This is a genomic window from Pediococcus sp. EKM201D (genome assembly GCF_011800215.1).
Classification (GTDB): Bacteria; Bacillota; Bacilli; order Lactobacillales; family Lactobacillaceae; genus Pediococcus; species Pediococcus pentosaceus.
The window spans coordinates 115344-173014 of the sequence record NZ_JAALFK010000004.1 but is presented as its reverse complement, the minus strand read 5'-3'; the positions used below and the strand labels follow the sequence as shown (position 1 = coordinate 173014).

At 36.7% G+C, this 57671-nt stretch carries 59 protein-coding genes and 1 riboswitch (2 of these 60 cut by a window edge); of the genes, 30 read left to right on the top strand and 29 right to left on the bottom strand.

All coding sequences use genetic code 11. The annotated features are described in order from the left end of the window. The 4 genes in view from HFC68_RS07305 to HFC68_RS07290 are tightly spaced (at most 36 nt apart) and all read left to right on the top strand, a layout consistent with a single transcriptional unit that may run on beyond the window. A protein-coding gene (locus HFC68_RS07305; RefSeq protein WP_011673006.1) for a hypothetical protein crosses the window boundary here: on the top strand, window positions 1-810 show its 3' portion. Its footprint begins 741 nt before the window's first position; only the last 810 of its 1551 coding nucleotides appear in the window; its start codon lies off the left edge, out of view; its stop codon occupies window positions 808-810. A 36-nt stretch (window positions 811-846) separates the two neighbouring features. Next, the gene (locus HFC68_RS07300) at window positions 847-2076 is read left to right on the top strand and encodes a glycosyltransferase (RefSeq protein ID WP_041525452.1); all 1230 of its coding nucleotides are present in this window, start codon (window positions 847-849) and stop codon (window positions 2074-2076) included. 31 nt (window positions 2077-2107) lie between these two features. Further along, the gene (locus tag HFC68_RS07295) at window positions 2108-4141 is read left to right on the top strand and encodes a cellulose biosynthesis cyclic di-GMP-binding regulatory protein BcsB (protein WP_167399754.1); all 2034 of its coding nucleotides are present in this window, start codon (window positions 2108-2110) and stop codon (window positions 4139-4141) included. Continuing rightward, complete coding sequence (locus HFC68_RS07290) at window positions 4125-4979, top strand: GGDEF domain-containing protein (protein WP_011673009.1); 855 nt, start codon at window positions 4125-4127, stop codon at window positions 4977-4979. The genes HFC68_RS07295 and HFC68_RS07290 overlap by 17 nt, the downstream gene beginning before the upstream one ends. A 57-nt stretch (window positions 4980-5036) precedes the next feature. Here HFC68_RS07290 and HFC68_RS07285 read toward each other — a convergent pair whose 3' ends face one another. After that, entirely contained in the window at window positions 5037-5444 is a 408-nt protein-coding gene (locus tag HFC68_RS07285; RefSeq protein WP_002832756.1) for an iron-sulfur cluster biosynthesis family protein, read from the bottom strand. 174 nt (window positions 5445-5618) lie between these two features. On the opposite strand from HFC68_RS07285, the gene HFC68_RS07280 reads away from it, so the two are divergent. The 4 genes from HFC68_RS07280 (at window position 5619) to HFC68_RS07265 (ending at window position 10146) form a co-directional block, all read left to right on the top strand. Then, entirely contained in the window at window positions 5619-5999 is a 381-nt protein-coding gene (locus HFC68_RS07280) for a VOC family protein (protein WP_002832757.1), read from the top strand. A 148-nt stretch (window positions 6000-6147) separates the two neighbouring features. Next, window positions 6148-6714 carry a TetR/AcrR family transcriptional regulator gene (locus tag HFC68_RS07275; RefSeq protein WP_011673010.1) on the top strand — a complete coding sequence of 189 codons (567 nt, stop codon included), beginning with the start codon at window positions 6148-6150 and terminating at the stop codon, window positions 6712-6714. A gap of 48 nt (window positions 6715-6762) precedes the next feature. Further along, the gene (locus HFC68_RS07270; RefSeq protein ID WP_011673011.1) at window positions 6763-9420 is read left to right on the top strand and encodes an MMPL family transporter; all 2658 of its coding nucleotides are present in this window, start codon (window positions 6763-6765) and stop codon (window positions 9418-9420) included. 102 nt (window positions 9421-9522) lie between these two features. Further along, window positions 9523-10146 carry an NAD(P)-dependent oxidoreductase gene (locus HFC68_RS07265; RefSeq protein ID WP_011673012.1) on the top strand — a complete coding sequence of 208 codons (624 nt, stop codon included), beginning with the start codon at window positions 9523-9525 and terminating at the stop codon, window positions 10144-10146. Window positions 10147-10214: 68 nt separating this feature from the next. Here HFC68_RS07265 and HFC68_RS07260 read toward each other — a convergent pair whose 3' ends face one another. The 5 genes from HFC68_RS07260 to HFC68_RS07240 all read right to left on the bottom strand — a co-directional run bounded on the left by HFC68_RS07260 (window position 10215) and on the right by HFC68_RS07240 (window position 13320). Beyond that, window positions 10215-10445, bottom strand: coding sequence for a hypothetical protein (locus HFC68_RS07260; protein ID WP_011673013.1), 231 nt, complete (start codon window positions 10443-10445; stop codon window positions 10215-10217). A 75-nt stretch (window positions 10446-10520) separates the two neighbouring features. After that, the gene (locus tag HFC68_RS07255; protein WP_011673014.1) at window positions 10521-11261 is read right to left on the bottom strand and encodes an ABC transporter ATP-binding protein; all 741 of its coding nucleotides are present in this window, start codon (window positions 11259-11261) and stop codon (window positions 10521-10523) included. 20 nt (window positions 11262-11281) lie between these two features. Further along, on the bottom strand, window positions 11282-12292 hold the full coding sequence (locus tag HFC68_RS07250; protein WP_011673015.1) for an ABC transporter substrate-binding protein: 1011 nt from the start codon (window positions 12290-12292) through the stop codon (window positions 11282-11284). Then, on the bottom strand, window positions 12279-13052 hold the full coding sequence (locus HFC68_RS07245; protein WP_160211281.1) for an ABC transporter permease: 774 nt from the start codon (window positions 13050-13052) through the stop codon (window positions 12279-12281). The genes HFC68_RS07250 and HFC68_RS07245 overlap by 14 nt, the downstream gene beginning before the upstream one ends. Further along, complete coding sequence (locus HFC68_RS07240; RefSeq protein ID WP_011673017.1) at window positions 13024-13320, bottom strand: thiamine-binding protein; 297 nt, start codon at window positions 13318-13320, stop codon at window positions 13024-13026. Before HFC68_RS07240 ends, HFC68_RS07245 begins: the two co-directional genes overlap by 29 nt. Before the next feature lie 93 nt (window positions 13321-13413). Beyond that, window positions 13414-13525, bottom strand: a riboswitch (TPP riboswitch). A 127-nt stretch (window positions 13526-13652) separates the two neighbouring features. Here HFC68_RS07240 and nagB point away from each other — a divergent pair. The 3 genes from nagB to pta all read left to right on the top strand — a co-directional run bounded on the left by nagB (window position 13653) and on the right by pta (window position 16840). Next, window positions 13653-14363, top strand: a complete 711-nt coding sequence (nagB, locus tag HFC68_RS07235) for a glucosamine-6-phosphate deaminase (protein WP_002832768.1) — start codon at window positions 13653-13655, stop codon at window positions 14361-14363. A 302-nt stretch (window positions 14364-14665) separates the two neighbouring features. Continuing rightward, complete coding sequence (locus HFC68_RS07230; RefSeq protein WP_011673018.1) at window positions 14666-15865, top strand: acetate/propionate family kinase; 1200 nt, start codon at window positions 14666-14668, stop codon at window positions 15863-15865. 3 nt (window positions 15866-15868) lie between these two features. After that, window positions 15869-16840, top strand: a complete 972-nt coding sequence (gene pta / locus HFC68_RS07225; RefSeq protein ID WP_002832770.1) for a phosphate acetyltransferase — start codon at window positions 15869-15871, stop codon at window positions 16838-16840. Window positions 16841-16874: 34 nt separating this feature from the next. Here pta and HFC68_RS07220 read toward each other — a convergent pair whose 3' ends face one another. Then, the gene (locus tag HFC68_RS07220; protein ID WP_002832771.1) at window positions 16875-17318 is read right to left on the bottom strand and encodes a Fur family transcriptional regulator; all 444 of its coding nucleotides are present in this window, start codon (window positions 17316-17318) and stop codon (window positions 16875-16877) included. Between the two features lie 156 nt (window positions 17319-17474). On the opposite strand from HFC68_RS07220, the gene HFC68_RS07215 reads away from it, so the two are divergent. Next, entirely contained in the window at window positions 17475-18896 is a 1422-nt protein-coding gene (locus tag HFC68_RS07215) for an MFS transporter (protein ID WP_088356116.1), read from the top strand. A 13-nt stretch (window positions 18897-18909) separates the two neighbouring features. Next, entirely contained in the window at window positions 18910-19812 is a 903-nt protein-coding gene (locus tag HFC68_RS07210; protein WP_002832773.1) for a YihY/virulence factor BrkB family protein, read from the top strand. A 41-nt stretch (window positions 19813-19853) separates the two neighbouring features. On the opposite strand, the gene HFC68_RS07205 is transcribed toward HFC68_RS07210, so the two are convergent. The 4 genes from HFC68_RS07205 to nrdI form a co-directional block, all read right to left on the bottom strand. Continuing rightward, window positions 19854-20318 carry an ASCH domain-containing protein gene (locus tag HFC68_RS07205; RefSeq protein ID WP_167399753.1) on the bottom strand — a complete coding sequence of 155 codons (465 nt, stop codon included), beginning with the start codon at window positions 20316-20318 and terminating at the stop codon, window positions 19854-19856. A 75-nt stretch (window positions 20319-20393) separates the two neighbouring features. Beyond that, window positions 20394-21173 (bottom strand): tyrosine-protein phosphatase, encoded by a 780-nt coding sequence (locus HFC68_RS07200; protein WP_002832777.1) that lies wholly within the window; start codon window positions 21171-21173, stop codon window positions 20394-20396. Window positions 21174-21470: 297 nt separating this feature from the next. Further along, complete coding sequence (locus HFC68_RS07195) at window positions 21471-22262, bottom strand: tyrosine-protein phosphatase (protein WP_011673021.1); 792 nt, start codon at window positions 22260-22262, stop codon at window positions 21471-21473. 14 nt (window positions 22263-22276) lie between these two features. Continuing rightward, window positions 22277-22744: a class Ib ribonucleoside-diphosphate reductase assembly flavoprotein NrdI gene (gene nrdI / locus HFC68_RS07190; protein WP_041526984.1), complete on the bottom strand. Its 468-nt coding sequence runs from the start codon at window positions 22742-22744 to the stop codon at window positions 22277-22279. A gap of 173 nt (window positions 22745-22917) precedes the next feature. On the opposite strand from nrdI, the gene HFC68_RS07185 reads away from it, so the two are divergent. Next, window positions 22918-23733, top strand: coding sequence for an HAD family hydrolase (locus tag HFC68_RS07185; protein ID WP_041526952.1), 816 nt, complete (start codon window positions 22918-22920; stop codon window positions 23731-23733). A gap of 43 nt (window positions 23734-23776) precedes the next feature. On the opposite strand, the gene HFC68_RS07180 is transcribed toward HFC68_RS07185, so the two are convergent. Further along, window positions 23777-25162, bottom strand: coding sequence for a hemolysin family protein (locus HFC68_RS07180; RefSeq protein WP_011673024.1), 1386 nt, complete (start codon window positions 25160-25162; stop codon window positions 23777-23779). 159 nt (window positions 25163-25321) lie between these two features. Here HFC68_RS07180 and HFC68_RS07175 point away from each other — a divergent pair, with 159 nt between their 5' ends. Next, the gene (locus HFC68_RS07175) at window positions 25322-26260 is read left to right on the top strand and encodes an aldo/keto reductase family oxidoreductase (RefSeq protein ID WP_002832783.1); all 939 of its coding nucleotides are present in this window, start codon (window positions 25322-25324) and stop codon (window positions 26258-26260) included. Window positions 26261-26311: 51 nt separating this feature from the next. Here the strand turns inward: HFC68_RS07175 and HFC68_RS07170 are convergent, their stop codons facing one another. Both HFC68_RS07170 and HFC68_RS07165 read right to left on the bottom strand, forming a co-directional pair. Beyond that, window positions 26312-26941, bottom strand: coding sequence for a GyrI-like domain-containing protein (locus HFC68_RS07170; RefSeq protein ID WP_011673025.1), 630 nt, complete (start codon window positions 26939-26941; stop codon window positions 26312-26314). A gap of 20 nt (window positions 26942-26961) precedes the next feature. After that, window positions 26962-27294 (bottom strand): hypothetical protein, encoded by a 333-nt coding sequence (locus HFC68_RS07165; protein ID WP_002832786.1) that lies wholly within the window; start codon window positions 27292-27294, stop codon window positions 26962-26964. Window positions 27295-27439: 145 nt separating this feature from the next. Between HFC68_RS07165 and HFC68_RS07160 the strand changes: the two genes are divergently transcribed. After that, window positions 27440-27970: a DUF1836 domain-containing protein gene (locus HFC68_RS07160; RefSeq protein ID WP_002832788.1), complete on the top strand. Its 531-nt coding sequence runs from the start codon at window positions 27440-27442 to the stop codon at window positions 27968-27970. A gap of 44 nt (window positions 27971-28014) precedes the next feature. Here HFC68_RS07160 and ybaK read toward each other — a convergent pair whose 3' ends face one another. Next, entirely contained in the window at window positions 28015-28518 is a 504-nt protein-coding gene (ybaK, locus tag HFC68_RS07155; protein WP_172797352.1) for a Cys-tRNA(Pro) deacylase, read from the bottom strand. A 109-nt stretch (window positions 28519-28627) separates the two neighbouring features. Here ybaK and HFC68_RS07150 point away from each other — a divergent pair, with 109 nt between their 5' ends. Further along, a complete protein-coding gene (locus tag HFC68_RS07150; protein WP_002832790.1) occupies window positions 28628-29350 on the top strand; it encodes a GntR family transcriptional regulator in 723 nt (240 codons plus the stop codon). A gap of 186 nt (window positions 29351-29536) precedes the next feature. After that, a complete protein-coding gene (locus HFC68_RS07145; protein WP_002832791.1) occupies window positions 29537-31900 on the top strand; it encodes a phosphoketolase in 2364 nt (787 codons plus the stop codon). Between the two features lie 57 nt (window positions 31901-31957). Here the strand turns inward: HFC68_RS07145 and HFC68_RS07140 are convergent, their stop codons facing one another. The 3 genes from HFC68_RS07140 to HFC68_RS07130 all read right to left on the bottom strand — a co-directional run bounded on the left by HFC68_RS07140 (window position 31958) and on the right by HFC68_RS07130 (window position 34476). Continuing rightward, entirely contained in the window at window positions 31958-32848 is an 891-nt protein-coding gene (locus tag HFC68_RS07140; RefSeq protein WP_011673027.1) for an RluA family pseudouridine synthase, read from the bottom strand. A gap of 81 nt (window positions 32849-32929) precedes the next feature. Further along, on the bottom strand, window positions 32930-33382 hold the full coding sequence (locus HFC68_RS07135; protein ID WP_002832793.1) for a universal stress protein: 453 nt from the start codon (window positions 33380-33382) through the stop codon (window positions 32930-32932). A gap of 230 nt (window positions 33383-33612) precedes the next feature. After that, window positions 33613-34476 (bottom strand): NAD(P)-dependent oxidoreductase, encoded by an 864-nt coding sequence (locus tag HFC68_RS07130; RefSeq protein WP_011673028.1) that lies wholly within the window; start codon window positions 34474-34476, stop codon window positions 33613-33615. A gap of 131 nt (window positions 34477-34607) precedes the next feature. Between HFC68_RS07130 and HFC68_RS07125 the strand changes: the two genes are divergently transcribed. Both HFC68_RS07125 and HFC68_RS07120 read left to right on the top strand, forming a co-directional pair. Continuing rightward, complete coding sequence (locus HFC68_RS07125; RefSeq protein ID WP_011673029.1) at window positions 34608-35078, top strand: hypothetical protein; 471 nt, start codon at window positions 34608-34610, stop codon at window positions 35076-35078. 14 nt (window positions 35079-35092) lie between these two features. Next, the gene (locus tag HFC68_RS07120) at window positions 35093-35758 is read left to right on the top strand and encodes a L,D-transpeptidase (RefSeq protein WP_011673030.1); all 666 of its coding nucleotides are present in this window, start codon (window positions 35093-35095) and stop codon (window positions 35756-35758) included. A 330-nt stretch (window positions 35759-36088) separates the two neighbouring features. Here the strand turns inward: HFC68_RS07120 and HFC68_RS07115 are convergent, their stop codons facing one another. From HFC68_RS07115 to HFC68_RS07105, 3 genes are all read right to left on the bottom strand, one after another. After that, window positions 36089-36730 carry a DedA family protein gene (locus HFC68_RS07115; protein ID WP_011673032.1) on the bottom strand — a complete coding sequence of 214 codons (642 nt, stop codon included), beginning with the start codon at window positions 36728-36730 and terminating at the stop codon, window positions 36089-36091. A 318-nt stretch (window positions 36731-37048) separates the two neighbouring features. Continuing rightward, window positions 37049-37900, bottom strand: coding sequence for a hypothetical protein (locus HFC68_RS07110; protein WP_011673033.1), 852 nt, complete (start codon window positions 37898-37900; stop codon window positions 37049-37051). Next, window positions 37900-38322 (bottom strand): helix-turn-helix domain-containing protein, encoded by a 423-nt coding sequence (locus tag HFC68_RS07105; RefSeq protein ID WP_002832799.1) that lies wholly within the window; start codon window positions 38320-38322, stop codon window positions 37900-37902. The genes HFC68_RS07110 and HFC68_RS07105 overlap by 1 nt, the downstream gene beginning before the upstream one ends. Before the next feature lie 302 nt (window positions 38323-38624). On the opposite strand from HFC68_RS07105, the gene HFC68_RS07100 reads away from it, so the two are divergent. After that, complete coding sequence (locus tag HFC68_RS07100) at window positions 38625-39557, top strand: alpha/beta hydrolase (RefSeq protein WP_011673034.1); 933 nt, start codon at window positions 38625-38627, stop codon at window positions 39555-39557. A gap of 65 nt (window positions 39558-39622) precedes the next feature. On the opposite strand, the gene HFC68_RS07095 is transcribed toward HFC68_RS07100, so the two are convergent. Together HFC68_RS07095 and HFC68_RS07090 are read right to left on the bottom strand one after the other, a co-directional pair. Then, window positions 39623-41599, bottom strand: coding sequence for a sodium:proton antiporter (locus tag HFC68_RS07095; RefSeq protein ID WP_011673035.1), 1977 nt, complete (start codon window positions 41597-41599; stop codon window positions 39623-39625). 89 nt (window positions 41600-41688) lie between these two features. After that, window positions 41689-42648 carry a nucleoside hydrolase gene (locus HFC68_RS07090; protein ID WP_011673036.1) on the bottom strand — a complete coding sequence of 320 codons (960 nt, stop codon included), beginning with the start codon at window positions 42646-42648 and terminating at the stop codon, window positions 41689-41691. Window positions 42649-42808: 160 nt separating this feature from the next. On the opposite strand from HFC68_RS07090, the gene HFC68_RS07085 reads away from it, so the two are divergent. Further along, window positions 42809-43795, top strand: a complete 987-nt coding sequence (locus HFC68_RS07085) for an NAD(P)/FAD-dependent oxidoreductase (RefSeq protein ID WP_167399752.1) — start codon at window positions 42809-42811, stop codon at window positions 43793-43795. Between the two features lie 53 nt (window positions 43796-43848). Here HFC68_RS07085 and HFC68_RS07080 read toward each other — a convergent pair whose 3' ends face one another. Then, window positions 43849-46005, bottom strand: coding sequence for an LTA synthase family protein (locus HFC68_RS07080; RefSeq protein ID WP_002832804.1), 2157 nt, complete (start codon window positions 46003-46005; stop codon window positions 43849-43851). 205 nt (window positions 46006-46210) lie between these two features. Here HFC68_RS07080 and HFC68_RS07075 point away from each other — a divergent pair, with 205 nt between their 5' ends. From HFC68_RS07075 to HFC68_RS07065, 3 genes are read left to right on the top strand one after another with little or no spacing between them, the layout of a single operon-like run. Continuing rightward, the gene (locus tag HFC68_RS07075) at window positions 46211-46642 is read left to right on the top strand and encodes a GNAT family N-acetyltransferase (protein ID WP_002832805.1); all 432 of its coding nucleotides are present in this window, start codon (window positions 46211-46213) and stop codon (window positions 46640-46642) included. After that, window positions 46642-47748 (top strand): YibE/F family protein, encoded by a 1107-nt coding sequence (locus tag HFC68_RS07070; RefSeq protein ID WP_011673038.1) that lies wholly within the window; start codon window positions 46642-46644, stop codon window positions 47746-47748. The genes HFC68_RS07075 and HFC68_RS07070 overlap by 1 nt, the downstream gene beginning before the upstream one ends. Beyond that, window positions 47741-48502 (top strand): YibE/F family protein, encoded by a 762-nt coding sequence (locus HFC68_RS07065; protein WP_011673039.1) that lies wholly within the window; start codon window positions 47741-47743, stop codon window positions 48500-48502. Before HFC68_RS07070 ends, HFC68_RS07065 begins: the two co-directional genes overlap by 8 nt. Before the next feature lie 57 nt (window positions 48503-48559). Here the strand turns inward: HFC68_RS07065 and HFC68_RS07060 are convergent, their stop codons facing one another. Further along, window positions 48560-49498, bottom strand: coding sequence for a magnesium transporter CorA family protein (locus HFC68_RS07060; protein WP_002832808.1), 939 nt, complete (start codon window positions 49496-49498; stop codon window positions 48560-48562). 111 nt (window positions 49499-49609) lie between these two features. Here HFC68_RS07060 and HFC68_RS07055 point away from each other — a divergent pair, with 111 nt between their 5' ends. Genes HFC68_RS07055 through map form a run of 4 tightly spaced genes read left to right on the top strand, consistent with a single transcriptional unit; the run spans window position 49610 to window position 52384 of the window. Then, the gene (locus tag HFC68_RS07055; RefSeq protein ID WP_011673040.1) at window positions 49610-50347 is read left to right on the top strand and encodes a TerC family protein; all 738 of its coding nucleotides are present in this window, start codon (window positions 49610-49612) and stop codon (window positions 50345-50347) included. 39 nt (window positions 50348-50386) lie between these two features. After that, window positions 50387-50716 (top strand): thioredoxin, encoded by a 330-nt coding sequence (gene trxA, locus HFC68_RS07050; protein WP_002832811.1) that lies wholly within the window; start codon window positions 50387-50389, stop codon window positions 50714-50716. Further along, window positions 50703-51563, top strand: a complete 861-nt coding sequence (locus HFC68_RS07045; protein WP_011673041.1) for a DegV family protein — start codon at window positions 50703-50705, stop codon at window positions 51561-51563. The genes trxA and HFC68_RS07045 overlap by 14 nt, the downstream gene beginning before the upstream one ends. A gap of 38 nt (window positions 51564-51601) precedes the next feature. Continuing rightward, complete coding sequence (gene map, locus HFC68_RS07040) at window positions 51602-52384, top strand: type I methionyl aminopeptidase (protein ID WP_002832814.1); 783 nt, start codon at window positions 51602-51604, stop codon at window positions 52382-52384. An 83-nt stretch (window positions 52385-52467) separates the two neighbouring features. Here map and HFC68_RS07035 read toward each other — a convergent pair whose 3' ends face one another. Further along, on the bottom strand, window positions 52468-52842 hold the full coding sequence (locus HFC68_RS07035) for a VOC family protein (RefSeq protein ID WP_011673042.1): 375 nt from the start codon (window positions 52840-52842) through the stop codon (window positions 52468-52470). A 118-nt stretch (window positions 52843-52960) separates the two neighbouring features. Between HFC68_RS07035 and HFC68_RS07030 the strand changes: the two genes are divergently transcribed. Further along, entirely contained in the window at window positions 52961-54511 is a 1551-nt protein-coding gene (locus HFC68_RS07030; RefSeq protein WP_002832817.1) for an ABC-F family ATP-binding cassette domain-containing protein, read from the top strand. Window positions 54512-54560: 49 nt separating this feature from the next. On the opposite strand, the gene HFC68_RS07025 is transcribed toward HFC68_RS07030, so the two are convergent. The 3 genes from HFC68_RS07025 to HFC68_RS07015 form a co-directional block, all read right to left on the bottom strand. Then, complete coding sequence (locus HFC68_RS07025) at window positions 54561-55412, bottom strand: aldo/keto reductase (protein ID WP_167399751.1); 852 nt, start codon at window positions 55410-55412, stop codon at window positions 54561-54563. A gap of 119 nt (window positions 55413-55531) precedes the next feature. Then, complete coding sequence (locus HFC68_RS07020; protein ID WP_011673044.1) at window positions 55532-56446, bottom strand: proline-specific peptidase family protein; 915 nt, start codon at window positions 56444-56446, stop codon at window positions 55532-55534. 113 nt (window positions 56447-56559) lie between these two features. After that, window positions 56560-57671: the 3' end of a Xaa-Pro dipeptidyl-peptidase gene (locus tag HFC68_RS07015; protein WP_167399750.1), read on the bottom strand. It continues 1327 nt past the right edge of the window; the window shows 1112 of its 2439 coding nt (coding positions 1328-2439); the start codon falls outside the window, past its right edge — the gene reads right to left on this strand; its stop codon occupies window positions 56560-56562.

Genomic DNA, 57671 nt, shown 5'->3' with positions numbered 1-57671 from the left:
TGTGAAAAGCATGGTATACCATTGGCAATCAGTACTTCCACAGTAGCTAAAAACACGGAAATGCACGCGTATAAAAGGTTTACCATGTATTTACGTAGACTTGAAGATCGAGGCGGTGTGATTTTCTTACAAGCTCCGGTGATTGGGGGAGCTACTGCGGATAACGCAGGAGAATTGAGTGAATTATTTGATAACTATCTACTTAATTTGGCACAAAATCAAGTTTATCCAGTTGGAATTAGTGCCCAAGGTTTTTGGAATCAGGATCGAGTCTTGAGGAATAGTGCTTTGAAAAAAGCTAATTATCAGATGCTACTTCCTAATAAAAAAGTAGTTTATCTCGATCAAGATAATCAAGGTGGTACCAATAGCCGAAGTTATTTAGCATTACTAGCCTCAAGTTTTAATAAAATTAAACACCAAGCAGATGTACGATTTGCAATGCCCACAGCGCTAACTTTTAAGATGCCTGATAGTAAGGTTAAGTTGAAAAATTTAAAAGAACAAATTCAAGCGTTGAACTTTGAATGGCAAGCTCCGGATGAAGCTATTAATTCAAAAATTGATTTTGCAAGTTCATCACTTGCCTTTCAAAATGGACAGTATTTGGTGAATGGTAAGGAGACGGAAGTTGAAGTTAATTCAAATATGGAAAATACTGATAAGCCAACTCCTACGCCGGCGCTATTTAAAGGCTTTTTCAGAGTTGAAGGGCAAATTATTACCGTGTTCTTCGCCATTATCTTTACCGTCTTAATCATTTTTATCGCCTTTGGAAGAAAAATTTACAAGAATATGTTCAAGAGATAGGAGGAGTGAATCATCACAATTTTGGATTTTTTCCTAATGGTAGCTATCATTGCCATTTGGGGAACATTAATAATTAATTTGATTTTAACGGTAGCTGGATATACGTGGTATCTCCAAGAAGCTCCCAAACCGGATAAGCAACTTCCTGAAAAGATTCCCTTTGTGACGGTGATGGTACCTGCACATAATGAAGGAATCGTAATTGTTAAAACTGTTTTATCGTTGCTCAGTTTTGACTACCCCCATGATCACTATGAGATCATTGTAATTAATGACAATTCAAGTGATAATTCGGCAGAGTTATTAAAAGAAGTCCAAAATGATTTTGGCGAAGAACGTTTGAAAGTTATTAATACAGATAATGTTACGGGAGGAAAAGGCAAGTCCAATGCCCTAAATATTGGTTTGAAGCAAGCCAAAGGAAGTGTTATTGCAATTTATGATGCAGATAACACTCCAGAACGAGGTGCGCTTCGTCTTTTAGTAGCAGAACTTTTAGGAAATGACCGTTTAGCGGCGGTTATTGGAAAGTTTAGAACTAGAAATAAAGAAGCAACTATTTTAACCAGATTTATTAATATTGAAACACTTTCGTTTCAATGGATGGCTCAAGCGGGACGTCAACGGCTGTTTAAACTATGTACGATTCCAGGAACCAATTATGTTATTAGACGCGAAATTTTAGAAAAAATTGGTGGTTGGGATGTTAAAGCCTTAGCGGAAGATACGGAAATTAGTTTTCGGGTCTACCAGATGGGATATCAAATTAAGTTTCAGCCGCGTGCGGTTACTTGGGAACAGGAACCACAAACCTTAGATGTGTGGTTCCATCAGCGAACGCGCTGGGTGAAAGGAAACATTTACGTGGTCGTTAAAAATGCCAAATTACTCTTTAAAAAGGCCGGACGTCCCATTCGCTTTGACTTACTCTATTTCTTGTCAACGTACTTTTTATTGATGACCGCTTTGATTCTATCTGATGTAGTTTTTGTTCTTTCAGTCGCTGGGTTGGCTCATTCAGATTTACAAGGTTTTAGTAATGCTTTGTGGTTATTTGGAATAATAATGTTTATCATCAGTACCTTTGTCACGGTTACAACCGAAAAGGGTGAAATGCGTTTTAGCAATATTCTTTATATTATTTTTATGTATTTGGTATACAGTCAAATGTGGTTAGCAGTCGCAGCATACGGAATGGTGGGGTATATTCGTGAACAAGTCTTTCATAAACAAGCAAAATGGTATAAAACTAAGCGGTATAAGTAAATTAATTATTTTAACATTAACGATATTATTAATGTCATTAGTTGGCGTGGGCCAAGTACATGCTGAAGACCTAACTTATACTCAAAATTTTCAAAATGATACAACAACTTTATCTGGTAAATCAACAGCAACGAGCATGTACTTTACCAAGATGGATTATTGGAACGTTAAAAAAGCTACCTTTAATTTTAATTATCAAGTTTCACAGTTAGCTGATAAAACAACGTCTGATATCACGTTATCAATGAACGGCGTTAAATTTTATTCATTTCGTCCAGAGCATAAGAGTGGTTTTCAGAGTAAAGCTGTTGAGATTCCGCTAGAACTCCTGCAAGGTACTAATAAACTTGAAATTAAAGGACAAATTTTAAATAAAAAAGATGCTAAGAATTATGATTTAGCACAAACTCCAGCTAATTGGCTAACAATTAAGTCTGGTACTAATATGAATTTTAAATATGAAGTAAAAGATCCAGAAAACACATTGCGTTCATTTTATGATCATTTTTCTGGTGAAGATACAATAGCTAATCAGCACTCAAAAATTGTCACCCCTGATCAACCAATTAAAGCTGAATTAGCGGCTGGTATGACTGCTCTAACAGATATCTCGCACGCAACTACTACAAACAATAACCAAATCAGTGTTGTCCAAAATACAAATATGGATGCTACTAAAGGTGATTATATCTTGTATGTCGCTAAATATGATAATCTTCCTAAAGCTTTGAAGCAGGAAATTAGCGAAAAAGACGTTGAGAAAAGAGCGGTAATTAAAACTCACTATACTAAAAAAGGTGATTATTTAATTGTAACGGCCAAAACAGATGGCTTATTAAAAAAGGCTTCCCAGTTTTTTGCTAATCCAGAACTAATGCAACAGACGAATAAGAGTACAGAAATGATTTCGTATTTAACAAATACCTTTATGTCTAAAGTTCAAGATAGAGGTAAGTATCAACTAACCAATGTCATTGATAAGATTAAAGGTGCTGGTCATCATGAAACCAATTATTTGGTAACATTGCCTAATGACCGAACAAACGCTGATGGTTCCGAAGTGAAATTACATTTTCGATATAGCAAAAACCTTAACTTCAAACGTTCCTTAGTGACGGTGTACGTTAACGATACAACCTTAGGAAGTAAAAAATTAACCGCTGCTAAAGCTAATGGAGACGAAGTTACTTTGGAGGTTCCTAAAGGGACTTCCTTAGGAAACAGCTTTGAAGTCCGAGTAGCTTTTGATTTGGAAATGAAGGATCAAGAAATTTCAGATAACTCTGAAACCCCTTGGGCAGAAGTAGATACGAATTCTGAAATGAAGGTTAAATCAGAAAAGAGTAACGATTTACTCTTTACCAACTATCCCACAATCTTTATGAAGAACCAAACATATAACAACTTAGCAGTGGTTATACCTAAAAAATTAACTGCGATAGACTTCAAGAGTTTAACAAATATTTTTAACTTGATGGGTGCTTACGCTAAGAGTAATACTGGAAAAATTAAATTTTATACTGAACAGCCTAATCAGGATACAATGATTAATGATAATTTAATTGTACTTGGGACCCCTTCTAATAATGCAATGATTAAATCCTTGAATAAAGATTTGTATTTCAAATATTCTGATGACTATCGAGGATTTGTTTCTAATGAAAAGCTCAGTATTGAGGAAGATTATGGCAAGACGATTGGAACAGCGCAACTAATTCGTTCTCCTGAAAATAGTAAAAAGGGCATTCTAGTCCTAACGGGGGCTACTCCGGAAGCCAGTTATCTAGCTTCGACACAGCTTAATTTTAAAAAGAATATCGATCAATTTACAGGCGACGCAATTGTGGTAGATCAAAATAACAACCACTATAGCTATCGCTTCAAGAAAAACAAGTATATTGATCGAAATTTAGAACACAAGCGGACCATTAGTAATAATAGTCAATTAATTATTTATTTGGGAATTGTCTTTTTAGCTTTGATTGTCATTGGTTTTGGAGTTTACCTAGTTTTTAGAAAGCAAGCCATGATGAATGGAGGTCGTAAGAATGCAAAACAAAAATAGCAAAGATCGTTTGTATGAAGATATTGGTCTACTCCTACTTTTATTAATGCTTAGCATTACGGCCGTTTTGATGATGCTTTCTCAAAACATCGTTGTGAATATAATTTATTTAATCATCACTATGGGAATTTTAATTGTAACTTACTTTATGGGAATTATTCCCAGCTTATTAGCAAATATGGTGTTTATTGCTTTCCAAACCGTAGTTATGTTGTATGAATATTTTGGTTTGAATCACGAAATTCAGTGGTCGTTGCTTTTCTGGCTAATCATGCCGTTGTTGATTTCACTGACCATGTATCTTTCAACACGGAGTCAGATTGCGTTGCAAAAGGCGAATAGTGATTTACATGCGGCTTTGGTAGAGCGGGGCGCCTTTGATCAACAAACTAATTTGCGGACGATGGTTGCATATGTGGAAGATGCCGGAGTATTTATTGAAACTAGTCGACGCTTTGAGATTCCCGTATCCACGCTAATTATTAAAATAAGATATTTTAATGATTTACGGAGAATGATGAGTGATCGCCAACTTCAGCTTTTATTACAAATTGCTTCAGAGGTAATCAAAAGTTCGACGCGTGATAATGATATTACCTATATTTTGGAAAATGAAGATCCGACGTGGGCGATTCTTTTGTACACTAATGCTACTGGAGGAAGAATCGCTGGACAACGGGCTAAAGATGCGTTTGAAAAACGGATTAAGGAAAGCTCAGAGTTAGTGAATCTCGCTATTTCAATGGTTGTGGGTGTTTCAGAATGGAACGCAGAGGAAATGAGTAATCCATATGATTTAATGAATGATGGAATTAAAGAAACTCAATATGATGTTTAGAGCAGCATAAAAAAGAACCTTAACTTCAGAAAAAGAAGTTAAGGCTCTTTATTTTTATTAGCAAATTTTATTACCAATATCTTTCATATCTTTAGCGAGTTCGTCTTTAGTTTGGGCATCTGTTGGTTCGTAATTTTGAACAGTAACGGCACCATCTAAGATGCTACTATCATCACTGAGTTTAAGCAGTCCCATTTTATAATCTAATTTTAGCCCATTACCTAAATAATTAGCCTCTTCTTTACCAGTAGTAAGATTAAGATCCGCATCGTTTTCAATTGTATCCGTGTAAGCTTGATCAGGAACAGATGAGATAACTAGTTGGAATTTATTACCAATAGCACATGATCCACCTAATTTTGAAAATTTACTAGAACCATCATCAAGTGCTAAGAAGATATGCTTACCGTCGATATCTTTCTTTAATAAATAATCTTTTGCATTCTCTGTAATATTAATTTTCATAATAAAATTCCTCCTATGCGTAAAACAAACACTGAGCTCCTACGACTTGATATTACCTTAATTTAAAACAGAAGTTAAATATTGTGCTCAGGATTTGGTTCGGTAAATTAAATCAGTTGTTCTAGCTAGCCCTTCAGGCTAAAATGAAGGAAACAAGTTTTGGGGAGGAACCAGATGGAAGTTAGGGCTGTTAATCATATCGCAATTATTTGTACGGACTACGTTTTAGCTAAAGAATTTTATGTTCATAAATTAGGGATGGAAGTAGTTGCAGAAACGGAACGCGTAGATCGAAACGACGTAAAACTAGATTTAAAATATGGAGATTTGATGTTTGAAATTTTTATCAAACCAGACGCTCCTCAGCGGGTTTCATATCCTGAAGCAGCGGGGCTACGCCACATTTCGTTTGCTACGGATAACATCGAAAAAGATGTAGACTATTTACGTTCCGTCGGGATTAAAGTTGAAGATATTCGGCGGGATGAATTGAATCAGCAAAAGATGACGTTTTTCTTCGATCCAGATGGGTTACCTTTAGAATTACATGAATGATACCAAGGCAGAGTTACGATAATTAATTTTATCGTAACTTTTTTTGTATGAAAACGTATTTTTACACATGTCTAAATTTAAACTGTTGCAAAAATAAATATGTGGAGATAGAATAGTTTATCGAGAAAAACATTTTTGGAGGGAATAAATGAAATATGATTTGACGAAAAAATCAACCAAAGGAGCGCAAAGAACTTTAAGAGCATTTTCGGATGCGATGTATAAGCTACTAGCGGAAAAATCGTATGACGATATTAGCATTAATGAAATTTGTAAGATTAGTAATTTCCCGCGGGCAACTTTCTATAACTATTTTGAAGATAAAAAAGATTTATTGAATTATTGTTGGTTATTATTCAAAGAAGAAAGCAATATTGAGCAGTATCATGACGTTGCTGACGAAGATCTTCAAGAATATGTATTGGGTCAAATCTTTGAGGCCATGGATCAGCATCGGGAACTATTAACTCAATTAGCAAAGCATAATGCTAATAATAGTTCGATCGTGAGCAGCATTTATGAGTACTTTAAAAACGAGGCTATTACGATTTTAAAGCAACATCTAAAAAATCAAACTTCGAAAGTACCACTAGAATTAGTAGCAAAGCATTATAGTAATACGATTTTGTTGGTACTTAAGTGGATTTTCATCGAGAATCATCCATTGTCTAAGAGAGAAGCGATGGAATATGTTGATGAGTTACTAGGGAAATAAGCATTAAGAGAAGAGTGAATTGATTAATTATAGATAGGAGAGAAGAGTATGAGTAAGTATATCAAACAAAACATTGCCAAGTTTGTGACTTGGATTATCGTTTTGATTTTAGGAATCGTAATGTTACCTAATATTTCTAGCTTAGTAGCTGAAAAAGGTCAAACCAAAATTCCGGATACGGCTAAAAGCCAAGTTGCTAAAACCATCCAAAAAGATTGGGGCCACAAAATTAGCAATACGCGCCAGGTCGTTTTGGTCTTTAATAATGGTGACCAAGCTTTAACCCATAAGCAAAAAGATCGTATCAATGACACTATTGATAAAATCAAAGATAATAAATCTAAGTATGATATTAAAGGAGTTACTGCTCCTAACGATAGTGAGGCAACTAAGAAGCAATTAATTTCAAAAGATAAATCAACCCAGTTGGTGCAACTAGATGTAGGTAAGCGGGATTCAGTGCGGAAGATGAATCAAAAGCTGGTTAAAGAAGTTAAGACGAGCGGAGTGAAAACTTACGTAACTGGTAGTGATATCTTAAATGATGATTTCTCGGTAGCTATTGAAGAGGGGCTTAAAAAGACTGAAGTTATTGCCATCGTCTTCATTTTGATTGTGCTAATTCTAGTCTTCCGTTCCCCAATTGTTCCTTTAATTTCTTTAGGAACTGTTGGACTATCTTTCATCGTTGCTTTATCAGCAGTGATGAATTTAGCTAAATATACAGGATTTACGATTTCAAACTTTACCCAAGTTTTCATGGTCGTTGTTATGTTTGGAATCGGGACAGATTACAATATCTTACTCTATAACCAATTCAAGAATGATTTGATTGAGGGGATGGATAAAGAAACTGCCACGAAGCATTCACTTAAGGTGGCAGGAAAAACGATTCTTTATTCAGGAAGTACCGTTCTATTAGGATTCTTGACTTTAGCATTGGCTAAGTTCTCCATTTACCGTTCGGCAACGGGGGTTGGAATTGGGGTTGCTATTTTACTACTAGCATTATTGACCGTTAACCCCTTCTTTATGTCACTACTCGGGAATAAGGTATTCTGGCCTAGTCATAATTCAAAAGAATCAAACCACAGTAAGTTGTGGGATTGGCTTTCAGGACACTCAGCTAAAAATCCATTGATTGCTTTAGGCATCATCGTAATTTTAGCAATTCCAATGCTGTTAACTTATAACAATAAACTTAATTATGATACAGTCGTTGAACTACCAGCTAATTATTCTGCTAAGCAAGGATTTAAAACGGTGCAAAAGCACTTTAGCAAAGGAACGGCGGAACCTACTACCATCTATATCAAGAGCAATCACAAGCTTGATAATGAAAGTGATTTAAGAGTTATTGATAACTTAACTAACCAAATTAAAGGTATTGATGGAATCAAGACGGTTGCATCAGTTACTCAACCAGGTGGCGATAAGTTAGATCAGCTTTATGTTAATGATCAATTGAAGACGTTGACTTCCCAAACAAGCAAGGCCCAAGCGGGCTTAAAAGAACTTCAAAAAGGTTTAACTGGTGGAGATTTTGATGCTAGTCAACTTGAAGATATCGGTGCTAAAGCGACCTTAATTGGGCAAGAGTTGAAGAGTATCCAATCAACTAGTGGTAGCTCTGTAAGTGGTCAACAATTGATGACGGCCTTACAACAAAAGATGGCAGCGGCTGGTCAACCATTATCACAAACACAAATGACGATTCTTTCTGGAGCAGCTAGCCAAGAAATGGCTTCAGTAAGTTCAATGCAAACTCGCCTTCAAGCAATTGCCACTTATACCCAAGCAATCGGTAATGATGCTCAAACTCTTGGAAATGAACTTAAGGGACAACAACAAAAAATGGCAACCGCTGGTGGCAGTGTTGGTAAACTAAATGACGGGCTATCTGAATCCAATGATTACTTGAAAGAACTTCAAGATTCATCTGCATCTAACACATTATTTGTGCCTAAAGCAGTGTTAGAAAGTGATACATTTAAAGATTCAGAAGATGTCTACTTATCTTCAAATAAAAAGGCCGCTAAGATCACGGTGGTCTTAGATTCAGATCCATTAACTGCTAAGTCGATTAAAAAAGTTGAAAGTCTGCAAACGATGATTAACAACAATATCAAGGGAACTTCATTGAAGAAAGCTTCCGTTTCGATTGGTGGTCAAACTTCTGAAACTTCTGATACATCAAGTATTGCTAATCAAGATTTCTTACGTAGTGCAGTAATTATGTTAGTTGGCATTACGCTTGCATTGATGTTAGTAACGCGCTCTATCTTACAACCATTCTATATCATTGCTTCATTGCTACTAGCATACGTAGGTGGACTAGGAATTACACGCTTTATTAGTAGTACATTCCTTGGTGAAAATCTATTAGGATGGAATGTACCTTTCTTCACCTTTGTAATGTTGGTTGCCCTTGGAGTAGATTACAGTATCTTCTTGATGATGAAGTACCGTGAATTTGGTAACGAGGATGCTGGAGATCGAATTGTTAAATCAGCAGGAATTATTGGAACGGTGGTAATTTCAGCTGCAATTATCCTAGGGGGAACATTTGCTGCCTTAATTCCAGCAGGAGTTCTGACCTTGACGCAAGTTGCTGTTGGGGTAATTAGTGGTCTGGTTATACTAGTCTTCTTAATTCCAGCAATGAATAGTAGTTTAATTCGTTTAACTTATCCAAGAAAAAATTAATCATAAAGTCGTAACTCTATTTGGGGTTACGGCTTTTTATTTGCTTACGATTAATAACTCGTTTATTCTGGGGATATAAATAATTAGGTGAGGTGATGTTTCATGAAGATTGGGATTATTGCGGCAAGTGGCAAAGCCGGCGCATTGATTACTAAAGAAGCAGTTCAGCGTGGGCACGAAGTGACCGCCATCGTCCGTCATCCAGACCGAGTTAAAATGGATGTTTCAATTTTACAAAAAGATTTATTTGATTTGACTACAACTGATTTAGAAAATTTCGATGTAGTAGTTGATGCATTTAGAGCGGCCGAAGGAAAAGAAGAACAATTTTTGACATCAATTGAGCACTTAGTAAAAATTTTGACAGGAACGTCAGTTAAATTATTTGTAGTGGGTGGGGCAGGAAGCCTATACGTCGATGATCATATTACCCATCTTTATGAAACTCCGACATTTCCAGAAGTGTTTAAGCCCACTTCAATCATGATGGGAAGAGGACTAGAAGTTTTAGAGAATCAGAATGGATTGAATTGGACTTATATTAGTCCAGCGGCTGATTTTAAAGCTGATGGTCCCAAGAAGGGACATTACGTTTTAGGAAATGAAATGCTAATGAGTGATGCTAACGGTAAAAGCGAAATTAGTTATGCGGATTATGCAATTGCTATGTTAGATGAAATTGAAACTGGAGAACATAACTGTGAACATTTAAGTATAGTTTGGTAAAAAAAGATGGAATCATGCCCGATTTTAAACGAGGTATGATTCCATCTTTTTAATTGTTTTCTGAAATTTTAAATCTTTTTGCTAACATCGTATTCGATGCTGTTTTCAGTTTTTTCGGGATGACGATCCTTAACGTAGAAAATAGCGTACTCCTCATTTTTACTAGGATTATTAACAATTACTAGATCATCGTCTTGACGTTGCTTTTGTTTGTATAGATGTCCCTTACGAACAGCTTCATTATAATCATGGAAGTTACCAATTGAATCTCCGGGATTAAATAAAATGGTTTCACTCATTAAGTCCACCTCCTTGTTGTGCTACCTTAACTATAGCGGATGTTAACGCTATCAACAACCGAAATGGACTCTAATTTAAGGATTTAATATATCCAAAATTTCTTTTTTATAGTGAATGAAATCGGCAGTTAGCTCAAAATCGGCCTGTTTACGTTTGGCAGACGTAATTTTAATTTCATGGCTGATGGTAGCTGGTTTACCACTCAGGATATAAATACGATCAGATAAAGTAATGGCTTCATCAACGCTATGGGTAATTAGTAAGGTTGAATTCTGCATTTGACGACTAATATCGGTGTACCACTGATAAATTCCACGTTTGGTTAATTCATCTAGCGCACTAAAAGGTTCGTCTAAAAGGGTTAGGTCCTTAGTTGAAAGGAAAGTTCTTAGCAAGGCTGCACGTTGTTTCATTCCACCAGAAAGTTCATGGGGGTATTTATTTTCATAACCCGTTAAGCCAAAAAATTCAAAAAGTGGTTCGGCACGGGCAGTGGCTGCGCTTTTTTTAACCCCTTTGACTAAATCAGGCAAGATTACATTATTCATAATCGTTCGAAAGGGGAGGAGCAAGTCTTTTTGCAGCATGTAGCCTAGGTGCCCAGCTTGTCCGGTAATATCTTCATCGTTAAAGACGATATTGCCAGACTTGGGTTGATTAATACCAGCTATGATGTTAAATAGGGTGGTTTTACCAATCCCACTGACCCCGAGAATTGATACAATTTCGTTTGGTTTTACTGATAAAGAAACATCATGGAGAATTTCCTTGTCACCGAAACTTTGGTTAATATGTTGTACAAGTAATTCTGTCATTGTAATTATTCCTCGATAAGTTACTGTTTTGGTAAGTATTGATTAGTGAAGCCTTGATTTTTAGCGAGTTTTTGTTCAACAAGTTTATGATCATTAAGCCACTTGTAAAAGTTATTCCAGCGCATAGCGTCAATTTTTCCAAATTGGCCGTCTTTAGTTAAGTAGTATTTAGATAAGTAATTTTGACTCTTGTAAATTAACTTCTGATTACTCTTAAGTTCTGGAACGGCCTTCATTAATAAATCAGCAGAAGCTTTAGGATTTTTAGTGGCATATTGATAACCTTCGGTGGCTGCAGCCATGAATGCTTTAGCAGCCTTTGGATTTTGCTTCAAGAAACTATTGTTCCCAATAATGAGCGGGGTGTAGTAATCAAACACAGGATTAATAGATCTAAAACTAAAGTAATTAACTGGATAGTTTTTAATCTCGGCGTTAATACCTGCCCAGCCGTAGAAAATCCAGATTGCATCAGCAGCCTTGGATTTGAGACCAGCGACTTCATCAGTAATATTGTTAGGGACCGTTTTTACCTTAGAAAAATCACCACCATCATCTTTAACCACTTGTTTGATGGTTGCTAGTTCTGTAGGAGTATTCCAGGTTGCATAGCGATAGCCTTGCATTTTTTTAGGGCTAGTGATTCCATCAGCCTTACGCGACATAATTCCTGAAGTATTATGTTGAAGAATTGCTCCCATGGCAGTGAGGGGAAGGGGATTCTTTTTGCCAATTGCACTAGCTAAGGAATCTTGACCAGAAATCCCAATTTGAGCTTTGCCACTAGCTACGATTTGTTCGGCACTATCTTTAGAAGGCTGAACAAACTTTACTTTTAGATGATGTTTTTTGAAGTAGCCTTTTTCTTGGGCAACATAGAGGCCTGTATGGTTAGTATTGGGCGTCCAATCTAAGGCAACCGTAATGGTTTGAGTTTTAGCCGCTGAATTTGATTTTCCACAGGCAGTGAGTAATAGCGTAAAAATAGGTAAAAGGACGATTAGACTAAAAAATTTTTTATGCTTGAGCATGATTAGTTCTCCTCCATGGGGTAATAAGATACTGAATCCAGTTAACAAGTAAAATTAAGGCCAAACTTAAAATTGAAATTAAAAAGATTACCGCAAACATTTTGTCGTAAGCATAGGCCTTCATGACACGGGTCATGTAAACCCCTAAACCATTGAAACCGCCGACCCATTCTGAAACTACGGCGCCTACTAATGAATATGAAACGGAAATTTTTAAGCTAGCAAAAAGTGAATCAATTGCATCGGGAAACTTGATGTAAAAATAAATTTTAGGTGTATTAGCCCCTAAAGTACGCATCAAGGTAATGAGATCTTTATCAGTTGAACGAAAAGCATCTAGCATGCCGACTGCAATCGGAAAGAAAGTAGTAGCGACTACTAAAACTACTTTTGGCAAAATGCCATAACCGAACCAAAGGATTAATAAAGGTGCAATCGCGACGGTGGGGATGGTTTGAGTAATCACTAGCAACGGGTAAAGCGCTTTATAAATGGGATGAAATAAATCCATGATTAAGGCTAATCCAACTCCTAAAAGCACTCCAAAGCATAGTCCCCAAAATGCTTCGATCAGAGTAACTAATGAGTTTGAAAATAAGGCGGAATAGTCACTTTTAAAAACTTCTAAAACCGAAAGTGGGGATGGTAACAGGAATTCAGGGATAATCTGGAAGAAACTAATTGCTTGCCAAATGGCTAAGATTAATAAAACAGCTACGATAGGTAGAAAATTAATGCTGGTATTTGTCAGTTTTTTCATGAATGCCAAGAACCTGTCCTTCTGGTTTGTAATTAATCTTTACATAAGACATTACTTGCGGAGCGCCAGCGTCAGCAGTTATTTTAGTAATATTCTTAACGATTTCCATCAATTGATCATAGTCGCCCTCAAGGGTGGTTTCAAAAGCACCTACTTGATAATTAACACCGGTAGATTTTATATATTTGATAGCTTGGTCGACGGCGGCGACTAGCTTCTTTTCGTCTTCCATTATAGGAAGGACTTGAATTGCGACACTTGTGTTCATAAATAAATTCCTCCATTTTTAAAATTTAGGTACAAAAAAAGCCGGCTTAAAAAGCCAGCTTCACTGCATCTTGTGTTAGAAAATAATCATTCTAATATTACAATTGAGTCTTCCTGCGCTGGCATTATCCATATCAGGTTCGAGGGTCAAAAACCATTTAGTTTTAATCTCAGCCAGGTAAAGCCCAGCACCCCTGTTACAAAATCAGTATATCTTAAATTCTAAATAAGTAAAGAGAAAGTTATTTTTAATTTTTTAGGATAAATCCTTGCATTTTGGTTTAGACCATTTTATAATTGGACTATACCAAAAACGAAAAAGGAGATTTGATCATGAAGGTTATTATTGTTAAAGATAACGTAGAAGGCGGAAAAGAAGGATACAAACTATTTGCTGATGCAAAGAAAAATGGAGCAACAACATTTGGGTTAGCTACTGGTAGTACACCGATTACCACTTATCAAGAAATTATTAAGAGTGATCTAGATTTTACGGACTCAATCTCAATCAATTTAGATGAATATGTTGGTTTGCCAGAAGATAGTGACCAAAGTTATGATTACTTTATGCACGAAAACCTCTTCAATGCTAAACCATTCAAGCACTCATACTTACCAAATGGTCGTGCAGCAGATCTTGAAGCCGAAGCCAAGCACTATGACCAAATTATCGAAGATAACCCAATTGATTTACAAATCCTTGGTATCGGACGTAATGGTCACATTGGTTTTAACGAACCAGGTACACCTGCAGACAGTACAACTCACAAAGTGTCACTAACTCAATCAACAATTGATGCTAACGCTCGTTTCTTCGAACATGAAGAAGACGTTCCACGTTATGCTATTTCAATGGGACTTGCTTCAATTATGAAGAGTAAGCATATTTTGATCGAAGCTTACGGCGAAGACAAAGCTGATGCAATCAAAGGTATGATCGAAGGTCCTGTCACAACTGACTTACCAGCTAGTGTTCTTCAAAACCATGATAACGTTACTGTTATTATTGATGAAGCAGCTGCTAGCAAGCTTTCAAACAAATAATTTAAAATATTCAGCCTAACATAAAGTCTTTGTGTTAGGCTTTTTTTATTGCAGTCAAAATGTAAAATTTGTTGATAGTTGAAAACGTTTACGCAAAGAGATATTATGAAATAGTATGTTGGTGGGATACTTGAAGCTAAAACGTCACGCTTAAAAAAAGTTTTTACGACATTTTAAAACCAAAATACATTGAAATATCAATAAATAATAATATTTAAAAATTCTAACGATGAATTTTACAAGCTTACAAACGGATAATACGTTACAATAAGCTATTATTATGAGAGAAGGAGCTATTTAAGTTGGAAAAGACAATTGCAATCAATGCGGGAAGCTCAACCCTTAAGTTTAAATTATTTGAAATGCCGGAAGAAAAGGTTATTTCATCAGGAACTGTCGATCGGATCGGTATTCCAGGATCAAACTTCACGATTAAGACCACTGATGGTAAAAAAGTTGAAATTGACCAACCAATTAAAAATCATGAAGAAGCAGTTAATTTACTCTTAAAAGAGCTATTAAAATTAGATATTATTAAAGATTACAGTGAAATTACCGGTGTAGGACACCGAGTAGTTGCGGGTGGAGAAATTTTCCAAGATTCTGCTTTAATTGATGACAAAGTCTTAAAGCAAATCGAAGACTTAAAAGAATATGCGCCTTTGCATAATCCAGCTAACGCTACAGGAATCCGTGCTTTCAAGAAGGTTTTACCAGATATCACTAGTGTGGCAGTTTTTGATACATCTTTCCATGAAACGTTACCTGAAAAAAATTATCTTTACAGTATTCCTTATGAATACTATGAAAAATATGGGGCTCGTAAATACGGTGCTCATGGTACTAGTCATCAATATGTAGCAGGTCGTGCGGCTAAGATGATGGGCAAGCCATTAGAAGAACTAAAAATAATCACCTTACATTTAGGGGCTGGTAGTTCAATTACAGCTATCAAGGATGGAAAATCATTTGATACATCAATGGGCTTTACACCTCTAGCAGGGATTACTATGGCAACCCGTTCTGGTGATATTGATGCCTCTTTAGTAGTTTACTTAATGCAAAAACTTAATATTACTAATCCGGAAGACATCTTAACTATTTTGAATAAGAAGTCTGGTTTGCTAGGACTATCAGGAATGTCACCTGATTTGCGTGATATAATTGATGCCGCTGAAAAAGGTGAACATCGTGCACAAATGGCCATCGATATTTTTGTTAATAATATTGTGAAATACATTGGTTCCTATGCAACTGAAATGGGTGGTTTAGATGGAATTGTATTTACAGCAGGAATTGGTGAAAATAGTGTTCCAATGCGTGAAAAAATTACTTCTAAATTAGGAATTTTCAATGTTAAACTTGACCAAGCGCTTAATGAAAAACGTGGAGAACGTTTCATTAGTGCGGAAGACTCGGCTGTCCAAGTCATGGTAATTCCAACTGATGAAGAATTGGCGATTGCTCGCGATGTTGAAAAGTTTAAAAAAATGGGGGACTAACTCATGGATTTATTTGAAGGTTTGAAGTCAAAAATTAAGGGCCAAAATAGAACAGTTGTATTTCCCGAAGGTGAAGATGTTCGAGTTTTAGCTGCCGCTATTCGACTAGCTGATGATGGCTTAGTTCAATCAATCTTACTCGGAGTGGAAGCTGATATTAAAGCTACTGCTGAAAAGCATGGATTAAACCTTGAAAATGTGCAAATTATTGATCCGAGCCAATATCCGGAAGCCGATCAAAAGGAAATGATTGATAAGTTAGTTGAACGTCGTAAGGGTAAAAATACCGAAGAACAGGTTATCGAAATGCTCAAAGATGTAAATTACTTCGGAACTATGCTAGTTTACTTAGGCAAGGCGGATGCCATGGTATCTGGAGCAGTTCATGCTACTGGTGATACAGTTCGCCCCGCTCTTCAAATTATCAAGACTAAACCAGGAATGCGTCGAATTAGTGGAGCATTTATCATGCAACGCGAAAATGAACGCTATGTCTTTGGGGATGCAGCTATTAATATTGATCCCGATGCAGAAACATTGGCTGAAATTGCGATTCAAAGTGCAGAAACTGCTCGCCTATTTGACATCGACCCTAAGGTTGCAATGTTAAGCTTTTCAACTAAAGGCTCAGCGGCTGGACCAATGGTAGATAAAGTTCGCGAAGCTACTAAGGTTGCCCAAGAACGTGATCCAAAGACCCCATATGATGGTGAACTTCAGTTTGATGCAGCCTTTGTTCCAGCTGTTGGAGCAAGTAAGGCTCCAGATTCAGAAATTGCAGGACATGCGAATGTCTTTATCTTCCCTGAACTTCAATCTGGAAACATTGGTTATAAGATTGCTCAACGTCTAGGCGGTTTTGAAGCAATTGGCCCAATCTTGCAAGGACTTAATGCACCGGTTTCCGATTTATCTCGTGGAGCTAGTGAAGAAGATGTCTATAAAGTAGCAATTATTACCGCAGCTCAAGTTTAGAAAATAAAAATAGGAATCGGAATTTTTCCGACTCCTATTTTTTTTGTGCACATTCAGGGCAATACCCTTCGACTTCAATATGATTGGCAATAATGTCGTATCCAGTTTTTTTAGCAGCAATGCGGTCGATTTTAGCTAAATCAGATGCGTATTCAGGATAATCAACATCAATGATTTTTCCACAGTTAACGCAAATTACGTGGAAATGAGGATGGCCATAGTAGTCGTAATGAATTCCATCTTCACTACTAGTTAATTCAATGACTAGACCTTGATCTACCAGAAGTTTAAGTGAATTATATACAGTGGCTAAACTTAAGCTAGGTTCTTTGGCGTTGACCGCTTTAAAAATAGTTTCCACAGTTGGATGATTTCTTTTTTCAATCAAATATTCCAGTACTAACCGACGTTGAGGAGTAATCCGTATATGATTATCACGTAAATGGTCAATTGCTTCATCAATAGTCTTTTTCATCATCCTATTTCTCCTATGTGTTATTAACTAATTGAAACACTTTTTAAGTTTGGTTTCAATGTGCCACAATCGAATTTGAAAAAAGTTTTCGTTGCGCCTTTACTTTACCTTTTTTAATTAATAAAATTATAATTAAGCTTATTTGAGGAGGGCGTATACATGAATAAGATTCGCCACCAGTTTGATCAATTGGTGCAAGGTGAATATCGTGAGGCCTTCATTCTGATTCTAGGAATGATTGTGATGCTGATTGGAGAGTTTTCAACCGCATTGGCAGTCACTAAAATTGTGGAAGCATTTGGAAATAATGAAGTTGTCGTACAACTGACGAATATTTTACCTTTGGCTTGGTTAGCTTTAATGTATCCATTGGGCCCAGTTTGGTTGCAAAAAAAGTCAGTCGTTCAGTTGTTAAAGTTATCCTTAGCTATTTTTATGATTGGTTCTTTATTAGTAGGGATAGCTTTTAATATGCCTATTTTATTACTGGGCCGGATTATTCAAACCACGGGGTGTGGAATTCTATTACCAATGCTTCCGAGTTTAATTGCGACAATTTTACCAGAAAAAAATGTGGGTTTAACCAAAATGGGAGATGTTATGTTAGGAGTAGCGCTAGTTTTAGCCTTATTTCTAACCGGAATATCCTTTTTATTGGGAAACTGGCAATTAATCAATATTTTCTTAATTGTTTTAAGTCTGATCATTTACCACAATGCGTCAAGTATTAAAATCGATTTAGAAATCAGTACATATAATATTGAACGGGTAAACGTAGTTCTTTCGAGTGGCTTTATGGTCCTCATTGGTTGGATAGTTACTTTGGGAGATCAAATCACGAGTAGCTGGTTTAGCTGGGGCTTATTGGTGATAGGTATTGGTCTAATCGCAACTTATCTGTGGCGTGAATTATCTGTACCCAATCCGTTGATTGATTTTAAAGGATTATTCAATGTTCGATACTTGCGGGCTGTATTACTCCAAGGAATTGGAGATGCTTCCTTAGTAGTGTTAATGATTATCGGGATTTTATATTTGCGTCAAGGATTACATTATTCGGTCATTATTATTGGATTAGCCTTGATGCCATCGATCGTCGTGATGATTTTAATGCATCATGCTACCAAACGATGGTTTAACAAATTCGAATCGGTCAATAACGTCAGAATGGCGATGAGCTTAATGATGGTGGGATGGGGATGTCTATCCTTGTTCTCAACCTACTTAAACCTAATTTTATTTATTGTTTTAACTATAATAATTGAAGCTGGGCATGGATTGTTAATGCAGGTGGGTCAAGAACTCAGCCAAAATCAAAAATCGGCACGTTTAAATAACATGGCCGATATTTTTATGGCTCAGTTCAAATTGATGTCCTCAGGCATGATATTGGCAATTTTGTCAGTTGTTTTGCAGAATGTAACCAACAGTCACACTAGTAACGGATTACCAGGTAAATTATCAACCCTCGTGGGATACCGAGCTACTTTTTCACTTTTCTTTGTGATTACAATTTTAGGTTGGATTATCACGATGTTGGCAGGCAGAAACTTAAACTTAAGCAAACATATTGTAAAATAATTGGGGAATTCAAATGGATTTTAAAGTAGTTTTTAGAAAAACAAAAACGTTTTTAAGTGCTTTACTGAAGCGGTTCAACGATTCGGAAGTTGTAAATAATTCGATTGTTTTAGCGTATTATTTACTACTTTCATTTTTTCCAATGGTAATGTTGATGGGATCGTTATTACCATTGTTTGATATCAAAGTGAACACGGTGCTAGAATACATTGAAACAGTGGTACCGGTGACAATTTACAACATTACCGAGCCCATTGTTAAAGATTTTCTGGGGAGTGGAAATGGCGAGTTACTATCGTTCAGTTTGTTGTTGACAATCTATTCAGCTAGCCAAGCTGTGGCTGCTTTTCAACGGACAATTAATCGAGCTTATGATGTAGCTAAACATCAAAATCCCATTGTTAATCGGATTGTCGCGTTTGTTTTGACCGTAATAATCATTGCTATTATGGGGATTTTGGTATTCCTCTTTAGTTTTGGACAAACGTTGATTAGTTATTTAACCCCAATTCTGAATTTACCAACGCATCTGTTTGATTTGATCGGACAGTTGAAATGGCCTGTAACTATCGTGGGCTTATTTGTTGGATTAGCGTTGTTATACTACTTGGTGCCTAATGCTAAAATCAAATTTAAGTACGTTATTCCAGGATCAATTGCCGCAACCATTGGAACAATGATTATCTCGCAATTTTTCTCATTCTACTTACGAATTTTTGCCCGTTCAGTAACCAGTTATAAGACTTTGGGAACCTTTATTGCGATTATGTTCTGGCTAAATTTCTCGGCAATGGTAGTTATGTTTGGTGGAGTTTTGAACGCTACCTGGCAAGAGCTACGTGAAGGAAAGATTGTGGAAACCTCCGGCAGTCTTAGAAAAGTAGCTGGTAAGTATAAAATTAAAATCAAAAAATAAAAGTTATCCAACAGTGGAATTAACCGCTGTGGATAACTTTTTTATTTTTCTGAATAAACCACTTCAAAAACTTCGGAAACCACCGGCTTATCCTCTGTAAATTGAGTATCATATTTTTGCATGAGTTTAGTAAATTTAGCTAACGAACGTGCCCGCCAATCTTCAATCGATAAGTCGCCTTCACCCTCATTATAGGCGTGCTCACCTGAGATTCGAAGGAAAGGTACTAATTCCGAGACGACCGTCTGGATGATTGCGATTGGTTTCATTTCACCATTTAAAAGGATGAAATAATCACCAACCTGAGGAACGGCCTCTTGTTCTGCTGAATAATAGGCAAGTGGTTTCGAGGTAGAACGTTTCTTACCACTTAAAATCAAAGCGTTAAGACGGTTAATTTCGTCTGGTTGATCTTGAGGACCAAACCACCGTGTCTGGTAAGTTTTACCTTCAATTTTATTTTTTGTAGTAAAATCATGCCACATTTTTTCTGCTGGAGTTGTCATAATATCATTCCTTTCGAATGTAATTAACCTATTTTAACATTGTGAAAACGGTTACGCAAAAACTGTGAAATTATGCTATTCTAAGTAAATTTGACGTAAGTCAGCTAAATCTTGATCTGAAAATTCGAGTGCTTCCTTGAAATAATGATCAAATGAACCAAAACGATCAAGAATTAAATCATGGGTATGATCGAGACTGGAAGCAGTCACTGAGAATACACTATTCATTTTTTGGATAAGTTTATCCACATGTTTACCAGTAATTTGGCGGCGAAGCTCATCGGGATCTTGATTGCTGTATACCAAATTAGTTAGAAGGTAGTCTTCACGAATAGTTTGGTAGGGGACCTGAAGGGCTGAAAGAATCAGCATACCGGCCATGCCTGTTCGATCTTTACCAGCTGCACAGTGGAAAAGTAATGATTCTTTTTCGTTGGTATTAGCTAATAAATCGACAAACATCTGGTGAAAAGCAATCCGCGAGTGTTCACTAAAGGCCATTGTTAGGTATGGATCATATAAGGACTGTTCATAAGCTTGATATTTTAAATGTTTATTTTGGGGTAAATCAGATTTTTCGTTATCTTGGATAGGATAAACTGGATAAAAACGATAGATAGTTTGGGCTGGGATTTTATCGGAACTCCAGGACGCTTCAGCTGGTGAGCGAAGGTCGATATCATATTTGAGTCCATAATCAGCCAATAGGGCCTGAGTGCGAGGAGTTAAATGACTCAGCTCACCTGAACGGAGCAATTTTTGCCATTTAATAGTCTGATTAAATTTAGTTTGATAACCACCCAGCTCACGAAAGTTTACTGCACCAGGTACATTTAAAATACGTTCCGGTTTCATAAGAAAGAAAACCTCCCTTTATTAATATCATTACCATTATAGTCTGATTTAATTCCATTCGGGAAATAAAAAATTTGAAGGTAAGTAAAAAGACGCCGATTAAGGCGTCTTTTTGGGGAGTAGGTTGTTGAAAACTAAATTCTGTACTTTTTGGAGGAGTAATCAGAATAAAAGTTTAACGAATGAGGAAATTTCTTTCCTCATCCATGTAAATCATATTAAAGCATAAATGTGAATTTTTTGTTAACGAAGTGTATTGAAAGTAACAAACTTTGTTAAGTTAGTTTTAAAATATCTTTATTCTAAGTAAATTTTACGTAAATCGGTAATATCTTGTTCAGTTAGCTTTAGATACTCTCTTAAATAATTATCCATAGATCCAGAAAGTCTACGAATTTCATCCATGGCGGAATTATAATAAGAAATATTTACAGATTGAAGAGCTTTAACACTTTGAATAAAGGCGGAATTTTTATTTTTGAGTTTAAGATCCATCACGACACCATTTTGATAAGCTTTAGTGGCGCGATTAGTTAAGAGATAGTCAGCACGAATAGTGTCTTCATCCACGTTTAAAGCACTTAATAGAAAGATTGCTCCCATGCCTGTTCGGTCTTTACCAGCCGTGCAATGGAAAAGTAGCGCAGAATCATCAGCACTATTAGCAAGCAGCGCATCAAAAAACTTGCGATAAGCCTTTTGAGAATGTCTTTGGCGAATTACATCCCGATAAACACGGCGCATTTCGACTAATCCACTAGTAGGATCGCTATTCATTTTACGCTGAAGTTCATCAGTTTGTTTTGTGCTTTGAGTTTCATCAACTCGAAAAACAGGAGCAAAAACATATTCAGCACCTGAAGGGACACGATCAGGAAATTTACTTTTTTCTTCGGGAGAACGAAAATCGACGTCAAATTTAACATTGTAATCTTCTAAAAGGCGTATATCTGCATCAGCTAGACCTCCTAGTTTTCCAGAACGAATCAACTTATTCCACTTGATAGTTTTACCATCTAAATTTGTATATCCGCCTAGTTCACGAAAATTCAATCCGGATGAAATAGGTAAAAGTCTTGGTTTTGTCATACAATCTCCTCGCTTTAAATATTATTTTTAACTCGGTTGGCCATGTTGTCATAGATCCGTTTACAATCGCTGCTATTACCCCGTAATTCGTAGTCATCAATCATTTCAAAACCGTAATCTTGGGCATAGCGACGAGCTGTTAAACAGTATTGTTCGTTAAAGTTACGATTTCCACTACCAATTACACCTAAGCAAAATTTTCGGTTATCATGGTAAGCAATATATTCGCCGAGCGTATTGGTCATCAGTTCTTTAACGCCATTATCAATGCCATTTCCACCGTCAAGATAAGTAGGGACGAAGGCAAAATATGGTTGAGTTTCATCTGCAAAATCAGTTTGATCGGTAACTTCTTTGCTAATAATCAAAGGATTACTAGTATCATTTTGATGCATCTTTTCAGCATAATCTGCCAGATCATCTACAAATGACTGGGTATTCCCAGCAACTGATATATATATAATGTAAATCTGATTTTCCATGTTAAAAACTCCCTGTCTAGAATTTACTTCAAAAAACATTTTACGCCCCTCTTACCTAAAATGATACCACGGTAAAGTTGCAAACTCATAATGTTATGCAAAAGTAAGATGTGATATGGAAACGGTAACAAAAAGTAGTACAATGATAGTTAATAATGTAAGGGGTGAAGAATTTGGAGCCATATCTTGTGTTTATGGATATTGATGGAACCTTAATCGATAACCATCAGAACGTTTTACCGGAGACGAAGAGAACCATCGAAAAATTACAACAACGCGGTGTAATTTTCTATATTGCGACGGGACGGATGCTTTCGCTAGCTGAACTAATTCGCAATAAAATCAACGATCAAGTTGAAATTATAGCTTCAAATGGATCTGTATATCAAAAAGGACATCATTTTCATAAGGAGCATTTAGGATGGAATGCACTTAAGGAAATCTATAATATAACGTCAGAACTGGGTCTTTCGACTAACTTTTTCACAACAGATATGACGTATTACACACGTGAAAAGCCGTGGATGTTGAGTCGTTTAGCTCGAGTTCGGGTTATGGCCGATAAGACTGGTAACCGACGTTTTGAGAAAGTTAGAGACCTGGAACATTTACACCAACTTAGTAGTCAAATTATCAATGGGATTACCATTGATAAGACTAAGTCGGAACGGCTAGATGAAGCGCGTGAAAAAATGGAGGCAACTGGGTTACTTAAGGTATCGTCGTCTTCACCAAACAACTTGGAATTAATTCCTAGGCGAATTTCAAAAGCAACTGCTGTACGGGCAATTATGGATAAATATGGCATCCCGCTTGAACGCACAATTGCTTTTGGAAATGACATGAATGACCTAGAAATGATTAAAGCCGTTGGCACGGGGGTTGCGATGGGGAATAGTCCTCAAATCCTAAAAGACGAAGCCGATGCGGTTACGGATAGTAATGTGGAAAACGGGATTGGGAATTTTTTGGAGTCATATTTTAAATAAATAAAAAAGGAAGTAGCCTTTAAAGGACTACTTCCCTTTTTATTTAATCAAACAAAGTCTCGGTTATCGCGACAACAGGAGGGACATCAGCGAGTTCCTCAGGTTTTAGTTTGTGAACTAAGAACCAATCGATATGGGCATTTTCATTATCGAGAACTTCGAAATCATAATTTTGAATTCGGACGTGTTCACCAACTTTGATATCTGGTTTGTGATCAATAACGTAACCACCAAGAGTAACGACGTCTTCTTCTTCAAAATCTGGAACATCAATGCCAAAGTAACGTTCAAAATCATAAACGGTCATTTTACCGCTAACTTTATAATGTCCATTTTCTTCTTTATGAATATAGTCACCAGAAACGTCATCGATTTCATCATTGATGTTGCCGAAGACTTCTTCGTAAATATCCTTATCAGTGATAATTCCACTGGTTCCACCATATTCATCCACAACGACTGAAATTGGTACCTGTTTTTGAATCATTTGTTCTAAAACATCTTGTAAAGCGAGCGTTTCAGGAACGGTAATGATATTACGAAGTAATTTGCTAACTTTGATATCGCCATCAACTTGGCTTTGACGAATAATATCGTAATTGTAAATATAGCCAAGAATTTTATCTTTATCATTATTGGCTACCACTGGGAAACGACTGAAACGGCTTTGAAGATACTGACGTAGAGCTTCATCAACTTTACTATTAATATCTAAGACAACCAGTTGCGTACGGTCAATCATGATATCTTTAGCGACTTTATCATTAAAATCAAAAGCCCGTTGCATGTAAACATAATCATTTTTATCCAATTCACCGCCACTAACGGCATTTCGAGAAAGATTTAAAATTTCTGCTTGAGAGAATATTTCGTCACTTTCATCGGCGGGTTGCATCCCTAGCAAACGGACAATTCCATTGGCCGAAGCATTAAGCAACCAAACGAATGGATAAAAGGTGGTATGGAAATAATGGAGGGGTGTTACGACCCACATTAAAACTTTTAGTGGAATATCGATACTAATATTCTTTGGAACAATTTCTGTAATAACCACTTCTAAGTAAGTTAACAATAGAACCCCAACAACTGCTCCCACAATATGCAGAGAAGCTGAGTTAATTAGGTGAGTTGCTCCAAAAACTTCAACAACAAAATATTCAACGGTTGATTCACCAATCCAACCTAAGATAATACCACAGATCGAAGTACCTACCTGAGTGGTGGATAAATATTCGTTAAGTTTACGAACCATCCGCATCGCCAGTTGATATTTCTTCTTTTTACGAGCACTTGTTGTTTCTTTTTCAGCCTCTTCTAAGGCACTGAGCCGTGTTTGCACTAAAGCAAATTCTGCCGCAACAAAAAAGTAAGCTAATATAAAAGTAATTAGCATCACAATCAGGTTAGAGACTATCTGACCGCTATCCAAAAATAATTCCCCATTTCTTTTTTCTAGTTATTGTTACATTATACAACGAGAATTTTAAAAATAGTATGAAAAGTAGCTTTCTTTTTAATGTTGTATAGTGAAGTTTAATGTTATCATGGAGCTATAATTTATTATATAGTGGATGGAGGTTCTTGTACTATGAAAAAGATTAACATTGGTGGTATGCGCGTTTCTAACGTTGCTTTAGGTATCATGCGAATGAATGCGCTATCAGACAAAGACGCAGCAACGGCCATTGAGGCTGCTTTTGATATAGGAATTAATTATATTGATTCAGCTGATATTTATGGACATGGTGAATCCAGCAAAAAATTCCGTGAAGGACTAAAGCTATCGAGTGTAAATCGTGAGGATTTGTACATTCAATCTAAGGGTGGAATTGAAAATAGTAATAGTGGCGACATCCCTTATGGCAATCGCTATAACTTTAGTAAAGAGCACATCATTGGTGCGGTCGACGGCGAACTTCAGCGTTTAGGTGTGGACTATCTAGATGCCTTTTTACTTCATCGACCTGATCCACTAATGGAACCAGCACAAATCGCAGAAGCTTTTGATGAACTTCAAGCTGCTGGTAAAGTACGTCATTTTGGGGTTTCTAATTTTAATCCAATGCAGGTTGAATTAGTTCAAAAGTACACTAAGCAAAAACTTGAAATTAATCAGCTTCAATTTGGAATTATGCATACAGGAATGATTGATTTTGGCATGCATACTAACATGTTCGACGAACGTAGTATTGATCATGATGGCCAGATTTTGGAATACGCAAGATTACACGATATGACAATCCAAGCTTGGTCACCTTACCAATATGGTTTCTTTGATGGTGTATTTATTGATAATCCTAAATTCCCAGAATTAAATAAGAAGATGAAACAAATTGCAGATATTTATGGTGTAACTAAGAATGCCATTGCAACCGCGTGGATTTTGAGACATCCTGCGCAATTCCAAGTATTACTGGGAACCATGAATCCTCAGCATATTAAAGAATCAGCTGCTGGTAGTGATGTCGAACTTACTGGTCAAGAATGGTATGACATTTACTACGCTGCTGGAAACGACATGCCTTAAATTAAAAAATAGTAACGTCCCTTACTTTATAGTGAGGCGCGTTACTATTTTTTATTTCTTTTGAATGGCTACTCGTAAAATTGTTTTACGCTGTGCTTCTTCAACACGCCGAAAATCACTCATATAGATTTCGGTATGTTCTTTTTCACTGCGTACGTACCCAGCTTCATCGATAAATTGCTCTAATTTGGCGAAGCTTTCAGGTTCATCGTCGAACGCACCGACATGTAAAATCTGCGCTACTAATTGTTCTGGTTGATGGTCGAAAAAGACTTGGTCAAATAAATCAGCATCGATTTTAGATTTTGCCCGAACTAACGCTTCTGCAGCAATTGCATCAGTCACAAAATCAGGTTGTTTAATACTGATTGTATATGTGAAATGTTCTTTTTGCATGACTGGCGCATCTAAATATTGAGGTTGAATTCCCCAATATCCTTGGAGCGGATAAACGGTGTATAACTTAAAGTTAGGAATATTCCAATCATTTTTTTGACTCATGCGAATTGTATAGGATAAAGGATAAAGTGTTTGAACTCGCTTCTGAAAATCGGGTAAATTGGGATCACCGTTACCTTTGATACTAAAATAATTTTGAGCAGGGATGGTTAAAATTTGAGGCTTTTTTCTAAGTGAAAAACCAGCTTCTTCTTTACGCCATTCGATTTTTTCGTCCGTCATAAGAATTCCTCGTGAATTACTTAGTTGAGCGCTTTGTTAGCGTCACTGATTTTCATTGTGATATTTTTAGGGTGATCTTGAACCACCACAATGGTTCCCTTACCTAAGAAATCTTTTTCTCCAGTATATTTGACGGTATATTCTTTAGCGACTGCCCCAGAATTTTGAAGTCCCATGACGTATATTTCTTCATCCGTAGAGTCATCACTAAAAACGAATGCGATGGCGGGAGTAACGACAATTTGGTCCTTCTTCATTTGACGTAGGGTATCCCATAAACCATTGATGACTTCGATTGGGAACATTGCTTTTACTTCTTCAGATACTTTTCTTTTTTTAGTTGGATCAAACATTAAATTTTCCTCCGTTTTTATGCATGTAAATAGAGTACCATAAATGCTAATTTTTGATAAACAATTCTATGCATCGAGGTTAACTAGTTTTTAAAACTAGATGAAGATGTTATAATAATGGTAAATAAGTAAAGGAGCACTAGTTATGAGTGATTATAAAGAATACCAAAGATGGCTTGAATTAGTACGATTAATTGAATTACCCCATTGGGATGATTTGCCTAATTTTGATCTTTATATGGATCAAGTAGTGGCATTAATGACCGAATACACAGGTCCTTTGGGACTTGAAGCAGTGACTCCGGCGATGGTTAATAATTATGTTAAAAATAAGGTAATTGTCGCTCCCACTAAGAAGAAATATCAAGTTATGCAAATTGCTGATATCTTGTTAATTACACTTTTAAAACAATCTTTTTCCATTCAAGAAATCCGTTCAGGAATTGATCGGGTGACTGCTAGTGAGTATCCCAAACAAGCTTACGATCGCTTCATTGATTTAGTTAATAATAAAATCAAGCATATGGGACTATCACGTCCAGACCGTAATGCCAACAATCTAACAGATCAACTTTTAGAAGCAGCTTCCAACATGATTGTTGATCAATTAGAAACTAATCAATTAGTTAAAGTGGTTAAAGATTCGAAAAAACATCAACCGACTAAGATTAAATAAAAAAAGAGGATCTACGATTTATTTGTCGTAGGTTCTCTTTTTTACTATTCAATAATGTCACCGAAAGTCCCGTGAACTAGTTGAGCTAAATCCTCCGCCTTTAATTGAACAGATCGACCAATTTTTCCTGAAGATACGATGATTGTGCCTTGTTCTTTGGCAACATCTGAAATGTAAATAGGAAAGTGCTTAGTTTCATAAATTCCAATAGGAGTATTAGCCCCATGTTCGTAACCCGTGGTGGCAATTAAATCCTTTAATGGAATCATACCAACTTTTTTATTACCCGAAATTTTAGCAAGTTTTTTGTAACTTAGATGTTCATCAACTGGTAAAACTCCAACAATGGGGCCAGTTTTATTTCCAATTAATGCTAAAGTTTTATAAATGAGGTGATCATCAACACCGATGTGATCAACGTTTAATTGCTTAACATCACCATCTTGAAATGTCGGAAAAATAAATTGCTTGTATTCAATTTTGTTTTTGTCTAAAATCTGTTCAACAAGGGTTTTAGAGACTTTTTCTTTCTTCTTTTTACCCATGATCTCACCACCTACCCTTGTATTTTAGCATAGGAAAAATCGTTAGTTAATAAAATCAAAGCATTCAAGTTTGCTATAATGGTGAAAGCAATTAACAATGGGAGATAGTTTAATGGAAGATCTGATCTACAAAAAAATCATTCACGACCTTAAAAAAAGAATCTTTAATAATGAATTTCCAACGATGCGTTTACCAGATGAACGTTCGTTAACTACGGAATATGACGTGAGTCGTAGTTCCGTCAAAAGAGCATTAAGTTCCATGGCACATGAGGGAATAGTTTTTAAAAAACGAGGTTCCGGAACTTTTATCAATCCGCTCTATTTGAAAAGTCAATCCTCTTTTAATTATGAAGGATCTAATCTAGGTATCACAGATAGTTTGAAATCCAATGGTAAAAAGCAGGGAATTAAAGTGCTAGATTTTTCAGTAGTTCCTGCTACGGAAAATATGAAGACAGATTTATTTTTAAATGAAGGTGACTTTGTCTATCAAGTTCGTCGCTTACGTTTGTTAGATGATGAACCAATCATGATTGAAACGGGCTATATTCCAATTAAAATTGTGCCGGAGTTATCCAAGGCCATTGTGGAAAAATCGATTTTTAATTATTTAGAGGACGCTCAAGGCCAACACGTAACACGTTCGTTTATGTCGATTCAAGTAGAACCCTCCAATGCTGAAGATCAAAAACTTTTAGGATTAACCGAAAATGAACCCGTCGGTGTTATGTCCGGAATTTTCTTTATGGATGATGGTACGCCGTTTGAAATTTCAAATATGCGAATTCACTACAAATATATGAATTACAGCACATTTGTGTCTGTCGATTAAGCAAAGCATCTAATTTTGATTAGATGCTTTTTTACGTTAGAATAGCCGTTGAAAAGGTGATTTCGTATCATTTTTAAAATTGGACCGTATCAATTTAAAAAATGATTGACCTTTTTTGAGAAAGCGGTTATAATAAATTCATAAATTAAAAACAACCTATTTTTCGCTCACGAAAGGAAGAGTACAATGACAGATTATTCATCAAAAGAATATTTTGACAAGCTTGAAAAATTTTGGCGTGCTGCTAACTATCTTTCAGTAGGACAATTATATTTAAAAGACAATCCGCTATTAAAACGCGACATTAAACCAGAAGATGTAAAAGTTCATCCAATTGGACACTGGGGAACAATTCCTGGACAAAACTACATCTATGCTCATTTAAACCGTGTTATCAACAAATACGGTGTAAACATGTTTTATGTTGAAGGACCAGGTCATGGTGGCCAAGTTATGGTATCTAACTCATACCTTGATGGTTCATACACTGAAGCATACCCAGCTATCACTCAAGATGAAGAAGGTATGAAGAAACTCTTCAAACAATTCTCATGGCCCGGTGGGGTTGCTTCACATGCTGCTCCTGTAACACCAGGTTCAATTCATGAAGGTGGGGAACTTGGTTACTCATTATCACATGGTGTTGGTGCTATCTTAGATAACCCAGACCAAATCGCTGCTGTTGTAGTTGGTGATGGTGAAGCTGAAACAGGTCCTTTGGCTGCTTCATGGCAACATAACCGTTTCATCAACCCTATTACTGATGGTGCTGTTCTTCCTATTTTGGATATTAACGGCTATAAGTTAAGTAACCCTTCACTTACATCACGTATGTCAGATGAAGAATTAACTGAATTCTTCCATGGTCAACATTGGGACCCATACTTTGTTGAAGGTGATGATTCAGAAGCTATGGATCCTAAGATGGCTGAAGTAATGGACAAGGCTATCGAAAAGATTCAAGAAATTCAAAAGAATGCTCGTGAAAACCACGATGAAACTATGCCATACTGGCCAGTAATTGTATTCCGTTCACCTAAGGGTTGGACAGGTCCAAAGACTTGGGATAACAAGGTTATTGAAGGTACATTCCGTGCTCATCAAATTCCAATCCCAGTAGACCAAAAGAACCTTGAACATGTTGATGCTTTGATTGACTGGATGAAGTCATACAAGCCAGAAGAACTATTTGATGAAAATGGTCGCGTATTACCTGAAATTGCAGAAATTGCACCTAAGGGTGAAAAACGTATGGCATCTAACCCAATCACAAACGGTGGAGTTAACCCAACTGACTTGAACTTGCCAGATTATCGTGACTACGCTGTTGATACAACAAAACGTGGACAAAACATCAAACAAGATATGTTGGTATGGTCAGACTACTTACGCGATGTTATAACTAAGAACCCAACTAACTTCAGAATGTTTGGTCCTGATGAAACAATGTCAAACCGTCTATATGGTTTGTTTGAAGTTACAAATCGTCAATTTGTTGCTCCAATCAAGAAGGACTGGGATGAAGCACTTGCTCCTGAAGGTCGTATTCTTGATGCTCAACTTTCAGAACATTCAGCTGAAGGTTGGCTAGAAACATACACATTGACTGGTCGTCATGGTATCTTCACTAGTTACGAAGCATTCCTACGCGTTGTGGATTCAATGATTACACAACACTTCAAGTGGTTACGTAAGGCTGATGAATTAGATTGGCGTAATGATTATCCATCATTGAACCTTGTATCTACATCAACTAGTTTCCAACAAGATCACAATGGTTACACTCACCAAGATCCAGGTCTTTTGACTCACTTGGCTGAAAAGAAACCAGAATTCATTCGTGAATACTTGCCAGCTGATGCAAACTCATTGCTTGCTATTAGCCCACTAGTTATGAACGATCGTAACAAGATCAACTTGATTATTGCTTCTAAGCAACCTCGTCCTCAATTCTACTCAATGGAAGAAGCAGAAGTTCTTGCTAAGAACGGTTTGGGTATTATTGACTGGGCAAGCACAACTAATGGTGAAGAACCAGACGTTGTCTTCGCTGCTGCTGGTACAGAACCAAATATGGAAAGTTTAGCTGCAATCAACATCTTGCATGATAACTTCCCAGACTTGAAGATTCGTTTCATCAACGTTGTTGACTTATTGAAACTTCAAAGTCCTAAGGTTAACCCTAATGGTCTAAGTGATGAAGAATTTGATCGTTACTTTACTAAGGACAAACCAGTTATCTTTACTTTCCATGGTTTCGAAGACTTAATTCGTTCAATCTTCTTTGACCGTCATAACCATAACTTACACGTTCATGGTTACCGTGAAGAAGGGGACATTACAACTCCATTCGACATGCGAGTTCTTAACGAACTAGATCGTTTCCACTTAGCACAAGATACAATCAATTCTATTCCAGAATTTGCTGAAAAGGGTGCAGACTTCTCTCAACAAATGGATAACACACTTGAACGTCATTACCAATACATTCGTGATAACGGTGATGATCTTCCAGAAGTTACTAACTGGACTTGGAAAGATGTTAACTAATTAAATCAAAACAAAAAAGCTGAAAGCTTTGCCAATAGGGTATAGCTTCCAGCTTTTTTATTTAGTTAAAAAATTAAAATAATCGGGTATAGGAGCAGTGACTTCTATTGTTTCTAGATTAAATGGAAGTGGAAAACGAATTTTCCAAGAATGTAATAACATTGGCTGCTGGGTATTATCCAGATTATATAAAGGATCGCCAATAATAGGGTGACCCAGATATGAAAGGTGAACGCGAATTTGGTGGGTTCGACCTGTTTCTAAATCTACTTGTATAAGACTGCTATTTTCATACTGAGCTAGCACTTGATAGTGGGTAATAGCAGATAAGGGATTTAAACCATTAATTTGGCGTTTACGTTTATCATCGGGGTCAAAACCAATTGGAACATTAATGGTGCCCTTAGATTGCTCTAAATGGCCGCTAACAACGCATAAATAGGTGCGATTAATGACTTTAGTACTAATTTGGCGATTAAGAATAGGCACGACCACTGGATTTTTAGCAACTAACAAAGCGCCACTCGTGAACTGATCTAATCGGTGGACATTATATGCTTCGTTTTCGGTGTCCTTGAAGTAAGCTTGTAAGAAATTCATCATGCTTCCCAATTCATGAGGTTGATTAGCATGAGTTTTAACGCCTGTAGGTTTATTAACGACCATTAAGTCCGAATTTTCATAAAGAATAATTGGCGCTTGCGTAAAATCTGGATCAAACGGCGGAAGGGGGGTATCAAAATCAGACGATTCAAAATTAAGCTCAATTAAGTCGCCACCTTGGACGATGGTGTTGACGGGAACATATTTTCCATTAACCAAAACGCGTTCGTTAATCCGTAAAAAGTGGACAATTTTCCGCGATAATAACCAAGTTCTTTGCAGTAATTCTCGTAAACTCTGAGGTTGGTATAAACTGGAAAGTCTAATAGCATAGTGCCATTGCATAATGAAACTCCTTAACGAAATAAAAGAATCGACTCAACAAAATGTTCAATCGATCCTTTAAGTATATGGTATTAATGATAATTATTTCTTTTCTGGTTTAACAATCAATACATCGCAAATCGCGTTACGGCTAACGTAAGTTGCAACAGAACCAACCATTAAACGTTCCAAAGCATTAAGTCCTGTTGAACCAATCATAATCAATTCGTTTTTATGGTCAGCTGGAAATTCGCGTGCAATAACTGGTTTTGGATTCCCAAAACGAATGTGAACACTAACATCTTTAACTCCAGCGTCCTCAGCTTTTTTCTTGAGTTCTTCTAATCGATGTTGGACGTCCTCTGAAAGTTTATAGATTACATCTCCACTAACTGCCCCACCATAAGTATCACTAAATTGGTTTACTTCAAGGACATTTAAAATATCGAGATGAGTGTCATTTCTTTTTGCAACTTCAATTGCGCGATCTAGAACAACATCAGTTGTTTTAGACCCATCAACAGGTGCTAAGATATTTTTGTATTGTTGTAGCATGTTACCCACCATCCAATCATCTTTTCTTATACTAATGATATCATTTTCACAAAAAAATGTAAGCCTTTTTACATCGAATTTACCGGATAAACTAAAATATTTCTAATTAGACGGCAAATGCGTTAAAATGAACTTGCGCAAATTAAATGGCGACTACGGCCGCCATTAAGCACTCTGCTTCTCCATGGAGACTGAATGCAAGGGCTCGTGGTAATTACTGCGAGTCTTTTTTATTTCCACCAGAGTTTAATCAAAGCCTGGGTTCCATCGTCGCCTAATCCCTGTTGGTTAACTAAATTATCATAAAGTTGAGTGGCCAGACGCGTGGCAGGTAAATCAACTTGCATTTGCTTAGCTTGATCAAGTGCAATTTTTAAATCTTTAAGGAAATGCTTAGCGAAAAATCCCGGAGTATAGTCATTTTTTAAAATTCGTGGAACGTAGTTTTCCATACTCCAATTTGATGCACCGCCATTGGATAAAGTTTCGAGAACTGTCTTTAAGTCAAGCCGGGCAGCTTTAGCGTATACTAACATTTCAGTTAAGCCAGTCATGGTCCCGGCAATCATGATTTGATTAGCCATCTTAGCATTTTGACCGGCGCCATAAGTACCAAAATAGTTAGTTGCATGTCCAATTTGACCAAAGATTGGTTTCATGGTTTCGAATGCTGTCTGGTTACCACCGACCATAATTGTTAAAGTAGCATTTTGGGCGCCAATGTCGCCACCAGAAACAGGAGCATCTAAGGCCATAACAGCTAGTTCATCAGCTTTTTTACCAATTTTTTCGGCTAATATGGGCGAACTAGTTGTCATATCAATTAAAATTTGTCCGGAAGTAACTGTTGAAAAAATCCCGTGATCACCAAAGTAAACTTCTTCCACATCTTGTGGAAAACCAACCATGGTAATAACTGTTTCCACTTGTTGAGTTAGCTCGGCGGGAGAAGATGCCCACTGGGCTCCTTCTTCAAGTAAAGGGTCTGCTTTAGATTTAGTGCGAGTAAAAACAGCGACATCGTGACCATTTTTTAATAAATTATGGATAATGCCACTTCCCATTACTCCGGTTCCAATAAAGCCAATTTTCATAATTAAAACCTCCGTATCTGAATTTTTACTTAATTATAGTGATATTGGAGTGCGATACGCAATATATCTATGTAAAAAAGGGCTTTTAGATGTTAAACTCATAGTTAGAAAACAAAAAAACGAGGGACAAAATGAAAGTATTAGCAAGTGAAGTTATCCAAACATTGAAAGATGCCAGTTTTAAATCAGAGGAATTTAAAATTGGGAAAACAACTTTAAAAAAAGCCGACGGTACAGGATTTAAACCTGCTTTAGATTTTTTGAAACAGGCCATTCAAGAAAGCCCAATTGCTGAAGCAGTTATTAATGTTAATAAAAGTGTGGTTATTAAAATTCAATCTAATATTATTAATTTACCATTGCTTTATCCTGGTCCTGTGGAAAAACTAACTGAAGCAGAAAAAGAATATGATGTTAATATTTATGCAGTAATTGAAGCAGAAAAAATTAATTCGTCTCATTTACGAATTGACCAAATTGGGACAGCAGAAGATCTAATTAGTGCTAATTCTGATTTACAAGCTAATTTTAAGGATTGGATGGCGGAACAATTTGATCGATTAGATCATCCGGATAAGGATCAAAAAGATAATGAGGAATAAAATAGGAGGTTCCTATGAAGAGATTTGAGCTAATAGTTGGAACAGCAATCGTAATTGCATTCTCTACATTAATCCTCTCCATCTACACTCATCATCAGCAAGTAATTCAGCAAGAAAAAGTGGAGTTACAAAAATCAGCCAAAAAGAAATCGCTGCCTAAGAGCACTTCTAAAGATAGTGGGTTAGCTGGAGATGAAATTCAAGCTGCAACCACAAAATCAAAAAAGGGCGAAATGAACCCAATTAATTGGAAAAAGTCTTCTGAAAACAAAGCTTATCCAGATTTAGATAAGTATCCGAAAGCTTTCTTGAAGGTATCGATTGCTAAACAACGAGTGTATGTGATGAACGGAAAAAAAGTTTTATATACTATGTACGCGTCGACTGGATCGCATGAAAGTCCAACCCCAACGGGGACTTTTAAGATTCAGGCCGAGCGAGGCGACTTCTTCTATAATCCAACTTCAAAGGAAGGCGCTAAGTACTGGGTATCCTTTAAAGATCATGGAATCTATCTATTCCATACTGTTCCAACCGATAAAAACGGAAAATTCCTTGAGGATGAAGCTGAACAGTTAGGGAAAGAAGCTCAATCACATGGTTGTGTGCGTTTGGCGGTTCCAGATGCAAAATGGATTTACGAAAAAGTACCGGAGGGTATGAAAGTTGAAATACATTAGGATTGTTCAAACATGGTTGTTGAAAAAGCGTCATTTTAAAGACGAAATTTTATGGGGAATTGGCATCTTAGTGGGGTTGTTACTAATATTTAAAATTTTGGGAAGATTAATATTAGGAACTACCTTAATTAGTTTTAGTGCACTACTATGGGCGTTACTGCTCTATTTAGTGGTCCTTTTTGTAATCCGGTTTGTTGAAATAAAACTGCGAAGGTAGCTACGATAGTTAAGATTTAATTTTGAGGTCTAATCGAAACTAAATCTTTTTTTATATGATTAAATAAAAACTCTAGCAAAGTTAGATTTTGGTAGCTAACTTTGCTAGAGTTTTTAAGCTTTTTCCTCTGGGCGGTTTTTTAATTTGCGCCAAATAATTTGGAAAATAGCAGGAATAATAATTAATAGTAAGAATATCAAAGTAAAATACTGCTTGATAAAGGGGGTTTGGCCAAAGAAATAACCCGAAAAACAACAAATTCCAACCCATAATAAGACACCGATGAAATTTAATTTATTAAATTGATGCCAATCCATTTGGGTGGTCCCGGCTACAATTGGAATAAAAAGACCAACAAAGGGAATAAAACGAGAAAATATTAGTGATTTTTTAGCGTTTTCATCGAAAACTTCCTGAGTTTGGTTCATTTTTTCGGAATCACTAATGCGTTTAGCAATTTTGTTTTTAGATTTAATATTCACTCCATAACGGTATTTAACGATGGCACCGCTAGTAGCTGCAATGATAAAAGTAATCGTTAGGATAAAAATGTTAAGCCGTGAATTAGCTGCGGAAGCAATAGTTCCAGTTAGGAAAAGTACCGATTGACCTGGTAAAAATGAAAATACGATAAAAGCTGTTTCCAGAAAAATCCAGATAAATAAAATCAGGTAGACCCAGTTATGAAGGTGTTCGGTTAAAGGTGTTATATATGTTAAAGGATGAATCACAAATCCGAGTATGAGATCAAACATTTATCCACCTCGCTTTCTTTTTTCTTTATTAATGATAAAGGCTTATTTGCTAGATTGCAATTACAGCGCCTAATCGGTGTTGTATGTTAATAGATTTCATGTTACATTAGATACATGCGATGAGTCGAGATAGGTCAGACAATTCTTTGAATTGTTTCGCTGCGGCGACTAGTGACCATTTCGCCGGCACACGTTATCTACCGTATTGTAGAAGTGTGAGTCATAATAGGTGTGTGAGCCACCTAACGACTGCGTTAACTTAGTTAATGACCGGTAAAAGAGGATGGACAATTAATTTTGTCCATCCTCTTTTTTTGTCTATTTAATTAAGTAAAGTTGGTCGTGAATTAAATCAAATGGTTGATAATGTTGGTTAAGTTGCTGGGTATTTTCAGGTTCAATTAATTTAGCGGTTTTCCAAAAATCAGCACTATTGGTGGCGCCATTAGGTTCGCCAATGCAAATTAAGGTAGGCTGCTTAGTTAGCGAGCGTAGCTTTTCGAGAATTTGAACATCGATTGGAACTCCATCTGGAGACCAGGACATGATTACAAAATCAACTTGATTACCATATTTTTCAATTGCTGATATAGCATCCAGTTTTTCAACTTCGGTGACGAGATGTTTACCTGTTTCATTTTCTTGAACCCAGTCTAATGAATCTGTGGCATAAACGTTTTGCTGTTTTAAGCGTAATCCATGACTGATGTAACCATTACCAGCCATAACTTCTAGAGTAGGTCTATCAGCCAAATAATGAGCTAAATCGCTAATGAACGGGGCTGAAATATACGCCCACATACCGTAGGTTTCTTCAAGGTAGTCGCGATAGGAGCGCAAAAGTTTGTCCAATTTAGGGAGCTCAGCTGTCAATTTTTCCCACAATTGGTCACCTCTAGGATCACCTAGGGGATATTGATCCTTAATTTGATTAAAAATTTGATCTTGAATATCTTCGGGTAATTCTAGTACCGGTAATTGCTGAGGTAAGAGCTTTTGTTGAATCAGACGATTACTTTCAAGGATCTGATTAATTAAAAAGGTAATCGTGCTATTTTGTTTAAAAAGCTCACGATAGCGCTCAAGGCGAGTAATATAGTTGTTAGTTGTTGAAACGGGGCGTTCCTTTTTTAATTGACGTTTTAGTTTTTTTAATTTTTTAGGATTCATTAAGATTCGTCCTTTGTTTTATTCCAATTCAAAGCGAGTTCTTCTTGTTCACCGGAAGGGCTTAGCGTACGACGTTTTTTACCATGGAAATAACCATCCATTAATTGGAAAATTTCATAGCGATCGTCGCTACTAAGGACCTTATGATCAAAGCTCAATTGGCGACCTGATAGGAATAATTTACTTAAATCATATTCATTCAAGGCAGCACGACCACAAAGGTAATCCATACTAACATCGAAATATTCTGCAAGTTTTTTTACTTCCAAGTATGAGGGAGTTCGAATACCACGTTCCCAATTTCCAATCTGGCTGGATGTATTGGGAGTTTCATCTGGAAAAAGTTCGTTCAAGCCCTTGGCAAGAACTTCTAAAGTAATGTGTTTTCCGTGCCTTAAAGCACGTAAGCGTTCTGGAAACATGTGCTATCCTCCTGTGACAATCTGTCTATACTCATTTTAATACAGAATGGGGGAATGCGACAAATTAAAGTAAGTGTCACAAACGAGGATTGATTTGGCGCCCGGAAATTATGATGGGTTGATACAACCTTTTTGTAAGAAATAAAACTAATAAAGACGCGTACTAAAAATAAAAATCAAACCTAACGGCTGATAAATTTATTATGAAATTAAACTATTTTTTAAACGTTAAGGAGAATTTGTTATCCACAAATTTGATAAACCGTATATACTAAATAAGTTAGTTCTAGGAGGAAAGTACGATGAAGAAATTATGGAAATGGTTGTTAATAATAATCGGAGTATTATTGGTTATTGATATTGGAGCAGGAATGTATTTCTTCCACGTAGCTGAAGTACGGGGACCCAAAAGTTTTATTTCAAGTGAAAAAACACTTAAGAATGATCCATTAAGAAAACAAAAAGAATGGTATCAAAACGTAAAAAAAGAGCAATGGACAATGACTTCGGCAACCGGAAATTTGAAGTTAAAAGCTTATTATATCCCGGCTGAACATCAGACTAATAAGACGGTAGTAATGGCACATGGATTTTTACAAAGTAAAGAAGCTGAAGGTGCTCCGGCAGCTATGTTTCATGAACTAGGGTACAATGTATTAGCTCCAGATGACCGTGCTCATGGAGAAAGCGAAGGTAAACTAATCGGTTACGGTTGGACCGACCGACGCGATTACATTAAGTGGATGAACAAACTTTTGAAGACCAAGGGTAAAAATCAGCAAATCGTCATGTACGGGGTTAGCATGGGAGGCGCTACGACTATGATGGTTAGTGGAGAAGCTGATGTACCTAAGCAAGTTAAAGCTTACGTCGAAGATTGTGGTTATACTAGCGTTGATGATGAAATTACATATCAAGCTAAATCAATGTATCATTTACCAAAGTATCCGCTAGTTCCAACAGTTAGTTTGATTTCTAAAATTCGTGCAGGTTACGACTATTCTGAAGCCAGCGCCTTAAAGCAATTGGCTAAGAATAAAAAACCAATGTTGTTTATTCATGGTTCTAACGATACCTTCGTTCCTACTTCAATGCTAGAGCCCCTCTACAATGCAACCAAAGGACCAAAGGAAAAGTATGTGGTCAAAGGTGCTAAACATGCTGAAGCAATGAATACTGACTATAAAAAATATAAACAAACAGTTGAAAAATTTTTAGATAAATATATGGATTAAAAAAACTATGGTAGCAGGTTGTCTCTGACACTAAGCAGTGCAAGGTGACTTGTTATCATAGTTTTTTATGCGTAAATACTATCATTTTGCATATAAACCCACTCGTCATTGGAGACCTGTTCATATAGCAAACTGGCCAGTTCACGAGAAATATTTTTCTTTCCTAATTGTTCTTGAATAAAGTTATATTCATTTTGGAAGGCGTTAATAAAAAGTTCTTCCTGAATTTCGTTAGCACGAGTGTTATTTTGAAAACGACGATGGCGTTCACGATAGTACTCTTCAATCCAGTGGATTTCTGCTCGATTGTCTGCGTTTAGATGTTCTTTGAGATAAGCAAAAATCTGAGGCGATATTTCATTTTCTACTTGAGCTAATTCGTCTCGAGCATTATTGAATTTTTTGGTAACCACCAAAGGATCTACCCGTTTAATGCGTCGTTTGAAACGATGGCTTAATTTAATAAAGTAAAAACGTGCTCGATACATGAAGTGCTGGATAAACGATTGATGGAGTTGGAAACTTTGGAACAATGACATTCTTTCGTAAAAAGTTTGTTGTTTAACGCTAATTTCACCATTATCCACCATCTCTTGAAGTAGTTTCTCTTCTAAATTAAAACATTTCTGTAAAATTTTGTAAGTAGCGTTTCGTTTAGGACGTTGTAAGATAGACTGTTGGCTTCTTAAAGTAGCAATCACCGCCTGCGTTTCGACTGGATCTTCATCGGCATCATGGACGCGTTTAATGGCGTATTCAATCATTTTTTGGCGGTAGGTGCTAATATCTTCTAAACTGTAGGAATAAGATTTGGCTGGTAACATCAACGGTAAGATAATACTTGGCACGAGTAAGCTGAGAATGATGACGGTTGCCGCGATGAAAATAATATCATTGCGAAATGGAAAAATCTTACCATGTAATACAATTGGAATAGAAAAGGCCATCGATAGGGTAATAGTCCCATGAATACCATTAATAGCAATTAAAAAATGATTAAGTACTTTATCGGCTGGCCGGATACGGATGTTGGCTAGTTTTAAAGTAACCCATAGGTAGCGAATGATAATCATGACGATGTACAAAATGATACCAACCAAAATGAGATAACCTAGCGAAGAAACCTGGCGGCCTTCATTGGTAATATCGTAGATGACGGTTGGAAATGAAACTCCTAGAAGAATAAAAACGAAACCGTTCATTAAGTTAGTAAAAATTTCGTAGGTGGTTTTAGACACCATTTGAGTTTTGGTTGAAGTAAGACGCAGGGATTGAGCTTGAGTACTTTGAATCAATCCAGCTGCTACCACAGCCAAAATTCCGGAAGTATCAAACATTTCAGCCAGAAGGTAGATAGCAAAAGGCTTAATGAAGTTGATGGGGACAATAATGTTGGGGTTATCAATATCGGTTTCAATTAAGAGTAATTGTAAGCGAACAAAAAGCCAACCGACAATCCAGCCGACAATTAAGCCACCAAAGAAGACATATAGGTAATTAAAAATACTTAGAACCGGAGAAAAATGTCCCGTATGAAAGGCAGTTAAAGCTAAATCAAACATTACGATTCCACTTGCATCGTTAAACAAAGACTCATTTTTGAGACTCAGCATGGCCTCATTAGGAAGATCTAGATTTTCGGTCACGGATGACACTGCAACCGCATCGGTAGGGGTAATAATAGCGGCTAAAGCAAAGGCAAGGGCAATCGGAATATGAGGTAATAAAGCATATCCTAAGTAACCAACTAGAATAATCGTGACAACGGCTAGTCCAATGGCTAGAGAAAAGGTATTACTCAGAGTACGTTTAAGTTTGACAATGTTAGTGTTCATCCCGTCGTAAAACATAAGCGGCGCAATAATTGCTAGCATGAAAACTTCAGGGTTAAGATTGAAATGATTAAAATTGGGGATGAAAGAAAGTGCTAACCCCATCATAATTTGAATAATAGCCCGTGGTAAAAATTTGATTTTAGTATCTAATGCGTTTGAAAAAACGGTGGCGATGATTAAAATCAAAACGAAAAATACAATGGACATGCACAACGACTCCTTTTTTGGTTTCTCTAAACCAAGCGTACCAAAAAGCCACAAAAAAATCGATTTTTGTGGCTTTGGTATAGAGGATATTAATTTTTAGCAAATAATTTAGTGAGATAATCCATAAAGCGCTTGAGATAAAAGTCTGCATCGACATTCAAAGCTACGGAAACGTTGGGATTTTCTTCGTTTAAACGGCCGGGATCACCAATGGTACGACCCCACATTTCGTCAGTTGTATCAACGAACATGTTTAAATCCATAGTTTTGGAAAATGAAGCATCAAGGGCAATTCCTACCGCCAAAGGATCATGCAAGGCGCAACCGCCAAGATGAGGACTGGTAATTTTGTAAACGTCGATATAGTAATCGACGATATCAGCAAATTTACTACCAGCAGTAGTATCTAGGTCGCGCCAAAGTTGTGTTTCTTTTTTTGTTAGTAACGTTCTTAAAGTGACATCTAGACCAACCATGGTTAAGTTAACGTGGCTAGTAAATACGTCATTAGCAGCGTGAGGGTCTTGGTTGATGTTAGCTTCTGCAACTGGACTAACATTTCCAGGGACAGTAAGAGCACCACCCATAATAGTTACGTTGCCAATTAAATCGGCGACTTCTGGATCTTTCTTTAAGGCAAGTGCAAGATTTGTTAGGGGACCGGTTGGCACTAGAATTAAATCGGAGTTGTATTTGTGAGCAGCTTCGATAATAAAATCAACCCCGGGCTGTGTTTCAATTGCCCGAGATGGAGCGGGTAGTTCAACTTCACCAATACCATTTTTTCCATGAATTTGAGCACTAATAGGCATAACTTCAAAGCTTTCGGTAGTTTGTGAGTGTTCCTCACCAAGAAAGACCGGAATATCCGTTCGGCCTAGTAATTCAAGAATTTTCAAGCTATTAGTACCAGCGTCAGGGGTTAACACATTCCCGTATGTCGAAACAATACCAATCAAATCAACGTCAGGTGCTGCCAAAGCATATGCAATGGCCATAGCATCATCAATACCAGTATCTAGATCTAAGATCATTTTTTTAGTTGCCAAAAGAACCCCTCCGAATAAACAATTTATGTATTAAACTTACTTTAATCATACGTAAACAAAGCTTAAAAGACAATCCCAAGCATTCTTTTTTATTGAAGAAGCTGGTAATATATTTGGTGGATTATAAAAATGAAATTGATTTAATAAGGGAGCACAGGCAATGACGGAAATGTATGATATTACGATTATTGGTGGGGGTCCAGCCGGTTTATTTGCTGGATTTTATGCTGGAATGCGCACTGCCAAAACACAAATTATTGAAAGCCTTCCACAAGCTGGTGGACAAGTTGCTGCACTTTATCCAGAAAAAATGATTTACGATGTCGGTGGTTATGCTGGAATAAAAGCAGCTAATTTGGCTAAAGAACTTGAAAAACAAACGCGCTTGGTCGGAACTGAAATTCGTCTTAACGAAACCGTTGTTGATATTCAAGCTCAAGCTGATTTTTACCATGTTAAAACTAATCGGAATGAATACGATACCCGAGCAATTCTTTTAGCAACTGGTAATGGAGCATTTAATCCGCGAAAGTTAGCTGTGGAAGGGTTGGACCATTTAGAAGATAAAAAAATCTACTATCATATGCCCGATGTTGAACATTTTGAAAATCAGGATGTTTTAGTGGCAGGTGGCGGTGACTCGGCCATTGATATTGCGCTCATGCTGGAACCAATTGCTAAAAGTATCAGTTTGGTGCATCGTCGGCAGCAATTTAGGGGGATGGAACGGAATGTACAACACCTCCAAGAATCGACGGTTAAAGTGATGACACCGTATTTAATTAATGGTGTTCGCGAGGCTGTCGAAGGAATCGATGTCGATTTGAAAGAAATTGGTACCGAAGCCTTAAAAGCTACCCATTTTGATAAACTAATTGTTAACTACGGATTTACCTCTAGTAATAAAATTATCAAAGGATGGGAAATCGATTTGACCCAAGAACATCGTATGTTTGCCGTCGATAGCCTGATGCATACAAATATGAAAAATATTTATGCGATTGGTGATGGGGTAGAGTATCCTGGAAAGTTAAGACTAATTGCAACCGCCTTTGGTGAAGGCCCGATTGCGGTAAATCAAATTATGAACGACTTATATCCAGGCAAACGTGGACCTGTTCATAGTACATCCATGTTTGAAAAATAATCTGAATATATAAAAATGCAGTGAACTTAAAAACTAAGTTCACTGCATTTTTGTTAACTGCCGTTGGCATCTGGATTTGTAATTTTAATTCGGTTTTCACTAGTTGATTTGTGGTTTGCTTCAGGAGCATTAGTTTTGTACAAATCTTCAAGTGATTTATCTTGATTCTTGGAGAACATAGAAGTCGATTTTAAGCCTAATTTATCTTCTAGCTTGATGGCTTTCGTTAAACCATCCGAATAATTGTAGTTAGCTGAATTAACCTTTTTAAAGTCCGGATTCTTATAGAAACGGAGGAGATTCTTTTCATTTAACGAATCTGACATCGCTAATTGTTCTTTAGCAGCTTTACGATCTTTTTCAACTTTCTTTTTAAAAGTGGTGTTAGGATCGGTAATCTCATTGCCGGAACTGTCATAAAGTTTACCACCGATAGAACTATAGGTTGGTGTTACATAATCGTTATTTCTAAAAGCAACCACTTGGTCATGTTGCTTAGACAACAGGTCAGTACCAAATTGGATATAGTTTTTGGTTGAGATTCCTAATAAATGCAAGATCGTTGGTAGAACATCAATTTCACCACCATATTGGGATTGAATGCCACCATCTTTCATACCTGGAATGTGAATCATTAATGGGACTCGTTGGAGCTGTGAATTATCCCAATTATTCCAATTTTCAGTTGGATTAGAGCCGAATTCTTTAAAATGATCCGGATCTTGTTCAAAAGTTTTAGCTAGTGCTGTATTAGAGGAATTGGAAATTCCATAATGATCACCGTATAAAACAATCATCGAATCATCATACAAACCGGATTTCTTTAAGAAATTAAAGAATTCTTCAACAGATTGATCTAAGTAATTAGCAGTTTTGAAGTAGTTGTCTACAGTTTTATCGCCAGTACTAGGCGTTTTAAAAGTACTATCCTCATCATCTAAAGTGTATGGGATGTGGTTACTTACAGTGATGTATTTAGCATAAAACGGCTGCTGTAAGTGTTGAAGGTACTTAATTGAATCTTTGAAGAGAAGCTTATCTTTTAGACCATAGGTAGTAGATTTATCCCCAGAAACATCAAAATCACTGGCAGAGAAGAAGTTCTCATAACCCATATTTTTATAAGTGCTATTACGATTCCAAAATGAAGCAGTATTACCGTGGAAAACCGCAGAAGTGTAGTTTCCATGTTGTTTTAAAATTGCTGGAGCAGCTTGGAAGGTTTGATCAGATCCTAACTGGGCGAACAGTGAACCTTGAGCTGTCCCAAACGTGCCAGTTTCAAGCATATTTTCAGCATCACTAGTTTTACCTTGACCAACTTGATGGAAAAAGTTACTAAATGAGTAAGTTGATTTACTGTGGTAAATGCTGTTTAGGAATGGTGTTACTGTTTGGCCTTCCACTTTATCATCGATTAAGAATTGTTGAAAACTTTCTAGGTGAATGATAATAACATTTTTTCCCTTAGCCTTGGCAAAAGTAACATTCGACGGTTTGGCATAATGATGCTTAACATATTTTTCAATTGAAGTTAATTCGCTTTTCTTAGCTTCAGAACGCATTTTATGGTTACGTTCAAGTTGGACACCATCATAAGCAGTAAAGGCATCGAGCCCCATGTATTTAACAATATAAGAACGATCAAAAGTTCTGGTAATTAACTGCGGGCGATCCATTTCCGCGAGCATTAGATTAAATGCAAAAAATAAAAAGCCCAGTGAGGTGATTTGAAACCCAAACTTTTTAGGTAAAGGATGGGGGTCCATTTTTATTTTCTTCAGAACGAGTAATAAGAAAATAACGATGATATCTAACCAGTAGAAAATATCATGAACATTAGTTAAGGACATTGAGCTAGCACTTAAGCCTTGATTAACCTTGGAATAGCCCAACATAGTATTAACGGTCATAAAGTCAGAAAATTCTCTAAAGTAGATGACATTGAGATAGAGCATGACGGTATTGGCGACATCCAACAACATCGCTACCCAATAAAAAATTTTTTTCGGTCGAATATATAATGCAAGTCCAAAGATGAGGACGGTTGTAGCAACTGGATTAATTAAAAGAATTATCCATTGAAAGATACTACCTACACCTAGTGAAATATCAGCTAGATATGCAAACAGAGTCTTCGCCCAAAATAAAATAGTAATAAGGATAAAGAATCCGAATCTAGTATCAATTTTTGATTTTAAAGATTTCATTTTTTAAAGACCTTTCAAATAGAACAAGATTAATGCATAAATGCAATTTTACCATATTTTTTTAAATGATTTGGTTAACTATTGGGTAAGGGGGATGAATAAAATAAAATTTTAATAATTCTTCTGAATTAAGCAGCCATTAATAAGTTATCTGGGTTAATATGATAGATATATTATTAAAAGATAGTTTCGGAGGCGAACTAGTATGGAAGCTAAAATGGTTAGAGGTGCTACTGGACCAGTTTATATGGATGCGTTAGAAATTCGTAAAAAAGTGTTTATTGAAGAACAGGGCATTGATCCGGCTCTTGAATTTGACGAAAATGAAGATTTCTTTACCTACTTTGTGGGCTACGACGAAGCTAAACCGATTGTGACGGCGCGAGCACGACGCGTCGATGATGATACTTGGGTTGTACAAAGAGTGGCAACTAAAACTGGATATCGACGTCATGGGTTAGCGCGTGATTTGTTTGAATTTATTGAAGCCCAAGCAGTTAAAATGAACATTAAAAAAATTAAATTACATGCTCAAGAGAGTGCGGAACCATTTTACTTTGCGATGAATTACGAGCGCGTTAGTGGTCCAGAAATGGAAGCGGGCATTGTACATTATTGGATGGAAAAGGCGATTTAATGTATTGGAATAAAAAAGTAATCTTGGTACTAAGTATTGTGCTAATGGGGCTTGCAGCGGTCTTCTTTGTTAAAAATGATGCTTTTTTATATCAAACACCGGTTGGACGTATTGAAAGTGTTAAAAAAATTAGTAAAACTGTCCAAATTGATAATTTTAAAAATCAAGATTACAGTGTCCGACAACAGCTTAAAGTGAAAATTTTAAATGGTAAAGAGCGTAATCGAATTATCACGGTTAATAATGAATATACTAAGTCGCAGGCGACGGATTTAAAATACCGTAAAGGCCAAACGGTCTTATTACATTTAACCCGACACCACCATCAGATTAAGACAGCTACAATTACAGATTTGAAACGCGACGTGCCTTTGACCATCTTAATTGTGATGGTAATCGGCTTATTAATAATGATGAAGTCGACCGGATTAAGGGCGCTCTTAAGCTTGATTTTAAACACCATTTTATTTTTCATTGCAGTGGAAATCGATGTTCAGCAAGAGGGCTCAGGAGTTTTTTGGATTTTTAGCGGAATCGCGGCCGTTTTTTGTGCGGTAACGTTAGTATTAGTTTTAGGTTGGAACAAAAAAATGTGGGTAAGCTTTACAACGACGATGTTAGGAACTTTCATCGCAGTCGCTATTAGTTTATTAGTCTTTAGACTTACCAATAATGGGGGACTTCATTTTGAAACGATGGAGTACGTAACACAAAATCCCGAACCTTTATTTCTAGCTGAAACAGTACTAGGCTCATTGGGAGCGGTAATGGATGAATCAACTGACATTATTGTTAGTCTTGCCAAGTTACGAAAAGAAAATCCGCTAATTTCAATGAAACAGCTCTGGATTTCTGGCCGAAATATCGGGAAAACAATTATGGGTCCTCTCCTTAACGTTTTATTCATGATATTTATGGCAGATACATTTTCAATGATGGCTCTATATCTTAGAAATGGAAACGGTTGGGGCTACTCGTTTGAAATGAACATGCAACTGGGATTTGTACAAAGCTTAATTAGTGGAATTGGGATTGTATTAACCGTTCCTATTGCTAGCTGGCTGGTTGGCATTTTCTTTAAGAAGGGGGCGGTGCAACATGCATAGCGCGACTTTAATATTGATGCTAATTTTAGCCCTGTTAATGATTATTGTGGGCGGTGCAACGGGAGTCCGGGCCTTTTTAAGTATTATCTTCAATTTTGCCATATTATTCCTAAATATTGCATTAATTGCATGGGGATTTCCGGCGCTAGTAATAACAAGTATTAGTGGCTTGATTATCCTTGCAACCACCATTTTTATGGGCAGTGATGATGATCAAATTACCCAAAATGCTTTCTACAGTTCTGTCCTAGTTTTGATGGTCCTAATCGGGTTAATTTTATTGCTGCAACCCCATTTGTTAGTTCATGGATTTGCCAATGAAAATAATGAAGATTTAGAGGGGATGTCACTTTTAATTGGTATTAAATTCAGTGATGTGATGTTAGCGACAATGATGGTTAGCTCGCTTGGAGCGGTAGCTGAGGCGGCAATTGCTGTGTCGGCTGGGTTACAAGAATTAATTGAGACTACTCCAGACCTAGACTACAGTAAATTGTTTGTACATGGATATGAAATTGGTAAAGAAATCATTGGAACAGCTTTAAATACCTTGTTTTTTGGCTTCTTTGGTAGTTTTCTAGGATTATTCATTTGGTATGTTAAGTTAAAATACAGTTTTAGTGAGTTTATTAATAACAAAATTTTTGCTGCGGAACTTTCAATGATTCTAATTGGATTTATTGGAGTAATTAGCACGGTGCCATTGACAGCGTGGGTAATGCAATTGCGGCAACGCAAACAAAAAGAACTGTAACGACGAATCAGGCTGGTGAAAGCCTGAGACAGTAGTTAACAGTTCTTTTTATTAACGTTATTTTTTGAAAAAATTGCTCCAGTTGGCGATGAGATAGACAATCAAAATTAAAGCAAACGAAATTAGAATGGTCAGTGTCCAGCTCCAAGGCGTATTGGCCATTGGTAGGCTAACATTTTGTCCATAAAATCCGAAGACAATGTTGGGGACAGCTAAAATAATAGATAAGATGGTTAGAAATTTCATCGTGTTATTTAAGTTATTATCCAAGATGTCAGAGTAGGATTTGGAGACTTGTTCGATGATATCAGATGAGAGCTGAGCCATTTCTTGACTTTGTTCAGACTCAATCACAATTTCTTCTAGGCGCGTACGTTGTCCCTTAGTTAATTTTAAGTTTGGCATACGAAGCATACTATTTAATAATGAAGTATTTGATTTCAAAGATGTTAATAAATAAATCAAACTAGTCTCCAACTGTAGCATACTTTGAATTCCATTGTGATTTAAACGAGTTTTAAATTTATTTTGAATTTCTTGACGGTCAAAATTAATTCGTGAAACAGCGTCATTAAAGCGAATCGTTAGTTCATAGATCGTATTGAAAACGGCGTTGACCATAAACGAGTTATTAAATTCAAAATTAGGATCACTATTTTTGCGTATTAGTGTTTTAACATTGCGATCTAAAAGTTTATTCACATAGTGAGTTGAATCATGCGTAAAAACCACCAGCGCCTTTGGTAGAAACATGAACGCCGCGGGCTCGGTTTGAACGCCTTCTTTTAAATTAGCACTGAGTGCATGAAAAATGATCAAAAAAATGTTATTGGGTTCATCAATTTCGGCCCGTGCTCGTTCATTTTTATCAATAGCATAGCTCAAAGCTTCCGATGTAGCATGGTAAGTTTTGACTAAAGTTTGAAGTTCAAGCGTGCTAGGATTGGAAACTTGAATCCAAGAAAAGTCGTCAGATTTTTTAGTAACTTTTAGCATAGTAATAATCCTCACTGTATTTAATATTATTAGTTTAACCCCAATGGGATGAAAAAATATACTAAATCGATTAAAATAAAGTGTTTAGAAGAAAAAAGGAGAAAGAATTTATTGAATATATTAACAAACCTATATGGACCCTTTTTCGATATTAATAATTGGGAAAATGTGTTGTCCTCCAGTTCCGACTGGTTAGTAATTTTTTCATTGGTAATGATTGAATGTATCTTGTCGGTCGACAATGCAGTGGTTTTAGCAACTCAAACACAAGTTTTAGAAGATAAAAAAGAACGTGAAAAATCCCTATTTTATGGTTTATGGGGCGCCTATATTTTCAGATTTATCGTTATCGGAATCGGTACCTTTTTAATTGACTTGTGGGAAATAAAGGTAATTGGAGCTTTATATTTAGCCTACTTGGTATTTAGGTTCTTTGACAAGCAAAAAAGAGGACGTAAGACGCGAAAACTAGTTAAAAAAGAAGGGCGACTTTCCGTGTTCTGGCGGGTGGTAATCCAAATTGAATTTATGGATATTGTTTTCTCCGTCGATTCAGTCTTGGCTTCCTTAGCAATTTCATCTAATCCGGTAATTGTTTTAATTGGTGGTCTGATTGGGATTTTAGCCATGCGGGGCATTGCTGAAGTAATCATGAAAATGATGCAAAAAATTCCGGAATTAGAAACGATGGCATACGTATTAATTGGAATCATTGCGTTAAAACTTTTATTGTCCATTCCAATGATTGATATTGAAATTCCATCTATTGTTTTTGCGGGAATTGTGATCTTAGCCTTTTTAATTACAATTGGAATTCACTACGCCAAAAGACCGGCAAAAAAACAATGATATAATTTATGGTAACAAGTTAGTAAAAAGGAGACAGAAATGGCCGTTACAATTAATCAAGATAACTTAACTGACGTGACACAATCTGGACTAACCATTGTGGACTTTTGGGCTCCTTGGTGTGGTCCTTGTAAAATGATGGAACCAGCCTTAGAGAGTTTGGAAAAAACTTATGGAGATCAAATCCAGTTTGCCAAAATGAATGTGGATAACAATCAAGCAGTAGCAGAATCTTTTAAAATTATGAGCATTCCAGCATTGGTTTTGTTTAAAGATGGAAAAGCCATTGAAAAAGTGACGGGGTATTATCCTGAAGCAAAATTAGCCAAATACTTAGAAAAGAAGATATCAGAAAATGAACCAAAGTAAAACAGCGATTGTGATTGATAGTTCAGCCAATATAGCTCCGGAAATCGTGCGTAAGTATCATTTTACGATCGTTAATCAACCGGTTATGTTTGGTAAACATGTTTATCATGAAAATATGGACATTGATTCAGATGAATTTTACCGAATGCTTAAGCTTGAAAAGTATCATCCTACAGCTTCTCAAATTCCAATGAAAGAAATGCAGGAAGTCTTTAGTAACTTAGCTCAAGCAGGTTATGAAGCAGCCTTGTGCATTGGTTTATCGGGAGGCTTGAGTGGTTTTATCAATAGTGTATCAGCATCGGTTCCAGCGATTAAGGATCTCCAGGTTTACCCTTATGATTCGGGTTCTATTTTAGCTGGTGTAGAAAAAGTTGCCATTCTAGCATCTCATCTTCTAGATAATGGAGTAGATATCCACGAAGTTTTACATCAAATGCGTAAATATCGTCGACAGACTCAAGCTTATATTGCAGTAAATAACATTAAAGAACTTCAGAATATGGGAAATATTTCTAACCGAACCTCGTTAGTAGGCTCATTTTTTGGAATGCGCCCCATTCTAACTATTAATCACCAAGGGCGTTTAGAGATGGTTGGTAAAGAGCGGCAAATGAAGAATGCGATGGAAGCAATCGAAGAAATTTTTGACAAACAATTAGTTGACCATACCAATTTAGTAGTAACTGTAATTGATGCCAATGATGTAGATCGTAGTATGCAGTGGCAAAGCACTTTAAAGGCTAAATACCCTGGAATGCAAGTTGAGTCACAACAGATTGGTCCGTATGTAGGTACTTATACTGGTAGTAAAGCGATTGGACTAATTTGGTCGCCAAAATTGTGATAGTATAGACGTTAGTTATTAAGAAACGGGTGGATAGAATGATTACATTAAAGTCAGAACGAGAAATTGAAGGAATGAGAAAGGCCGGTGCAGTACTTGCTGGTATGCATATCGGACTTCGTGACATTATTAAACCAGGTATCTCAAGCTGGGAAATTGAAAAGTTTGCATTAAAATACTTAGACAAAAACGGTGCTGTTCCTGAAGAAAAGGGATTTGAAGGCTACGAATATGCAACCTGTGTAAGTGTTAATAATGAAGTTTGTCATGGCTTTCCACGTAAGGGTTTAATCCTTAAAGAAGGCGACTTAGTTAAGGTTGATACAGTTGTTAGTGTGGATGGCTACATGTCTGACTCATGCTGGGCTTTTGCTGTTGGCGAAGTTAGCGATGAAGTTAAAAAATTAATGGAAGTTACTAAAAAGGCTTTATATCTTGGGATTGACCAAGCTGTAGAAGGCAACCGAATTGGTGATATTGGTCATGCAATTCAATCATATGTTGAAGATGAAATGGGTTATGGCGATGTTCGTGAATTCGTGGGACATGGTATCCAACCTACAATGCATGAAGATCCAATGGTCCCAGGATACGGTGAAGCTGGACATGGTCCTCGCTTGAAGAATGGTATGACGATTACAATTGAACCCATGGTTAATGTTGGGGGATGGCAATGTGATACTTCCGCTCCAGATGGTTGGACTGTTACTACAATGGATGGTAGTCTCTCTTGTCAATACGAACACACACTAGTAATCACACCAGACGGTCCTAAGATTTTAACATCTCAAGATCCTGTTGAAGATGCTAAGTATTTGTAGAAGCAAAAAAGGAAGCCTTGACTTTTTTAGTCGAGACTTCCTTTTGTTTTTGATGCTAAAATGGTTACATCCTAATCATTATTTTAGTAATTAGCGATTTCAATCAGATTACCATCAGGATCTTTAATTAAGAGTGATTGAACATCGCCATGAGTTCCTTGGCGAGTTTTAGGATCGTCGATAATTTCGATGAAATAACTTTTGAGATGGTTAACAATTTCTTCCATTGGATTTTTAGCAACAACGGAAAGGGCAATGCTACCAGTAGTAGCCTGAGCTGGAGCAAATTGGGGTTGTTGGTCTGGAGTAACGAAGTAAATTCGTTGTTTGCCAGCGCGAACCCCCGCGAATGGAGCATCGATTAGAATCGGCATATCGAAAACTTCATGATAAAAGCGTTCGCTACGAGCGATATCAGATACAGTTAGCGTAATATGATCAATTTCACGAATATTCATTGTATGTAAGTCCTCCTAATAACGAGATTAAGTATAGCATAGGCAAATTGGATTGACGATTTGTATAAATTCATGCTACGGTGGTTATTAGTTATTTTAGAAAAGTTAAGGTGAAAAAATGAGTTTATTATCAGTTGAGCATTTGAGCCATGGTTTTGCGGACAAAGAGCTCTACGAAGATGCAAATTTTGAGTTAAATAAAGAAGACCACATGGGAATTGTGGGACAAAATGGTGCTGGTAAAAGTACGTTAATCAAGATTTTAACGGGGGAAACCTTGCCAGACAAAGGTCGTATTATTTGGCAAAATAAAGTGACGTATGGTTACTTAGACCAGTATGCGGACATTCCTAAGGAAGATACGTTGTATGAATTTTTAACGACCGCATATGCAGAGTTATTTCGTCAACGTGATTTGATGGAGAAGTACTATGCAGATTACGCTGAAAATTTAGACGATAAGTTGCTAGAAAAAGCTGGAAGAATTCAGGAAAATTTAGATGCCAATAATTTCTATGATATTGATACGGAAATTAATCGAGTAATGACCGGTTTGGGTCTCGACGATATCGGCAAAGATCATATCGTAAGCGAAATGAGTGGTGGACAACGTTCCAAGATTATTTTGGCTAAGTTACTTCTTCAAAATCCAGACGTTTTGATCTTGGATGAACCGACAAACTATTTAGATACTGCTCATATTAGTTGGTTGGCAGATTACTTGAATGGCTTTGAAGGAGCCTTCATGGTAATTTCCCATGACTACGATTTCTTGCAGAAGGTTACTAACTGTATTTGTGATGTTTCATTTAATAAAATTACTAAGTATCGTGGTGACTTCCAATCAGCAATGCGTCAAAAAGATGCGCGTAAGGAAGCCCAATTAAAAGCGTTTGAAAAACAACAAGTAGTGATTGAAAAAGCTGAAAACTTCATTCGTAAGAATAAAGCCGGTCAACGTTCGACGATGGCTAAATCACGGGAGAAGATGTTAAATCGGATGGAAAAAATCGATCCACCTAGTGAAAACTTAAAGGGTCATTTTGATTTTCCATATCTCGATACTGGATCCCAAAATGCAGTTGCTGTGAATAAATTAGCGGTAGGTTACGGCAAGAAGCAATTGCTTGAACCAGTGACATTTTCAATGTCGGCGGGCGAAAAAGTAGCTTTCTCTGGGTTTAACGGTGCGGGTAAGTCAACCTTGATTAAGAGTATCTTAGGAGTAATTCCAGCTTTAGGTGGAGAAGCCCATTTTTCACCATCTGCCAAAGTTAATTACTTCACCCAAGAATTAATATGGGATAATCCTAAATTGACACCATTAGAAACCATTCAAAACCAATACCCTAAGATGTTGCCTAAAACCATTCGGACTAAATTAGCTAAGTGTGGAATCAATGCTGCTGATACTATGAAGCCGATGAAACAGCTTAGTGGTGGAGAACAAACTAAGGTTAAATTAGCTTTAATGGAGTTGATTGATTCAAATTTCTTAATCATGGATGAACCAACAAACCATTTGGATGATGAAACGAAGCGGGCCTTAAGTGAAGCGTTACAACGCTTTAAAGGCAATTTGATCGTTGTATCCCATGAGGATAGTTTCTATTCCCAATGGATTGATAAAGAAATCAACGTGGAAAAATTACGTCTAGATCGCGAATAACCAAGCAAAAAAGCAACCCCGTGGGGTTGCTTTTTTAATACTCAATAGCTTAAAAGTCTGTGGCATCTGGATCCTGAGCTAGACCAGCTACACCATGGAAACCATCAATTTTCTTGATGTCGTCATCTGAAAGTTCAAAATCAAAGATTTCGGTGTTTTGTTTAATACGGTCAGCGTGAACTGACTTAGGAAGAGGTAAGAAGCCGTGTTGTAGTGACCAACGAAGTACGACTTGAGCGACACTCTTATTGTATTTAGCAGCGATATCTTTAAGTTCTGGAATGGTAAAAATCTTACCAGTTCCTAGTGGACTATATGCTTCCGAAAGAATACCATGTTCTTTATTGTAGGCCACAACTTCATCTTCAGTATCACTAGGATTTAGGAAGATTTGGTTGACTGCTGGAGTTACTTTGGCAGTTTTCAAAAGTTCATCAAGATGATGAGCACGGAAATTAGATACACCAATCGCACGTACTTTACCAGCATCGAGGGCTTCTTCCATCGCACGCCATGAGTCAGCGTTGCGCTGTTGCCATTTATCACGGAATTGGACTGGATTTGGCCAGTGAATTAGGTATAAGTCGAGGTAATCAGTACCTAATTTAGCTAAACTAGTGTCTAACGCTTTTTTAGCTGATTCGTAGCCATGGTCACGATTCCATAGTTTAGACGTGATGAAAAGTTCTTTACGATCAATTCCACTATCTTTAATGGCTTTGCCAACACTTTCTTCGTTTCCATAAGCTGCAGCTGTATCAATATGACGGTAGCCCGCTTCTAAAGCAGCCTTAACTGCATTATAAGCTTCATCACCATCTTTAGATTGCCAAGTTCCAAAACCAACTACGGGGATTTTAACTCCGTTGTTAAGGGTATAAGTATCTGTTAAATTATTCATCAAAAAGCCTCCTTGATTACCAATAAACTATATTAATAATAGCGCTTTTACAGGCGGTAAGCTAGTAAAAAGGACTAACTAAAAATTAGTTAGTCCTTTTTAAATATGACTTATTTAGATTACTTATTGAAAGTTCCAGCTTCAACTTCACGAAGATAATCTGCAAGATGTTTGAAGTAAACTGGCGCATTATCAATCATGTGATGATGGCCACCATTAGGCGTTGTAACTAACTTAGCGTTAGGAATAACTTCAGCCATACGACGTGCTGAATCTAGCGGCATAGTTTCATGTTCACCAAATGTCAATAAGGTTGGAACATTGATATTTTTAATTTGGTCACGAACATCCCATTCGTTAAGTTTTCCAGTAACAACGAATTCGTTATCGCCTTGGAAAGCATTATAAACCGGAGTAGCCATAGTTGGTACTAAATGACGGATTGCAACTGGTTGTTTACGATCAACGTAACCAGCATTCAAAATGTCAACTAATTTTTGGTAACGTTCGTTGTCCCAGTCACCAGATTTTTCGCAGTCACGCATGAATTGAGCATCTTCAGGAGCAAGAGCTTCATCACGGATTGCATCTTGATGTTCCAAATATTCGTCAATGTTATCGACCATGGATGAAATGATAGCACCCTTAAGATGTTGACCATATTTAAGAGCATACATCATTGTTAATGCGCCACCCCATGATTGACCGATAAGGTAGAAATGATCAATTCCAAGTTTTTGACGAACTTCTTCAACTTCGTCTAAGAAGTAATCATATGATAGATATTTTTCGGCGATTTCAGGATCGGAGTAATCTGGTTGATCAGAATACCATGAGCCCAGTTGGTCATAGTAATGTACTTGGACGTTCAAGCCTTGCTTTAAAAGTTCATCGTGGAAGTTTTCCCAATATTCATGGTTTCCACCAGGGCCACCGTGAAGAGCTAATAGATGGATTGAATCGTCGTCACCATCAGTGTGAGACCATAAATGGTATCCATTATCTAGTGTTAAAATTGTTGTTCCTTGTTTCAAAACACTCACCTAGTTTCTTAAATTTAAGCTTATAATATCAGATTTGAAGGAAACTGACCAGAACCCATATTGATTTACCATTGGTTTAATCAATAATAAATTTAAAAATTAAATTAGTGTGCTAACTTTATTTTTAAATGACTTTGGTTTAACTGTAAAGAGTAAAGCAGTTCTTGGTTACCACGAATGGTAGTCTCAAAATCAGTAGCATAGATAACTAGTCCTAATTGATGACCGGCTAATAAGCGGTAGAACGTAGGTTGAAGTTCTAATTTTACATCATAGAATTGATGGGGTTTAACTTCATCAACACAATAATTATTAGTACGATTTTGTAAGTTGATATGGCCTTTGGAAATCATTTTCCAAGGAGTGACCGCATTTTGAAGCGTGAATTCGCGTAGATCATCAGTCCGCCAATCAAAACTACCACTCAAAGAGCGTGGTTGGAGAATGCTAGGTGAAGGATTGAGACGTTTAGCATCTCCAAAATCAACTAATTGGAAACTAAGCATCCCAAATGGTTGGTTAACTGCTACGTTAACGGAAACTTCAGGCGTACCATCGATTAACCAATCTTCTTTAGTTTGTGCTGTTTTAAAAATCAAGCGATTATTACGCATTTGATTTTTACCATTGGTGGCATGTTCTGTGTTTAGCAAATCAGTATGCCAATGCTTTAAATCATTTTTATACATTTCGAAAAATTCTGGATCAAGGGAATCTCGAAATGAAGCTGCCTCGTTTTTAGTCTCAGAAGCACGATCCACCAGCGTTTTAGCTTGTAGTGTAAATTCTCGAATCTCATCGTCCGCTGCTTGCCAATCTTGATAAGTGTTCCAAGTTTCAGGTTCAACATTATCTTGAATGATTACATTAGGAAGGACTTTGTTAGCCCCATTTTGAACGTCAAAAAGTTTGTAACTAAGCCATAGATTCATCATATCGGTGAAATCAATTGAACGAAAAGCATTGATATAAATGTGTTGACCTTGGTGCAGAATAATTTTCTTATTGATCGGTAAGTCCCGAACAGCGTTCCAAAGCTTACCTACATTTCGTGGTTTAACGTTCCAGTCGTTGAGGCCATGAACCATTATAATATCAGCTTTAATATTTTTAACGTTATTTAGATAATTCTTACTGTCCCAATATTTAGAATAATTACCTGAGTCACGGTCTTGATCTTTTTCAATACGTTTCAAAATTTGATCAAAGTGGGCTT

Excerpts from the sequence above, each read along its gene's own strand:
- HFC68_RS07300 (WP_041525452.1), top strand. The coding sequence starts at position 847 with ATGGTAGCTATCATTGCCATTTGGGGAACATTAATAATTAATTTGATT.
- HFC68_RS07295 (WP_167399754.1), top strand. The coding sequence starts at position 2,108 with ATGTCATTAGTTGGCGTGGGCCAAGTACATGCTGAAGACCTAACTTAT.
- HFC68_RS07290 (WP_011673009.1), top strand. The coding sequence starts at position 4,125 with ATGCAAAACAAAAATAGCAAAGATCGTTTGTATGAAGATATTGGTCTA.
- HFC68_RS07285 (WP_002832756.1), bottom strand. The coding sequence starts at position 5,444 with ATGAAAATTAATATTACAGAGAATGCAAAAGATTATTTATTAAAGAAA.
- HFC68_RS07280 (WP_002832757.1), top strand. The coding sequence starts at position 5,619 with ATGGAAGTTAGGGCTGTTAATCATATCGCAATTATTTGTACGGACTAC.
- HFC68_RS07275 (WP_011673010.1), top strand. The coding sequence starts at position 6,148 with ATGAAATATGATTTGACGAAAAAATCAACCAAAGGAGCGCAAAGAACT.
- HFC68_RS07270 (WP_011673011.1), top strand. The coding sequence starts at position 6,763 with ATGAGTAAGTATATCAAACAAAACATTGCCAAGTTTGTGACTTGGATT.
- HFC68_RS07265 (WP_011673012.1), top strand. The coding sequence starts at position 9,523 with ATGAAGATTGGGATTATTGCGGCAAGTGGCAAAGCCGGCGCATTGATT.
- HFC68_RS07260 (WP_011673013.1), bottom strand. The coding sequence starts at position 10,445 with ATGAGTGAAACCATTTTATTTAATCCCGGAGATTCAATTGGTAACTTC.
- HFC68_RS07255 (WP_011673014.1), bottom strand. The coding sequence starts at position 11,261 with ATGACAGAATTACTTGTACAACATATTAACCAAAGTTTCGGTGACAAG.
- HFC68_RS07250 (WP_011673015.1), bottom strand. The coding sequence starts at position 12,292 with ATGCTCAAGCATAAAAAATTTTTTAGTCTAATCGTCCTTTTACCTATT.
- HFC68_RS07245 (WP_160211281.1), bottom strand. The coding sequence starts at position 13,052 with ATGAAAAAACTGACAAATACCAGCATTAATTTTCTACCTATCGTAGCT.
- HFC68_RS07240 (WP_011673017.1), bottom strand. The coding sequence starts at position 13,320 with ATGAACACAAGTGTCGCAATTCAAGTCCTTCCTATAATGGAAGACGAA.
- nagB (WP_002832768.1), top strand. The coding sequence starts at position 13,653 with ATGAAGGTTATTATTGTTAAAGATAACGTAGAAGGCGGAAAAGAAGGA.
- pta (WP_002832770.1), top strand. The coding sequence starts at position 15,869 with ATGGATTTATTTGAAGGTTTGAAGTCAAAAATTAAGGGCCAAAATAGA.
- HFC68_RS07220 (WP_002832771.1), bottom strand. The coding sequence starts at position 17,318 with ATGATGAAAAAGACTATTGATGAAGCAATTGACCATTTACGTGATAAT.
- HFC68_RS07215 (WP_088356116.1), top strand. The coding sequence starts at position 17,475 with ATGAATAAGATTCGCCACCAGTTTGATCAATTGGTGCAAGGTGAATAT.
- HFC68_RS07210 (WP_002832773.1), top strand. The coding sequence starts at position 18,910 with ATGGATTTTAAAGTAGTTTTTAGAAAAACAAAAACGTTTTTAAGTGCT.
- HFC68_RS07205 (WP_167399753.1), bottom strand. The coding sequence starts at position 20,318 with ATGACAACTCCAGCAGAAAAAATGTGGCATGATTTTACTACAAAAAAT.
- HFC68_RS07200 (WP_002832777.1), bottom strand. The coding sequence starts at position 21,173 with ATGAAACCGGAACGTATTTTAAATGTACCTGGTGCAGTAAACTTTCGT.
- HFC68_RS07195 (WP_011673021.1), bottom strand. The coding sequence starts at position 22,262 with ATGACAAAACCAAGACTTTTACCTATTTCATCCGGATTGAATTTTCGT.
- nrdI (WP_041526984.1), bottom strand. The coding sequence starts at position 22,744 with ATGGAAAATCAGATTTACATTATATATATATCAGTTGCTGGGAATACC.
- HFC68_RS07175 (WP_002832783.1), top strand. The coding sequence starts at position 25,322 with ATGAAAAAGATTAACATTGGTGGTATGCGCGTTTCTAACGTTGCTTTA.
- HFC68_RS07170 (WP_011673025.1), bottom strand. The coding sequence starts at position 26,941 with ATGACGGACGAAAAAATCGAATGGCGTAAAGAAGAAGCTGGTTTTTCA.
- HFC68_RS07165 (WP_002832786.1), bottom strand. The coding sequence starts at position 27,294 with ATGTTTGATCCAACTAAAAAAAGAAAAGTATCTGAAGAAGTAAAAGCA.
- HFC68_RS07160 (WP_002832788.1), top strand. The coding sequence starts at position 27,440 with ATGAGTGATTATAAAGAATACCAAAGATGGCTTGAATTAGTACGATTA.
- HFC68_RS07150 (WP_002832790.1), top strand. The coding sequence starts at position 28,628 with ATGGAAGATCTGATCTACAAAAAAATCATTCACGACCTTAAAAAAAGA.
- HFC68_RS07145 (WP_002832791.1), top strand. The coding sequence starts at position 29,537 with ATGACAGATTATTCATCAAAAGAATATTTTGACAAGCTTGAAAAATTT.
- HFC68_RS07140 (WP_011673027.1), bottom strand. The coding sequence starts at position 32,848 with ATGCAATGGCACTATGCTATTAGACTTTCCAGTTTATACCAACCTCAG.
- HFC68_RS07135 (WP_002832793.1), bottom strand. The coding sequence starts at position 33,382 with ATGCTACAACAATACAAAAATATCTTAGCACCTGTTGATGGGTCTAAA.
- HFC68_RS07130 (WP_011673028.1), bottom strand. The coding sequence starts at position 34,476 with ATGAAAATTGGCTTTATTGGAACCGGAGTAATGGGAAGTGGCATTATC.
- HFC68_RS07125 (WP_011673029.1), top strand. The coding sequence starts at position 34,608 with ATGAAAGTATTAGCAAGTGAAGTTATCCAAACATTGAAAGATGCCAGT.
- HFC68_RS07120 (WP_011673030.1), top strand. The coding sequence starts at position 35,093 with ATGAAGAGATTTGAGCTAATAGTTGGAACAGCAATCGTAATTGCATTC.
- HFC68_RS07115 (WP_011673032.1), bottom strand. The coding sequence starts at position 36,730 with ATGTTTGATCTCATACTCGGATTTGTGATTCATCCTTTAACATATATA.
- HFC68_RS07110 (WP_011673033.1), bottom strand. The coding sequence starts at position 37,900 with ATGAATCCTAAAAAATTAAAAAAACTAAAACGTCAATTAAAAAAGGAA.
- HFC68_RS07105 (WP_002832799.1), bottom strand. The coding sequence starts at position 38,322 with ATGTTTCCAGAACGCTTACGTGCTTTAAGGCACGGAAAACACATTACT.
- HFC68_RS07100 (WP_011673034.1), top strand. The coding sequence starts at position 38,625 with ATGAAGAAATTATGGAAATGGTTGTTAATAATAATCGGAGTATTATTG.
- HFC68_RS07095 (WP_011673035.1), bottom strand. The coding sequence starts at position 41,599 with ATGTCCATTGTATTTTTCGTTTTGATTTTAATCATCGCCACCGTTTTT.
- HFC68_RS07085 (WP_167399752.1), top strand. The coding sequence starts at position 42,809 with ATGACGGAAATGTATGATATTACGATTATTGGTGGGGGTCCAGCCGGT.
- HFC68_RS07080 (WP_002832804.1), bottom strand. The coding sequence starts at position 46,005 with ATGAAATCTTTAAAATCAAAAATTGATACTAGATTCGGATTCTTTATC.
- HFC68_RS07075 (WP_002832805.1), top strand. The coding sequence starts at position 46,211 with ATGGAAGCTAAAATGGTTAGAGGTGCTACTGGACCAGTTTATATGGAT.
- HFC68_RS07070 (WP_011673038.1), top strand. The coding sequence starts at position 46,642 with ATGTATTGGAATAAAAAAGTAATCTTGGTACTAAGTATTGTGCTAATG.
- HFC68_RS07065 (WP_011673039.1), top strand. The coding sequence starts at position 47,741 with ATGCATAGCGCGACTTTAATATTGATGCTAATTTTAGCCCTGTTAATG.
- HFC68_RS07060 (WP_002832808.1), bottom strand. The coding sequence starts at position 49,498 with ATGCTAAAAGTTACTAAAAAATCTGACGACTTTTCTTGGATTCAAGTT.
- trxA (WP_002832811.1), top strand. The coding sequence starts at position 50,387 with ATGGCCGTTACAATTAATCAAGATAACTTAACTGACGTGACACAATCT.
- HFC68_RS07045 (WP_011673041.1), top strand. The coding sequence starts at position 50,703 with ATGAACCAAAGTAAAACAGCGATTGTGATTGATAGTTCAGCCAATATA.
- map (WP_002832814.1), top strand. The coding sequence starts at position 51,602 with ATGATTACATTAAAGTCAGAACGAGAAATTGAAGGAATGAGAAAGGCC.
- HFC68_RS07035 (WP_011673042.1), bottom strand. The coding sequence starts at position 52,842 with ATGAATATTCGTGAAATTGATCATATTACGCTAACTGTATCTGATATC.
- HFC68_RS07030 (WP_002832817.1), top strand. The coding sequence starts at position 52,961 with ATGAGTTTATTATCAGTTGAGCATTTGAGCCATGGTTTTGCGGACAAA.
- HFC68_RS07025 (WP_167399751.1), bottom strand. The coding sequence starts at position 55,412 with ATGAATAATTTAACAGATACTTATACCCTTAACAACGGAGTTAAAATC.